Raw genomic sequence first — 42,484 nt, forward strand, 5'->3', positions numbered from 1 at the left:
GCGCCGCGAGGTGCTCGAGGTGCTGCACCCGGGCGAGCACGGCTCGACGTTCGGCGGCAACCCGCTGGCCGCCGCGGTCGGCTCGGCGGTGGTGGAGCTGCTGGAGACCGGCGAGTTCCAGCGCCGGGCCACGGAGCTGGGCGCGGTCCTGCGCGACGGGCTGGACGCCCTGGTGGGCAAGGGCGTGGTGGCCTTCAGGGCGCGCGGGCTGTGGGCGGGCGTCGACGTCGACCCGGCCATCGGCACGGGGCGCGAGATCGGCGAGCGCCTGCTGCGCGAGGGCGTCCTGGTCAAGGACACGCACGGCTCCACGATCCGGATCGCCCCGCCGCTGACGATCACGGCCGAGGAGCTGCAGGAGGCGCTGGGGGCGCTGGAGAAGGTCCTGGCGTCGGGGGCCTGACGGGTCCCGGGCGGGGAAGGGAGCGCTCCCGCACGTGGTGACTCCGGCGACGGCCGCCCCTACACTGATCGCCTTCAGGCGGTTGGAGGAGCGACCGGATGTTCTACTACGTGCTGAAGTACGTGCTTCTGGGACCGCTGCTGAGAGGGCTCTTCCGGCCCACGGTCCAGGGCCTGGACCACGTGCCGGCGACGGGCGCGGCCATCGTCGCCGGCAACCACCTGTCCTTCTCGGACCACTTCCTGATGCCCGCGATCCTCAAGCGGCGCATCACCTTCCTCGCCAAGGCCGAGTACTTCACGGGGCCGGGCGTGAAGGGCCGCCTGACCGCCTTCTTCTTCCGCAGCGCCGGGCAGATCCCGGTGGACCGCTCGGGCAAGGAGGCCGGGCAGGCGGCGATCCGCGAGGGGCTGCGCGTGCTGCGCGGGGGCGACCTGCTCGGCATCTACCCCGAGGGCACCCGCTCGCACGACGGCCGGCTCTACAAGGGCAAGGTCGGCGTCGCGGTCATGGCCCTGAAGGCCGGGGTGCCGGTGGTGCCCTGCGCGATGATCGGCACGTTCGAGGCGCAGCCGCCCGGCCGGAAGATCCCCCGCGTCCGCCCGGTGGCGATCCGCTTCGGCGAGCCGCTGGACTTCTCCCGCTACGCCGGGATGGAGGACGAGAAGGCGGTGCTGCGCGCCGTCACCGACGAGATCATGTACGCGATCCTGTCGCTGTCCGGGCAGGAGTACGTGGACCGCTACGCGGCGGACGTGAAGGCGGAGGCCGAGAAGAAGGACCGCAGGTTCCCCCGGATGCCGCTGAGCTGACCGCTCTGCCCTCGGCAGAGGCCCCTGGGCACGCCCCGGCGGGGCGCCTACGGTCGCCCCATGAGACGTGCGGTGGTGATCGGAGCGACAGGTCAGATCGGGCGCCCGGCGGTGCGCGCCCTGGCGCGGGACGGCTGGGAGGTGACGGCCGCCTCGCGCGGCGGCGGCCGGGACGGCACGTGGCCCGAGGGGGTGCGGGCGGTGCGCCTGGACCGCGAGGACGACGCGGCGCTGGCCGCGGTGGTCGGCGACGGCTGCGACCTGGTGGTCGACGTGGTCGCCTACGGGGAGCGGCACGCCCGCCGGCTGACCTCGCTGGCCGGACGGATCGGCTCGGCGGTGGTGGTCTCCAGCGTGTCGGTGTACGAGGACGGCGAGGGCCGCGGCTTCGACACCCAGGCCGAGCCGGACGGCTTCCCCGTGTACCCGGTGCCGATCCCGGAGACGCAGCGCACGGTGGCGCCCGGCGGGGCGACGTACAGCACGGGCAAGGCGGCGCTGGAACGCGAGCTCCTCGCCGCCGGGGACCGGCTGCCGGCCACGCTGCTGCGGGCCGGCGCGGTCCACGGACCGCACTGCCGTACGCCCCGCGAGCTGTACTTCGTCAAGCGGAACCTGGACGGCCGCCGCCGGAGGTTCCTCGCGTACGGCGGGGAGAGCCGCTTCCACCCGGTGAGCGTGCACACCCTCGCCGAACTGATCCGGCTGGCCGCGGCCCGGCCGGGCTCCCGGGTCCTCAACGCCTGCGACGACGAGGCGCCGACGGTCGCGGAGATCGGCGCCGCGATCGACGCGGTGATGGGGGTGGAGACGGAGACCGTCCTGCTCGACGGCGCGCCGGCGGGGCCGGTGGGCGACACCCCGTGGTCCGTGCCGGCGCCGGTGGTCTGCGACATGTCGGCGGCCCGGCGCGAGCTCGGGTACCGCCCGGTGGTCCGCTACGCCGAAACGCTCCCGGAGACGGTCGGGTGGATCGAGCGCCGCCTGGCGGGCCGGGACTGGCGCGAGGCGTACCCGAGGATGTGGGAGGTGTACGGCGACCTGTTCGACTACGCGGCGGAGGACGCCTGGGCGGACGGCCGGGCGTAGCCCCGGCCGCGGGCGCCCGCCGGGCCTGTCGCACGGTGAGGGGGCGGCCGTACGCTCCGGCCGCCCCCTCACCCACTCCTCGCGGTCGCCTACGGCTTGGGCGTGGCGTGCGGGGCGCACGTCACGTCGGACCGGTCGGTCCCGCCGCTGAGCAGGTAGGTGTCCACGCGCGTGTTGACGCACGGGTTGGTCAGGTTGGTGACGCCGTGCGAACCCGCGTCCTTCTCGGTGATCAGCCGCGAGCCCCTGAACCGCTTGTGCAGCTCGACGGCGCCCTCGTACGGGGTGGCGGCGTCGCGGGTGGACTGCACGATGAGCACGGCCGGCAGGCCCTTGCCGGTCCTGACCGTCACCGGCGTGCGCTGCGGCCCCGGCCAGGTGGCGCACGGCAGGTTCATCCAGGCGTTGGACCAGGTCAGGAAGGGGTAGTCCTTGTGCAGCCGGGTGTTGTCCCGGTCCCAGGTGCGCCAGTCGGTGGGCCACTTGGCGTCGGCGCACTCGACAGCCGTGTAGACGGCGTTGCCGTTCTCCGAGGAGGCGTTGCCCGCGGTGTCGGACAGGTCAGGGGCGGCCGCGTCGACGAGCGCCTGCGTGTCCCCGGCGACGTACGCGCTGAAGACCGTGGCGACCGGCACCCAGGAGGAGTCGTAGTACGGCGCGCTCTGGAAGAAGCCGATCAGCTCGGCGGGGCCGACGACGCCGCCGACGGGGTTCTTCTCGGCGGTGGCGCGCAGCTTCAGCCACTGGGCCTGGACCTCGGCCCGGGTGTCGCCGAGGTGGAAGGTCGCGTCGTTCTTCGCGACCCAGTCCTGCCAGTCCTTCCAGCGGCGCTCGAAGGCGACGTCCTGGTCCAGGTTGGCCTGGTACCAGATCTTCTCCTTCGAGGGGTTCACGACGCTGTCGAGGACCATGCGGCGCACGTGGCCCGGGAAGAGGGTGCCGTAGACGGCGCCCAGGTACGTGCCGTACGAGACGCCCACGTAGTTGAGCTTCCTGTCACCGAGGGCGGCCCGGATGACGTCCAGGTCGCGGGCGGTGTTGGGCGTCGTCATGTGCGGCAGCATCCAGCCGCTGCGCTCGGCGCAGCCGTCCGCGTACTCGGCGGCGAGCTTGCGCTGGGCGCGCTTGTCCGCCTCGGAGTCCGGCACCGGGTCCGCCTTGGGCGCCTTGACGAACTCCTGCGGGTCGACGCAGGAGATGGGCGCCGAGTGGCCGACGCCGCGCGGGTCGAAGCCGACGAAGTCGTACGCCTTGGCCGCGTTGGCCCAGATGGCGTTCTTACTGGTCACCCGGGCCGGGAAGCGCAGACCCGAGCCGCCGGGGCCGCCGGGGTTGTAGACGAGGGAGCCCTGGCGGGCGTCGGCGCCGCCGGTGTTGCCGATGCGGTCCACGGCCAGCCTGATCTTCTTGCCGTCGGGCCGGGCGTAGTCGAGCGGCACGGTCACCCAGCCGCACTGGATGGGCGCGGCGAGGCCCCAGTCCTCGGGGCAGTCCTTCCAGTCGACGCCCGCCTTCGCGGCCCGGGCGGCGGCGATCGCGGCACCGCGGGCCTCGCGGTCCTGGCCGTGACGCGTGCCGGCGCTGGCCGACGGTGCCACCACGGCCCCGGCTATCAGTGTCGCGGTGACGAGCGCCCCGGCCGAGGCCAGTGCGGCCGCTCGTCTCGTCGCTGTCATGCCTGTCAAGTGGAGATCCTCCCCCTGCGTGGATGCGTCCGGCAGAAGGATCCTTCCTGCTGTGCGCTTCCTGTGGACAGGGGGTGTGCGGCTTCTTTGCCAATCCGATAATCATGCGCACCGCTCCGTTGAACGGTGCACGACGCCTACCCGAACTCGCGCAGCGCCTCGTCGAGCACCCGGCGCACCCGCAGGGCGTCGGCGCCGAGCGCGGTCACCAGGACACCGGGACCGGGCAGCGGGGTGAGCGCGGCGGACTCCCCCAGCGGCCGGGCCGCGACGGGGCTCTCCCCGAACTCCGGCCGTACGACCACGAGCTGGCCCACCGCCCGGCATCCGGCGAGCACGGCGGGCCCGTCCCAGCCGCCCGGGGCGCCGGGCCCGCAGGACAGCTCCTGCTCCAGCAGCGCACGCCCGCCGGCGTACACGCTCAGCCGGCTGGTCAGCCGCCCCGGCCGCTCCCCGGCCCGGCCGAGCGCCTGCTCCTCGCGCAGCACGAGCCGTCCGCCCGCCGCGACGTCGGCCCGCGTGGTGACGGCCAGCTCGCTGCCCTGCGCGGAGATCAGCTGCTCGGGCAGCCAGCGCAGTTCCGCGTCCGCGCCGACCGTGAGCCGCACGTCGTACCGGGCGGCGTCCTTCGCCTGCCCCGGCAGCGCGATGGTGGCGGCCGCCGACCCGACGTGGAGCCGCGCCCCGGCCCCCGCCTCGGCCTCGACGGCGAGGCGGTCACCGCCGAGCGGTCCGCTCATCGCGCCGACCAGCATCACGCGCGCCTCGGCGCCGTGCGCCCGGACGCGGCGCAGCGCGAGCGGCCCCTCGCCCGCCAGCACGGGCAGCGCCGTGCCACCGCGCCCGTCGGCGCGGGCGCGCACGCGCGCGGTGGCACGGACCCCGGAGGTCACGCCGTCCACGCGGCGACCCGCCCCCGCACCCAGTCCGCGACCTCGCCGACCCCGCCCTCACCGCGCAGCGACTGGAGCACGACCGGCAGCTCCGCCCGCTGCGCCTTCGCGTCCGCCGCCATCCGTCCCAGGTCGGACCCCACGTACGGGGCGAGGTCGGTCTTGTTGATCACGAGCAGGTCGGCCGTGGTGACGCCCGGCCCGCCCTTGCGCGGGATGTCGTCGCCGCCGGCCACGTCGATGACGAAGACCTGCGCGTCGACGAGCCCCTTGGAGAAGGTGGCGGTGAGGTTGTCGCCGCCGGACTCGACGAGGATCAGGTCCAGCGGCCCGGCCTCGTCCTCCAGGTCCTCGACGGCCTCCAGGTTGGCGGAGATGTCGTCGCGGATCGCGGTGTGCGGGCAGGCCCCGGTCTCCACGGCGGTGATCCGCTCCGGCGGCAGCACGGCCTCCCGCAGCAGGAACTCGGCGTCCTCGCGCGTGTAGATGTCGTTGGTGACGACGGCGAGGGACAGCTCGTCGCGCAGGGCGCGGCAGAGCGCGGCGACGGTCGCGGTCTTCCCCGACCCGACGGGCCCGCCGAGTCCGATCCGCAGCGCCCGCCGGCTGCCGTCGGACCGGAACGCGTCGGCACCGAGGGCGGCGGGCCCGTCGTGGGAGTGGGCGGCCGGGGAGTGGTCGAGGTGCATGGAAGGCTCCATTCGTGTGTCGGTGTCGGGTACTGGAGGGACGGGCCCGGTGGGGAGGCCCCGACCGGGTCGGCGTCCACGGCAGGGCCGGCTGGTGACCCCCGGCCGGGGACCGCCAGCCCGTCCGGCGCTTGAGGACGAGCCCGTTCAGGGCGGCCGGGGGTCCGGGGGCGGAGTCCCCGAATCCGGAACCGGGGCCGGGGCGTCCCCGTATGGACGGGGTCCGGGGCGGGGCCCCGAGTCCGAGGGCCCCGGAACCGGCGGGCTCCGGGGCGGAGCCCCGAACCCTGCGGGGACCCAGGGGCGGAGGCCCGGAACCGCCGGGGCCCGGGGGCCGTGCCCCCGCGTCGGGGAGGGTGCGGCCCCCCGGGGCCGCACCCCTACGACGCGAACAGCCGCACGCCCCACGCGGCGTGCCCCTCCGCCCCGATCTCCAGCCAGGGCGCCGCCCCCGAGGGCAGCGCGCCCGCCCCCTCGTCGAGTGCCCGCCGCCCCGCCTCGGCCGCCGCCCCGGCCACCCGGTCCACCTCGGGCGCCAGCCGCGCCAGTACGGCCGTCGCCTCGAACGGGTCGAGGCTCAGCAGCCGCACCGTCGCGGTGGCGGGCCCGCTGACGCTCTCGTACGCGCAGCAGTACGCGGCGTCGTCCGCCCCGAGCCCCGCGGCCCGCGCGGCCACGCCCAGCACGACCGGCTGGTGCGCCCCCTTGGGGAACCGCCGCGCCAGGTCGTCCAGCTCGGCGGACGGCCAGGCGGCGCGGGCGGCCCGCGTCAGCTGCCGCCCGAGCCGCCGCCCCGCGACGCGCAGCGCCGCCGACGGCGTGCGCGCGTCCGCCGCGACGTCCAGCTCGCCCGGGTCGATCCCCAGCGCGGCGGCCGCGGCGAGCCCGGCCGACACCAGGCCCGACGTGTGCAGCCGCCCCCGGCAGAACTCCTCCAGGCTCGCGGCCCCGGTGACCCGCCCGGCCCTGACGGCCGCCTCGGCACCGCCGGAGTGGGCGTGCCCCCCGGCGGGGAACCGGCCGTCGGCCAGCACGAGCAGTGCGGCGCGTCCCATCAGGCTCCACCTCCCATCGGGTCCCGGCCTCCGTCAGAAGAGGAAGTAGCGCTGGGCCATCGGCAGTTCCGCGGCCGGCGTCGCCTCGACGAGTTCGCCGTCGATGTGCACGGCGAAGCTGTCGGGGTCCACCCGGACCTCGGGCCGCGCGTCGTTCTCGCGCAGGTCGGCCTTGGTCACCCCGCGCGTCGACTCGATCGCCACGAACCGCTTCCCGAGCCCCAGCCGCTCCGGCAGCCCGTCCTCGATCGCGAGCGGCGCGACGAAGTTGAAGGAGTTGGCCTCGGGTGCCCGCCCGGTCGCCCCGTACATGGGCCGGGGCAGGACGGGCTGCGGCGTCGGGATGGAGGCGTTGGCGTCGCCCATCTGCGCGTACGCGATCTGCCCGCCCTTGAGCACGAGCAGCGGCCTGACGCCGAAGAACGCGGGCTCCCACAGCACCAGGTCGGCGAGCTTGCCGGTCTCCACCGAGCCGATCTCGCGGGCGAGGCCCTGGGCGAGCGCCGGGTTGATCGTGTACTTGGCGACGTAGCGGCGTACGCGGTGGTTGTCGGCCCGCCCGTCGCCGGGCAGCGCGCCGCGCCGCCGCTTCATCACGTGCGCGGTCTGCCAGGTCCGCATGATCACCTCGCCCACCCGGCCCATGGCCTGGGAGTCGGAGGAGATGATCGAGATGGCGCCGAGGTCGTGCAGGATGTCCTCGGCGCCGATGGTCGAGGGCCGGATGCGCGACTCTGCGAAGGCCAGGTCCTCGGGGACGGCCGGGTTGAGGTGGTGGCAGACCATCAGCATGTCGAGGTGTTCCTCGGCGGTGTTGACGGTGAACGGCCGGGTCGGATTGGTGGAGCTGGGCAGCACGTGCGGCTCGGAGACGACGGTCATGATGTCGGGCGCGTGCCCGCCGCCGGCGCCCTCCGTGTGGTACGCGTGGATGCCGCGCCCGGCGATCGCGGCGAGCGTGTCGCCCACGAAACCGGCCTCGTTGAGGGTGTCCGTGTGGATGGCGACCTGGATGCCGGTCCGCTCGGCGACGGTCAGCGAGGCGTCGATCACGGCGGGCGTGGAGCCCCAGTCCTCGTGCAGTTTCAGGCCGAGGGCGCCGCCGCGGATCTGCGAGAGCATCGCCTCCTCGGAGACGGTGTTGCCCTTGCCGAGGAACCCGATGTTGAGCGGGTACCGCTCCATCGCCGCCAGCATCCGGGCCAGGTGCCAGGGGCCGGGCGTGACGGTGGTGGCCTTGGAGCCCTCGGCCGGTCCGGTGCCGCCGCCGACGAGCGTGGTGACGCCGGCCGCGAGGGCCTCGTCGGCGATCTGCGGGCAGATGAAGTGGACGTGGGCGTCGACGGCGCCCGCGGTGACGATCCGTCCGTTGCCCGCGATCACCTCGGTCTCGGGGCCGATGACGAGGTCGGGGTGGACGCCGTCCATGGTGTCCGGGTTGCCGGCCTTGCCGATGCCGGTGATCCGGCCGTCCCGGATGCCGATGTCGGCCTTGACCACGCCCCAGTGGTCGACGATCACCGCACCGGTGACGACGGTGTCGGGCGTGCCCTCGGCGCGGGTGGCGCGCGACTGGCCCATGGACTCGCGGATGACCTTGCCGCCGCCGAACACCGCCTCGTCCCCGGCGTGTCCGGGCCCGCCGGAGCGGTCCTCCTCGATCTCGATCAGCAGATCCGTGTCCGCGAGCCGGATGCGGTCCCCGGTGGTGGGTCCGAACAGGTCGGCGTACGCGGCGCGCGACAGTTCAGGCATCGAGGGCACCTCCGGTCTCCCCGCGCAGACCGGGCACCACGCGGGCGCCGGCGAGCGGGACGAGTTCGACGTCGACGGGGATGCCCGGCTCGAAGCGGACCGCGGTGCCGGCGGCGACGTTGAGCCGCTTGCCGCGCGCGGCGGCCCGGTCGAAGTCCAGACCGGGGTTGGCCTCGGCGAAGTGGTAGTGGGAGCCGACCTGGACGGGCCGGTCGGCGGCGTTGAGCACGGTGAGCCGGGTGACCTCGCGGCCCTCGTTGAAGGCGACGGGCTCCTCCGCGTACAGGATCTCTCCGGGGATCATGGCGGCCTCTCCCCCGTCAGACGATCGGGTCGTGGACGGTGACGAGCTTGGTGCCGTCCGGGAAGGTCGCCTCGACCTGGACGTCGTGGATCATCTCGGGAACGCCCTCCATGACGTCGTCGCGCGTGAGCAGTTCGCGCCCGGAGGCCATGAGCTCGGCGACGGTCCGGCCGTCCCGGGCGCCCTCCAGGACGTGCGAGGTGATCAGGGCGACGGCCTCGGGGTGATTGAGCCTCAGCCCGCGGGCGCGGCGCTTGTCGGCCACGTCGGCGGCCACGTGGATGAGCAGCCTCTCCTGCTCGTGCGGGGTCAGTTGCACGGCGTCCCACCTCACAGTCCTCGCTCCGGACCGTGCGGGGTCCGGTCGCCGGGCCACCGCGGCGGGGCGCGGCCGTCCGCACGGCGGCAGGACGGCGCGCCCCCGATGGCGCGCCCCTGCCGGGTGCGGGGACGAAACCCCTGGTGGCATGGATCGGCAGGCTAGTTGGAGGTCGTTTCCGGGACGTTAACCGCCACGCCGTCCGCGTCCGGGTGGCCGCCGGGCGTGCACGGGGCCGCCGCCGGCCCGGAAACCGCGGCGACCTGCCGCCCGGCACCCCGCGGTCCGTGCCGCGCACGGCGCCGCGGCCGCCTCCCCGCGGTGCGGACGGTCTACGACGTGCGGAGCCCCGCACCGCGGCGCACGGACGCCACGCATGCGGCATGCGGGTTCGGCGCCACCGGGTGCGGGGCCCGCGCTACGACGTCCGGGGCCCGCGGTGCTCCGCCGCGATGCCGAACCGCTGCTGTTCGCGGGGAGCGGACGCGACGTCGTGCACGTGCGAGACCGAGCTGACCATCCGCTCGTCCGCCGGCTTGTCGAGCTCTTCGAGTCGTCCCAGGTCGGCGGCGGAGACGAGGGCGACGAGGGGCTTGCCGTGCCGGGTGACGACGACGCGCTCGCCGCCGTACACCACGCGGTTGATCAGATCGGCGAGTTCAGCCCTGGCTTGCGTCACCGGAATCTCGTAGGCCATGCTCCCCATCATAACGTCATGTACGTCCTGTACATTTTTTACAGGACGCCATCGGAGGAGGCGTGTGCCATGACCCGACCGTCCGCCCGCTACGTGCTGCCCGAGTTCACCGAACGCACCAGCACGGGGGCCCGCACCATGGACCCGTACTCCAAGCTGCTGGCCGAGCGGATCGTCTTCCTCGGCACCCCGGTCGACGACACCGCGGCGAACGACGTCATGGCCCAGTTCATGCACCTCGAGCACCAGGCCCCCGACGAGGACATCTCCCTCTACATCAACTCCCCCGGCGGCTCGTTCAGCGCGATGACCGCGGTCTACGACACGATGCAGTTCGTCACCTGCGACGTGGAGACGGTCTGCCTGGGGCAGGCGGCGTCCGCCGCGGCGGTGCTGCTCGCGGGCGGCGCGCCGGGCAAGCGGCTGGCGCTGCCGGGCTCGCGCGTGCTGATCCACCAGCCCTCGCTCGCCGAGCCGGTGCGGGGACAGGCGTCGGACCTGGCCGTCCAGGCCGAGGAACTGCTGCGCACGCGCGGGAGGCTGGAGGAGATGCTGGCCCGGCACACGGGCCGCGACCGCGAGCGGATCGGCGCGGACATCGAGCGGGACCTGATCCTGGACGCGCCTGCGGCCGTCGAGTACGGGATCGTCGACCACGTCGTCACCGGCCGCAAGGCCTCCGCCCCCGGCGCGAGGTGAGGGGCCGATGCTGCCGCCCGAGCTGCCCCCGCTGCCCGCCCTGACCCGCGCCGAGGGCGAACTCGTCGACCGCTACCTGGAGGTGGCCGACCTCCTCGGCCGGATCAACCCCGCCCGCGCCGGCGACACCTACCGCGGACTCCGCGCCGCCCAGGCCCTGGTGGCCCGGGCGGCCCAGCTGCGCGACGCGCTGGCGCTCATGCACCGGCGGGGCGAGACCGAGCTGCACGCGACGACCCTGGCGCGGGCGCTGCGGGTGCTCGACGGCGAACGCAGGACGGCCCGCGTCCTGTTGCCCCCGGACGCCCCGGACTGACCGGCTGCGCACCGCCGGGACCCGCCGGACCCGCGTCCGCAGCATCCGCCCCACGTGCCGGCACCCCCGGGCGCGGTTTCAAACGGCCCGAACGGCTTACCCCCTCCCGGCGTAGCCGACCACCCTTTTTTCGGCGGAGAAAAGTTGCGCGAAGCGTCTGCGCACAGACCGGAATTGGGCGCTCCGACGCTGGTACGGCGGTCCACGACCCTTACGTCGGTGACGTGAGAACCGGGGTGTCCACCCGAACAGGCGAGTGGTGAGTAACAACACAAATCGCCGATTCCGTTCGTGGTTTCCGAGATCGGTGAGCCAAGATCCGTAGCGACGACAAGCCCCCGCCGAGGCGGCGGGGCGGTCCGGGCGGACGCCGAGTCCTGCCGCCGCCCGGACGACCGGTCGACAGAAGTGGATCGGCAGGAGTGGAGGACCCAAGCACGACGGGTCGCCGGAACGGTCACGCCATGACCGGGCCGAGCAGCCCTTGGGGTGAAGCCGCGTCAGCGGCCGGGCAACTTCGCCAGCCCGAATCCGACAGGTCATCCTTCACAGGCGGCTGACGAAGGGTTGCGCATGACTGCGCTCAATCGTGTCCCGTCGCTGATCACCCGGGCCGGCACCGCCTCGGCCCTCACCATCGCCGCCGTCGGCGGCTCCCTCGTGGTCCCCGGTCTCGCGTCCGACGCGCAGGCGGCCACCAGCGCGACGAAGGCACTGCAAGTGGCCGCCTCCAAGAAGGGTGCCCCCTACAAATACGGCGCCACGGGGCCGAGCCGCTTCGACTGCTCCGGCCTCACCCAGTACTCGTACAAGAAGGCGGGCAAGAAGCTGCCCCGCACGGCCGCGCAGCAGTACAACAAGACGCGCCACATCTCCGCTTCGAGCCGCAAGCAGGGGGACCTCGTCTTCTTCCACTCGGGCCGGAGCGTGTACCACGTCGGCATCTATGCCGGGAAGGGGCGGATCTGGCACTCTCCGAAGACGGGGGACGTGGTGAAGCTGCAGAAGATCTGGACGAAGAGCGTCTGGTACGGCCGCGTCAAGTGAGCCGGTGACCTGGGGGACGGCGCCGGTGAACACGTCGCCGTCCCCCTCCCGGGCTTGATTGCCCGCTCAACGGGTTACCAGTTCCACATGACCGACCACCGTCACCACTCGGAGCGCAACGAGACGCGCTTGGAGCGGGCCGACCGAAACTTCGTCGAGCTCCTCCAGGAACTGCGGGTCACGCAGACCGGCGTGCAGATCCTCTTCGCCTTCCTGCTCTCCCTCGCCTTCACTCCCCGCTTCCCGTCCCTGGACGACATGCAGCGGACGACGTACGTGGTGACGCTCCTGCTGTCGGTCCTGGCCGCGGCGTTGTTCACGGCGCCCGCCGCGGTGCACCGCATGCTCTTCCAGCAGGGCGCCAAGCCGCAGATCGTGCACGTGTCGTCGCATCTCGCGCGGATCGGCATGATGGTGCTCGCGCTCGCGCTCACCGGCTCGGTCCTGCTCGTGAGCGACGTGGCGCTCGGCCGGACGGGCGGCGTGATCGCCGGCGCGGGCACCCTGCTGGTCTGCGTCGGACTGTGGCTCATGGTGCCCCATCTGGTGGGCCGCGCGATCGACAGGGAGAAGAGCCGGGAGAGGAGCAGAGACGGGGGCGGCCCGGTCGACGCCCGGACCGGCACGGACGAGGACGGGAACGACCCCGACCAGGACGGGAACGACGCCGACGAGGACGAGAAGGGCGTCGGCGGGGGCGGGAAGCGCTCCGGCGGGGGCGGGAACGGCTCGGACCAGGGCTAGCCGGCGGTGCGGGACCTCCGCCGCCCTCGGGTACCGCTCGGGGAGCCGGACGCATCCGCCTCCTCAGGCGGCCGGCGAACCCCGGCGCCGCCTCACGACTTGTGCCGGTTCCCCGCCGCCAGGCTCTTTGCCGCGGTCGTCCACGGCAGTTCGATCGCCACCGTCTTGCCGCCCTCGCGGGTGGGGCGGACCGTCAGCCGGCCCCCGGCCTCCGCGGCCAGGCTGCGGATGATCACCATGCCCCGGCCGTTGTCCTGCTGGACGGCGGCCGGCAGCCGTTTCGGGAAACGGGGGTGACTGTCGGTGACGCCGACGCGCAGCCGCTCGTCGCGGTCGAGCGCGACGTCGACGGTGAAGGTGGGCGACTGCCCGAAGGTGTGCTGGACGGCGTTGGTGGCCAGTTCGGACACGATGAGGCGGACGGTGTCGGCGATCTCGGCGTCACCGGGCATGCCCCACTCGGCGAGCACGGTGATGACGTAGTTGCGGGCCACGGAGACCGAGGCAGGCTCGCTCGGCAGAGTGACGGATGCTTCCTGGTGGTCTGCCATGGCGACGTCGTCCCTTTCCCACGGGACCGGAGTGGCGACAGCGGAGCGGTTGACCCGAGTACGGTCCCGGACTCGGTGCTTCGCGCAAGACTGCCACTCCGCGACCCGTCACGGGCGGCGATCCGCCAAGATGTGCATATATCTGTCGCTCGAAGCGGTGAACTCTGCCGCGACCGACCGTATTTGGGCGAACGCCCTGCCCATCCTCTACCGTCGCCGTGGACAAGCGCGTGCCGGGCGGAGGGAGACGCCATGCAACACGGTCCCGCGGTGCGCCGCCGCAAGCTCGGTGCCGAGCTGCGCGCCCTGCGCACCCGTGCGGGTCTCACGAGCGACGAGGCCGCCCGGCGGGTCGGCTGGCACCAGTCGAAAGTCAGCCGGATCGAGACGGGGCGCAGCGGCGTCAAGCCGTCCGACGTGCGGCTGCTCCTGGACGCCTACGACGTACGCACGCCGGAGGTGCGGGAACTGCTGGTCGTGCTGGCCGGCTCCGACGAGGGCGGCCGGCACCACTGGTGGCACGCCTACAGGGGACTGCTGCCCCAGGCGTACCGGGACTTCATCAGCCTGGAGTCGCAGGCCTGCGCGATGCGCACCCTGGAGACCTCTGTGGTGCCCGGTCTGCTGCAGACACCGGAGTACGCCCGCGAGGTCACCCGGGCCACCGTGAAAGGGCTCCCCGACGGCAAGCTCGACGCGCTCGTGGAGGTCCGGCGGGCCCGCCAGGACGTGCTGCGCTCGCAGCGCCCGCTGCGGCTGAGCGCCGTGCTCGACGAGGCCGTACTGCGCCGTCCGGTCGGCGGCCCGGAGGTGATGGGCCGGCAGCTGGAGCGGCTCCGGGAGGCGGCTTCGCTCCCCCATGTGCGCCTGCAAGTGCTCCCGTACGGGGCGGGTGTCCACGTCGGTGTCACCGGCCCCTTTGTGATTCTTTCCTTCCCGAGCACATCTGACCTGGATGTAGTTGTTCTCGACCACTTGACGAGTAGCCTCTATCTCGAACGGAAAGAGGACCTCGACGCTTACAGCGAGGCCTTCAACTCCCTTCGGATCCAAGCCCTTTCGCCCGAGGACTCATTGGATTTCATCGCCGGGATCATCGACGGCGTGTGAGGAGGCATCATGTCCGTACTGCCTCGCAACGTCACCTCCAGCACCGCGATTCGCGGTGTGCGGTGGCAACGCAGCAGCCGCAGCACGGGAATGAACAACTGCGTCGAGACGGCCCGTCCCGACCACGGACCGGGGGCCGGACTGCTCGCGGTGCGCGACTCCAAGAACACCTGCGGCCCGGCCCTGCTCTTCCCCCCGGCGGCCTGGGAGGAGTTCATCGCCGCGCTGCACTGACCACCCGTACGGCCCGGTCGACCTGGGCGTCGGTGAGGTCCGCGCGGGCCGTCAGACGCAGCCGTGAGACGCCGTCCGGCACCGACGGGGGCCGGAAGCAGCCCACGGCGACGCCCGCCGCACGGCAGTCGGCCGCCCAGCGCACGGCCCGCTCCGGCGACGCGGCGCGCACGGAGACGACGGCGGCGTCCGGACGCACGGCCTCCAGGCCCTCGGCGGTGAGCCCGGCGTGCAGGGCCGCCGCCACCGCCCGCACACGGCCGGCGCGGCCGGGCTCGCGGCGCAGCAGACGCAGCGCCGCGAGCGCGGCGCCCGCCGCGGCCGGCGCGAGCCCGGTGTCGAAGATGAAGGTGCGCGCCGTGTTGACCAGGTGGTCGATCACCCGGGCGGGACCGAGGACGGCCCCGCCCTGGCTGCCGAGGGACTTCGACAGCGTGACGGTGGCGACGACGTCGGACGCGCCCGCGAGCCCCGCCGCGTGCGGGGCCCCGCGGCCGCCCGCGCCGAGGACGCCGAGCCCGTGCGCGTCGTCTAGGACGAGCCCGGCGCCGTACGCGCGGCAGGCCGCGGCGAGTCCGGCGAGCGGCGCGGCGTCGCCGTCCACCGAGAAGACGGTGTCGGAGACGGCGACGGCGGGCCCCGCACGGGTGCCGAGCGCCTTGCGCACGGCCTGCGGGTCGGCGTGCGGGACGACCTGCGTCGTGCCGCGCGCGAGCCGGCAGCCGTCGATCAGCGAGGCGTGGTTGCCCGCGTCCGACACGACGAGCGTGCCGTGCGGCGCGAGCGCGGTGACCGCGGCCAGGTTGGCGGCGTAGCCGGAGGACAGCACGAGGGCGGCCTCGAAGCCGCAGAACGCGGCCAGCTCGCCCTCCAGCTCGGCGTGCAGCCGCGTGCTGCCCGTGACCAGGCGGGAGCCGGTGGCGCCGCCGCCCCACTCCCGGGCCGCGGCGGCCGCCGCGGAGGTGACCTCCGGGTGGCGGGCCAGGCCCAGGTAGTCGTTGCCCGCCAGGTCGAGCAGGTCCGACGCGGCGGGGCGCGGGCGCAGGGTGCGCACGAGTCCGTCGCGGTGGCGCCGGCGCGCCTCCTCGTCGAGCCACGAGAACGGCGACGCGGGCATGCGGGCCTCCGGTGTGTTTGTAGGCAGTGGACAGACACTAGCCGGACGGTGCCCTACCCATGATGTGGCAATACCCACACGGCGACCCGCGGCCGTTGTGCACTTCCTCCTTGGCCGGGAACGCTCCCGTGCGCCAGGATCGTCCCTCATGGACCTGCTGAACACGCTGGTGGACAAGGGGCTTCGGCACGAGCCGCCGACCCGGAGCGAGGCGCTGGCCGTCCTGGCCACGTCCGACGACGAACTCCTCGATGTGGTGGCCGCGGCCGGCAGGGTGCGCCGGAAGTGGTTCGGCCGCCGCGTGAAGCTCAACTATCTGGTCAACCTCAAGTCGGGGCTGTGCCCCGAGGACTGCTCGTACTGCTCGCAGCGCCTCGGCTCGAAGGCGGAGATCCTGAAGTACACCTGGCTGAAGCCGGAGCAGGCGAGTGCGGCTGCCGCCGCCGGGCTGGCCGGCGGCGCGAAGCGGGTCTGCCTGGTCGCCAGCGGCCGCGGCCCGACGGACCGCGACGTGGACCGGGTCTCGGACACCATCAAGGCCATCAAGGAGGGCCACGAGGGCGTCGAGGTGTGCGCCTGCCTGGGCCTGCTCTCCGACGGGCAGGCCGAGCGGCTGCGCGCGGCCGGCGCGGACGCCTACAACCACAACCTCAACACGTCCGAGCGCACGTACGGCGACATCACCAGCACGCACACCTACGCCGACCGGGTGGACACGGTCCGCAGGGCGCACGCGGCCGGGCTGTCCGCCTGCTCCGGCCTGATCGCGGGCATGGGCGAGACGGACGAGGACCTGGTCGACGTGGTCTTCTCGCTGCGCGCCCTCGACCCCGACTCGGTGCCGGTGAACTTCCTGATCCCCTTCGAGGGCACGCCGCTGGCGAAGGAGTGGAACCTCACCCCGCAGCGCTGCCTGCGCATTCTGGCCATGGTCCGGTTCGTCTGCCCGGACGTGGAGGTGCGCATCGCGGGCGGCCGCGAGGTGCACCTGCGCACGATGCAGCCGCTGGCGCTGCACCTCGCCAACTCGGTCTTCCTCGGCGACTACCTCACCAGCGAGGGCCAGGCCGGCAGGGCGGACCTGGAGATGATCGCGGACGCCGGTTTCGAGGTGGAGGGCACGGACCGCACGACGCTGCCGGAGCACCGGGCCGCGGCGGGCGCCGGATGCGGCGGACACGGGTGCGGGGACGGGGACGGAGGGGACGGGGGCGTGTGCGCAGGTGCGGCGCCGGCCGCCGGACCCGCCGCGGCGGAGGCCGCCGACGAGGGGTCCGCGCCGGCGTTCGCCGACGAGGAATCCGCGCAGCCGGTCGCCGACGGGGGGTCCGCGCGGGGGGACGCCGCCGCTCCGGCCGCCGCCGCGCCGCGTACGGACCTCGTGGCGGTGCGCCGCCGGGGCGCCGGAACGGACCTCGCGCCCAATGCCTGAGCCCCGGGGAGGAGCCGGGTCCACCGGGCTGTCCGAACTGTCGCCGGCCGAACTGCTGGACCTCGACCGCCGGCACGTCTGGCACCCGTACGGGCCGATGCCGGGCCGCGGCGAACCGCTCGTCGTGGAGTCGGCGAGCGGGGTGCGGCTGCGCACGGCCGGCGCGGGCGAGCTGGTGGACGGCATGTCGTCCTGGTGGTCGGCCATCCACGGCTACCGCCACCCGGTGCTGGACGAGGCCGTGCGCGGGCAGCTGGAGCGGATGAGCCACGTGATGTTCGGCGGGCTCACGCACGAGCCCGCCGTCCGATTGGCGAAGCGCCTCGTCGACATCGCGCCCGACGGCCTGGAGCACGTCTTCCTCGCCGACTCCGGCTCGGTCTCGGTCGAGGTCGCGCTGAAGATGTGCCTGCAGTACTGGCGCTCGCTGGGCCGTCCCGCCAAGCGGCGCCTGCTGACCTGGCGCGGCGGCTACCATGGCGACACCTGGCACCCGATGTCCGTGTGCGACCCCGAGGGCGGGATGCACGAGCTGTGGCGGGGGGTCCTGCCCCGGCAGCTCTTCGCCGAGGCGCCCCCGGCGGAGTACGAGGAGGCGTACGCGGACCGTCTGCGGGAGCTGGTCGGGCGGCACGCGGACGAACTGGCCGCGGTGATCGTGGAACCGGTGGTGCAGGGCGCGGGCGGGATGCGGTTCCACTCCCCCGGCCTGCTGCGGGTGCTGCGCGAGGCGTGCGACGCCCACGACGTGCTGCTCGTGTTCGACGAGATCGCGACCGGGTTCGGCCGCACGGGCGAGCTGTTCGCGGCGGACCACGCGGGCGTCACACCCGACGTGATGTGCGTGGGCAAGGCGCTGACCGGCGGTTACCTGACGCTGGCGGCGACGCTGTGCACGCCCCGCGTGGCCGACGGCATCGCGCGCGGCGAGGTGCCGGTGCTGGCCCACGGGCCGACGTTCATGGGCAACCCGCTCGCCGCCGCCGTGGCCTGCGCCTCGATCGACCTGCTGCTCGGGCAGGACTGGCGCACGGAGGTCGAGCGCGTCGAGGCGGGGCTGCGGGAGGGGCTGGCGCCGGCCGCGGCGCTCCCCGGCGTGCGGGACGTACGGGTCCTCGGCGCCATCGGGGTGGTCCAGCTGGACCACGAGGTCGACATGGCGGCCGCCACGCGCGCGGCGGTGCGCGAGGGCGTGTGGCTGCGGCCCTTCCGCGACCTGGTGTACACGATGCCGCCGTACGTGACCGGGGACGCGGACGTGGCACGGATCGCCGCCGCGGTGTGCGCGGCGGCGGAGGAGGGGTGAGCGGATGCGGGGAGCGGGAGGGGTGACATGCCGGTACTGGTGATCACGGGGACGGGCACGGAGGTCGGCAAGACCGTCGTCACCGCCGCCGTCGCGGCGGCGGCCCTGGCCGCCGGGCGCTCGGTGGCGGTGCTGAAGCCCGCGCAGACCGGGGTGGCGCCGGGCGAGCGCGGGGACGCCGACGAGGTGGCCCGTCTTGCGGGCGGGGTGACGGCGCGTGAACTGGCCCGGTTCCCCGAGCCGCTGGCGCCCGCGACGGCCGCGCGCCGGGCGGGACTGGCCCCCGTCCGGCCCTTCGAGGTGGCGGAGGCCGCGGGCAAGCTCGCGGCCGAGCACGACCTCGTCCTCGTCGAGGGGGCGGGCGGACTGCTCGTCCGGCTCGACGACGAGGGCGGCACGCTGGCCGAGGCCGCGCGGCTGCTGGCGGCACCCGTCCTGGTGGTGGCCGCGCCGGGCCTCGGCACGCTGAACACGACCGAGCTGACGGCGCGTGAGCTGGCGCGCCGGGGCCTCGCCCCGGAGGGCGTGGTCCTGGGCAGCTGGCCGCGCCGCCCGGACCTCGCGTCCCGCTGCAACCTCCTCGACCTTCCCGTCGTGACCGGCGCCCCGCTGCTGGGGGCGGTGCCGGACGGGGCGGGGGCGCTGCCGCCCGCGGCGTTCCGGACCGGGGCGGCGGACTGGCTGGCTCCGCGCCTGGACGGACGGTGGGACGCGCAGACGTTCACGGCGCAGCAGACGCGCCCCGAGGAGTAGGCGACCACCGGGGCCGGGCACGGTCTGCGGAGCGGGCGGTCACCGGCGGCGGGCGCGGCCCGCGGAGCGGTCACCGGCCGCAGGCCCGGCCTGCGGAGCGGGCGGTCACCGGCGGCGGGCACAACCCGGGGGCGGGCGGCCGCTCCTCGGCGTCCGGTCCCCGGCCCTCGGTGCCCGGCCCTCGCTCGGTGCCCGCTCCTCGTCGCCCGTCCGGCGGACCCGTTCCGGAAGCCCGAGGTCCGAACGGGTGAGCCGGTCCCGGTGCGGGGACAATCGCCGTATCCGCAGCTCTACGGGGGAGGTCCCCATGCCCATGCGCGGCCTCAGAGCCACCAAGACAGGCAAGACCACCCGCACCGGCCCGACCGCGCGGCGCGCGAAGCCGCCCGCGTCCCCGGTGCACCACCCGCTGTTCGCCCGCTTCTACGCCAGAGCCAGCGCGGCCGCCGAGGGCACCGTCGGCGGGCTCAGGGACGAGTTGCTCGCGGGGCTCTCCGGCCGCGTCATCGAGATCGGCGCGGGCAACGGCCTGAACTTCGCGCACTACCCGCGCACCGTCTCCGAGGTCGTCGCCATCGAACCGGAGCGCAGTCTGCGGCAGCTCGCGGTGACCGCGGCCCTGCGCTCGGACGTGCCGGTCGACGTGGTGCCGGGCGTCGCGGAGGCGCTGCCGGTCAAGAGCGAGGCGTTCGACGCGGCGGTCGTCTCCCTGGTGCTGTGCAGCGTCCGGGACGTGCCGAGGGCGCTCGCCGAGGTCCGGCGCGTGCTGCGGCCCGGCGGTGAGATGCGCTTCCTGGAGCACGGCCGGGGCGGCGGCCCGGCGATGCTCTCCGTCCAGCGCGGCCTGGACCGCACGGTGTGGCCGCTGCTCTTCGGCGGCTGCCACGTGTCCCGGGACACCGTCGGGGCGCTCCGCGACGCGGGCTACGAGGTGGGCCCCCACCGCCGCCTGCTGCTCCCCGGCCACGGGGTGCGCACGCCGGGCTCGTACTTCGTGCTGGGCACCGCGCGCCGCCCCGACCTGGAAGGGGAACGCTAGCGGGAGGGGCTCACGGACTCCACTGGCGCAGCTCCCGCGCGATGTCGTGCACGGTCGCGTCACCGCTCTTGACCAGCCGGGCCAGGTCCCGGACCCGCTCGGGAGCGGTCTCGACCTTCAGGCCGCTGGCGACGAGGTAGGCGTACGCGACGGCCGAGGCGAACATCGCGTTGGAGCGCTCCAGCGCCGGTACGTGCATCAGGAGCTGGAGCAGCGCGGCGGCGCGGGCGTACGGGCCGTCGTAGACCGGGACGCCGAATATCTCCGCCTCGTGCCGGCTGACCGCGGCGACGAGCGCGCCCCAGTCGGTGACCTGGGGGTCCCCCGGTGTCCTCTGCTCGGCGACCATCAGGAGCCAGGCGAGGTCGATGTGCACGTCCAACGGTTCAGCGACGGCCTTCTCGCTCCGCGCCGAACTCCTCGGCGAAGACGTTCTCGTACTGCTCCATGAAGTCGGCGGCGGCCTCCACGAACGTGCGGCCCACTTCGCCGGCGTCCTGCCTGACCAGTTCCTCGATGTACCGGTTGACGCTCATGCCGCGGGCCAGGGCCCGTTCGCGGGCGGTCCGGGCGGTGCCCTCGTCCACGCGTACGTTCAGCTGAGTCTTCGCCACCCCTCCACGCTAGCGCCGGAACGCTAGCAGCGGCAAGGGGCCGCGGCCGGAGGCGGCGGCGTCCGCATGGTGGAAATCCCCTCGCGCCGCCGCGGTCCGGTGCTGGGATCGCGGCATGAGCGATCTCCGCATCCGGGCCGCGCTGCCCGGCGACCTCGACACCGTGCTGGCCTTCTGGAAGGACGCGGCCGAGGGCACGAGCATCAGCGACGACCGCGACGGCGTGGCACGCCTGGTGGCCCGCGACCCCGAAGCGCTGCTCCTCGCGGAGCTGGACGGGGAGCTGGTGGGCACGGTGATCGCGGGCTTCGACGGCTGGCGCTGCCACCTCTACCGGCTCGCGGTGCACCCCGGACGGCGGCGCCGGGGCGTCGGCTCGGCGCTCCTGGCCGCCGCGGAGGAGCGGTTCGTCCGGCTGGGCGGACGGCGCGGCGACGCGATGGTGCTGCGGCGGAACGAAACCGCGCACCATGCCTGGCGGGCGGCTGGGTACTCGCCCGAGGAAGAGTGGCGGCGATGGGTGAAGCCGCTCGGGAGCTGAGGCCGCGCACGCGGGTCCGTCCGGCGCACCCATGGCCGCTTTACCGACCCTTTACCATGGGAAAGATCGATCGATTCTTCCCCCGAAAGGTGCGTGAGCGTCCGCCCATGGGCGAGCCTCCCAGTTACCGGCGGCGCGGTGTGCCGCGTCTCCCCCGCCGTGCCGACGTCCCGTCCCCGACCGATCATGGGACGGAGGTGACCCGATGACCGAAGTGCTCCTGCTCGCGGTGGCGGTGCTGCTGTCGCTGGCGTGCGGTGCGTTCGTCGCCGCGGAGTTCTCGCTGACCACGGTCGAGCGCAGCGAGCTGGAACAGGCGGCCGAGCGTGGCGAACGCGGCGCGGCCGGCGCCCTGAAAGCCGTACGGAACCTGACCTTCCAGCTCTCCGGCGCCCAGCTCGGCATCACGGTCACCAACCTGGTGGTCGGCATGCTCTCCGAAGCGTCCATCGCGAAGCTGATCGCGGGCCCGCTGGAGGCGGTCGGCGTCCCGCGCTCGGCGTCCGGCTCCATCGCCCTGGTCATCGGCACCGCCCTGTCGACCGTCTTCCTGATGGTGGTCGGCGAGCTGGTGCCCAAGAACTGGGCGATCTCCTCGCCGCTGGCGGTGGCCAAGCGGGTGGCGACGCCGCAGCGCTGGTTCAGCGCCGCCTTCCGCCCCTTCATCACCCAGCTCAACAACACCGCGAACCGTGTCGTGCGCCTCTTCGGCCTCGAACCGGCCGAGGAGCTGGCGTCCGCGCGCGGCCCGCAGGAGCTGGTCGCCCTCGCCCGGCACTCCGCCAAGGAGGGCGCGCTGGAACCGGACACCGCCGAGCTCTTCGTGCGCACCCTCAACCTCGCGGACCTCACCGCGGAGAACGTGATGACCCCGCGCGTCCAGGTCATGGCCCTCGACGCGCAGGCGACCTGCGAGGACGTGGCGAACGCGACCCGGGCGACCGGGCTGTCCCGCTTCCCCGTCCACCGCGGCGGCCTCGACACGGTCGTCGGCGTCGCGCACATCAAGGACGTACTGGCCGTCCCTGCCGAGCAGCGGGCGCGCCAGAGCGTGGAGAAGGTGATGCGCGAGCCGCTCTTCGTGCCCGAGTCGCTGACCGTGGACCGGCTCCTGGACCGGCTGTCCGGCAAGAGCACGATGGCCGTCGTCATCGACGAGTACGGCGGCACCGCGGGCGTCGCCACCATCGAGGACATCGTCGAGGAGGTCGTCGGCGAGGTCCGCGACGAGCACGACCCGCACGAGACGTCCGACCTCGCGCCGGCCGGCACGGACGACGAGGGCCGGACCCTGTACTCGGCCGACGGCGCCGCCCGCATGGACCAGCTCGCCCGGGTGGGGCTGCGCGCCCCCGAGGGGCCGTACGAGACGCTGGCCGGACTGATCGCCACGGAGCTCGGCCGCATCCCCGCGGTCGGCGACACGGTCGAGGTCGCCGGGTGGCGGCTGGACGTCGTCGACGCCGCGGGGCGGCGGGCCGCGCGGGTCCTGATGCACGGTCCCGACGACACGGCCGCGTCCGCGGCCGCCGCGCAGCACACCGGGGAGGGCCGGTCATGACCGTCGTACAACTGCTGATCGGCCTGGCGACCCTGGTCGTCAACGCCTTCTTCGTGGGCGCCGAGTTCGCCCTCATCTCCGTGCGCCGCAGCCAGGTCGAGCAGTACGTCGAGGGCGACCCGGACAAGGCCCGGCGGGCGCGCAGCGTGCTGTGGGGCCTGGAGCACGTGTCGGCGCTGATGGCGGCCGCGCAGCTCGGCATCACCCTGTGCACGCTGGTGCTCGGCGTGGTCGCGGAGCCCGCGATCGCGCACCTGCTGGAGCCGCTCTTCCACGCCGTGGGCGTACCGGACGGCGCCGGTCACGCCGTCTCCTTCGTGATCGCGCTGACCCTGGCGACGTATCTGCACATGCTGCTCGGCGAGATGGTGCCGAAGAACATCGCGCTCGCCGAGCCGGTGCGCAGCGCGCTGCTGCTCGGACCGCCGCTGGTGGCGCTCTCCCGGGCGCTGCGGCCGGTGATCTTCACCGTCAACACCTTCGCCAACACCCTGCTCAAGCTGTTGCGGGTGGAGGCCAAGGACGAGGTGGCCGCGACCTTCTCGGACGCCGAGCTGGCCCGCCTCGTGCAGGACTCCGGCGAGGCGGGGCTCATCGACGACCGCGCCCAGGAGCGGCTGCACGACGCGCTGGAGCTGGGGCGCCGCCCGGTGCGCGACGTGGTGCTCCCGCTGGAGCGCGTCGTCTACGCGCACGTGGGCGTGACGCCCGAGCGGCTGGAGGCCCTGGCGGCGCAGTCCGGCTTCTCGCGGTTCCCCGTGGTGGACAGCGGGCGGCGCATCGTCGGCTACCTGCACGTCAAGGACGCCCTCGACGCGATGCCGCGGGACCTGCCCTTCCAGGTGCGGGACATGCGGTCCATCGCCCGGGTGCGGGAGAGCACGCCGCTGGACGACGTCCTGACCTCGATGCGCCGCAGCCGGACGCACCTGGCGGCGGTGATCGGCAAGGACGGGCGGCTCGCGGGCCTGGTGACCATGGAGGACGTGCTGCGGGAGCTGTTCGGGCAGCACGTGTGAGACCGGCCCGCCGGGCGGCCGTGCGCGCATGACCCACGGCCGCCCGGCACGGCGACGACCGACCGCCGGGGCGGCGGGCACGGTGGCGGCAGGACGGGGAGAGCCGGCAGCAGGCACGGTGACCACGACGGCTGCCGCCCGGCCGACGGGGACTACGGCTGGCGCACGGCACGACGGGGACGACGGCTGCCGCCCGGCGCGGCGGGTGCGACAGCTGCCGCGCGCGGCGCGGCCAGGGCGGCGGAGGGCTGCCGGGCGGGCGGGAGCGGTCCGACCGGCCGGCGGGTACGCCACCGGGATACCATCGCTGTCGCCATGCAGACGAATGCCACATACACCAGTCTTGTCGCGGTCGGCGACTCCTTCACCGAGGGCATGTCGGACCTGCAGCCCGACGGCTCGTACCGCGGCTGGGCCGATCTCCTCGCCGCCCGGATGGCGGCCCGCACGCCCGGATTCCGGTACGCCAACCTCGCGGTGCGCGGCAAGCTGATCGGGCAGATCGTCGCGGAGCAGGTCGACGTGGCGGCCGCGATGCGACCGGACGTGATCACGCTGGTCGGCGGCCTCAACGACACGCTGCGGCCCAAGTGCGACATGGGGCGCGTGCGCGGGCTGCTGGAGGAGGCCGTGGAGAAGCTGGCCCCCTCCTGCGAGCAGCTGGTGCTGATGCGCAGCCCGGGCCGCCGGGGTCCGGTGCTCGAACGCTTCCGGCCGCGCATGGAGGCGCTGTTCGCCTGCGTCGACGAGCTCGCGGCCCGGCACGGCGCGATCGTGGTCGACCTCTACGGTGCGCCCTCGCTCGCCGACCCCCGGCTGTGGGACGTGGACCGGCTGCACCTGACGGCCGAGGGGCACCGCCGGGTGGCGGAGGGGGTCTGGCAGGCCCTCGGGTACGAGCCGGAGGACGCCGACTGGCGCACGCCGATGCCGCCCGCGCCGCCGCTGCGCTGGCTCGCCCGCCGCACCGCCGACGTCCGCTTCGCCCGGCAGCACCTGCTGCCGTGGATCGGCCGCCGCCTCACCGGCCGCTCCTCCGGCGACGGCCGCCCGGCCAAGCGCCCGGAGCTGCTGCCGTACGAGGTGCCGGGGCTCGGCGAGGTGCGCGTGCCGACCCCGGAGAAGTAGCCGTCCCGGAGAAGCAGCCGTCCCGGAGAAGCAGCCGCCCGGAGAAGCGGAGGCCACGCGGCCGGCCGTCCGGGACCGCTGCCGCACGGAGCCGCGAAGGGACTGCACAGGAGCCGCGCAAGACGCCGCCGTACGGAGCGCGGAGGCGAGGAGCGGGCGGCTCCCGTACGGCCGCGTGCGGGGTGCGGAAGACCTCCCCGTACGGCCTCCCCGTACGGCCGTGCGGGGCTCGGGAGGGCACTCCCGAGGAACCGTGCCCGCCCCGCGACCTGCGGCGACGGCGCGGCACCCGGTGTCTCTCGTAGCTTCCCACGAACCACCCGGTGGCGCCGGCCTGCACGAACCGCCAGTAGACTCCGTCCACGTGACTGCGCCTGCCAAGCCCCGCATCCCGAACGTTCTCGCCGGACGCTACGCCTCCGCCGAGCTGGCCACCCTGTGGTCCCCCGAGCACAAGGTCGAGCTGGAGCGCCGGCTCTGGCTCGCCGTGCTGCGGGCCCAGAAGGACCTCGGGATCGAGGTGCCGGACACCGCGATCGCCGACTACGAGAACGTCCTGGACCGGGTCGACCTGGCCTCGATCGCGGAGCGCGAGAAGGTCACGCGGCACGACGTGAAGGCGCGCATCGAGGAGTTCAACGACCTCGCGGGCCACGAGCACGTGCACAAGGGCATGACCTCCCGCGACCTGACCGAGAACGTCGAGCAGCTGCAGATCCGGCTCTCGCTGGAGCTGGTGCGCGACCGCACGGTCGCCGTCCTGGCCCGGCTCGGCAGGCTCTCCGGCGAGTACGGCGAGCTGGTCATGGCGGGCCGCTCGCACAACGTCGCCGCGCAGGCCACCACGCTCGGCAAGCGGTTCGCGACCGCCGCCGACGAGCTGCTCGTCGCGTACCGGCGCGTCGAGGAGCTGCTCGGCCGCTACCCGCTGCGCGGCATCAAGGGCCCGGTGGGCACCGCGCAGGACATGCTCGACCTGCTCGGCGGCGACGCGGACAGGCTCGCGGAGCTGGAGGGCCGGATCGCCGAGCACCTCGGCTTCGGGCAGGCCTTCACCTCGGTCGGCCAGGTCTACCCGCGCTCGCTCGACTACGAGGTCGTCACCGCGCTGGTGCAGCTGGCCGCCGCGCCCTCGTCGCTGGCGAAGACGATCCGCCTGATGGCCGGGCACGAGCTGGTCACCGAGGGCTTCAAGCCGGGCCAGGTCGGCTCCTCGGCGATGCCGCACAAGATGAACACCCGCTCCTGCGAGCGCGTCAACGGCCTCATGGTGGTCCTGCGCGGCTACGCCTCGATGACCGGCGAGCTGGCGGGCGACCAGTGGAACGAGGGCGACGTCTCCTGCTCGGTGGTGCGCCGGGTCGCCCTGCCCGACGCGTTCTTCGCGCTCGACGGCCTGCTGGAGACGTTCCTGACGGTGCTCGACGAGTTCGGCGCCTTCCCGGCGGTCGTGGCCCGCGAGCTGGACCGCTATCTGCCGTTCCTCGCGACCACCAAGGTCCTCATGGCCTCCGTGCGCGCGGGCGTCGGCCGCGAGGTCGCCCACGAGGCCATCAAGGAGAACGCCGTGGCCGTCGCGCTCGGCATGCGCGAGCAGGGCGCCGAGCGCAACGATCTCCTCGACCGGCTCGCCGCCGACGAGCGCATCCCGCTGGACCGCGCGGCGCTGGACGGGCTGATGGCCGACAAGCTGTCCTTCACGGGCGCCGCGGCCGGCCAGGTCGCCTCCGTCGTCGCCCGGATCGAGGAGATCGTGAAGCAGCACCCGGAGGCCGCCGGGTACGCGCCGGGGGCGATCCTCTGAACCGGCTCACCCAGGCCGACCTGGAGGCCGCCCGCGACCGGCTGGTGCCGGACGTCGCCGCGGACGGCCTCCACGTGCTGTTCTGCGGCATCAACCCGGGACTGATGACGGCCGCGACGGGCCACCACTTCGCCCGGCCGGGCAACCGCTTCTGGCCCGCGCTGCACCGCTCCGGCTTCACGCCCCGGCTGCTGAAGCCGGCCGAGCAGGACGAGCTGCTCTCGTACGGCCTCGGCATCACGAACGTCGTGGACCGGGCGAGCGCGCGGGCCGACGAGCTGAGCGCGCAGGAGTACCAGGAGGGCGGCCGGCGGCTGAGCCTGAAGGTGGCGAAGCTGCGTCCGCGCTGGCTGGCGGTGCTGGGCGTGACGGCGTACCGCCAGGCCTTCGACGACCGCAGGGCCAAGGTGGGCCCGCAGGAGCGGACGATCGGCGAGACCCGGATCTGGGTGCTGCCCAATCCCAGCGGCCTGAACGCCCACTGGACGGCCGGGACGATGGCGGAGGAGTTCGCCCTCCTGCGCGAGGCCGCCGGCCTCCCCCGGCTCGGCTAGCCCGCACGCCCCCGGCTCGGACAGCCCCATCCGGCCCCTGACTCGGCCGGCCCCGCCCCGGCTCCGGCCCGTCGTTCCGCCCCGTCCCGGGTGCCGGGCGGACGGTTTCGGGGCTCAGGGCGGGTCGGTCTCCGTGACGAGCGCGACCAGCCGTGGGGCGCGCTCCTCGCCGGGCCGGGTGACGCCGAGGGCGAGCCGGCGGCCGGTGCCGCCGACCCGCCACAGCCGCGCGTTCCCGACGTACGCGCTGAAGGACGCCCACGGCTCCGGTATGTGCTCGCCGGGGTCGAAGGAGCGCAGGAGCACCCCGTCCAGGCCGATCCAGCGCGGCTCGCCCCACCGCGCCGTCAGCCGCTCGGACAGACCGTCCCGCCAGGCCTCGCACTGCTCGGCCGCGTCCTCGTCCGCGCACGCCCCGCACTCCCCGTACGCCGCGGGGGCGTCGTCGCACGCCAGCTCCACGAGGTGGAAGCCCGCTCCCCCGCCGCCCGCGCCCGGACCGCCGTACTCCCCGGGGAAGTCGCGGGAGCACAGCGACTCGATGACGGCGATGTGCTGCGCGATGGTCATACGTCCAGTAAAACGCCCGGCACTGACAGGCCGCCGTGCCCGGAGCCGACCCGGCCGGACCGGCACCGCCGGCAGGTGCGCGTCCAGCCGCCGCCGTGCTGATCTACGCTGGCCGCATGCCGGTCACCGTCCTCCTCGTCGACGACGAGCCCCTCGTCCGCGCCGGTCTGCGCGCCGTCCTCGAAGCGCAGGAGGACATCGCGGTCGTCGGGGAGGCGGCCGACGGCGCGTCGGTGATCCCGCTGGTGCGGCGGCTGCGCCCGGACGTCGTCGCCATGGACGTGCGCATGCCGCTGATGGACGGCATCGAGACCACGCGCGCGGTGCTGCGCACCGTCGACGACCCGCCGAGGATCCTGGTCGTGACGACCTTCGAGAACGACGAGTACGTGTACGAGGCGCTGCGCGCGGGCGCGAACGGCTTCCTGCTGAAGCGGGCCCGCCCGGAGGAGGTCGTGCACGCCGTGCGGCTGGTCGCCGAGGGCGAGTCGCTGCTGTTCCCCGCGTCGGTGCGGCAGTTGGCGGCCGCCTACGGGGACGGCGGCGGAGGAAGTCCCGCGGCCCGCGCGGCCCTGGAGCGGGCCGCGCTGACCGAGCGGGAGCGCGACGTGCTGCGGCTGATGACCCGGGGCCTGTCGAACGCGGAGATCGCCGCCCACCTCGTCGTCGGCACCGAGACGGTCAAGTCCCATGTCAGCTCGGTCCTGGCCAAGTTGGGGGCGCGCGACCGCACCCAGGCGGTGATCACCGCGTACGAGTCGGGTTTCGTCACTCCGGGCTGAGGCCGGGTCCACCCTTTCGGACACAGCCGGAGGGACCGGCTCCGGGCCGCGGCGGACGGCGCGGCCGCGGGCCGGAGCCGGGGCGTGCGGCGGGGAGCGGCGCGCACGGCGCGGGCGCCCGGCTCTCGCCGGTACCCGCCTGGTTGAGTACGATCCGGCCAACACGCGCGCGAGCTGGGAGGACGGACGTTGGGGCGGTTGACCGGTGGGGACCCCTCCCTGCTGCGGAGGATCAACTCCGCGGTGGTGCTGGACGCGCTGCGCACCGCGGAGTGCGCGACCCTCACCGAGATCACCCGGCTGACCGGGCTGTCCCGGCCGACCGTCGAGGGCGTCGTCGAGGGGCTCATCGAGGCCGGGCTCGTCGTGGAGACCGCGGCCGAGGAGGGCGCCGCCCGGCGGCAGGGGCGCCCGGCCCGCCGGTTCCGCTTCCGGGCGGAGGCCGGCCACCTGCTGGGGCTGGAGATCGGCCCGCACCGGGTGGCCGCGCTCCTCGCCGACCTGGACGGCCGCTACCTGGGCACGGCGGCCCGGGACGTGGCCGAGACCGCGCCCGCGGACGAGCGGCTGGAGCGGCTGCGCGCCACCGTCGCCGACCTGCTGCGCCGCGCGGGCGTGGCCCGCAGCTCCCTGCGCGCCGTCGGTGTGGGCACCCCGGGCATCGTCGAGGAGGACGGCACGGTCCGCCTGGGCACGGCGTTGCCCGGGTGGACCGGCCTGCAGCTCGGCGAGCGGCTGCGGCGCTCCTTCAAGTGCCCGGTGCTGGTGGAGAACGACGCCAACGCGGCGGCCGTGGCCGAGCACTGGAAGGGCGCGGCCACGGCGTCGGACGACATGGTGTTCGTGCTGGCCGGGCTGAGCCCCGGGGCGGGGTCGCTGATCGGCGGCCGGCTGCACCGCGGCTTCGGCGGCGCGGCCGGCGAGATCGGGGCGCTGCACCTGCTGGGCCGTGAGGCGACGCCGGAGGCGCTGCTGTCCACGACCGACGAGCCGCTGCACCCCCTGGACGAGCAGGCGGTCGCGGAGGTCTTCGCCCTCGCGCGCCGGGGCGACGAGCGGGCCCGTGCCGCGGTGGACCGTTTCATCAGGCGCCTGGTGCACGACGTGGCGGCGCTCGTGCTCGCGCTGGACCCCGAGCTCGTCGTCATCGGCGGCTGGGCCGCGGGCCTGGACGGGGTCCTGGAGCCCCTGCGCCGGGAGCTGGCGCGCTACTGCCTGCGCCCGCCCCGGGTCGCCCTCTCGCTCCTCGGGGAGGCCGTCGTGCCGACGGGCGCGCTGCGGCTGGCCCTGGACCACGTGGAGGAGCAGCTGTTCGCCGTCGAGGGCACGGTGACGGCACGGCGCTGAGGGTCCCCGGGGACCCCGGCCGGCACGGCGCCGCTCCCGGACGCGGCGGAGGGGCCGCACCGGAACGGAACGAGAACGGGCGGCGCGTCGCCGTCAGGAGGCGTCGTGGTGGATCTCCACGCCGCCGGAGTCGGCGAACGTCAGCCGGCAGGTGTCGGCCCGGTAGGTCGCCACGGACACCGCCGCGGTGCGCCCCCGCGCGAAGAAGCGCGTGGTGACGACGAGGACGGGGGCCCCGGGGAGCCGGTCGAGTTCCTTGGCGTCCTCCGCGCGGGCCGATCCCAGCTCCACGGCGCGGTCCTGGCCCTCCAGGTCCAGGTGCCGCAGCCCCTGCAGCACGGCATGTGCGCGGGCCGCCCCGGAGGCGGCGTCGGCGGCCGCCGACGCGGGGACGGACGACAGCGGGACGTAGAGCAGTTCGGCGGCGACCGGCTGGCCGTTCGTCACCAGCGACCGGCGCACCGTGTGCACCTGCTCGTCCTTGCGGGTCTCCAGCATCCCGGCCACCGCGGCGGGCGGTGCGGCCGTGGCGCAGTCCGCGGGCTCCCAGGCGTCGCCCTCGGCCCCGGGCCACGCGTGCTGCTCGGTGCCGACGGCGACGCCCACGCGCGGCGGCGCGACCGTCGTGCCGACCCCGCGCCTGCGCTGCAGCCGCCCTTCCAGTTCGAGCTGCTCCAGGGCCTGCCGGAGCGTGGCGCGGGCGACCCCGAAGCGGGCCGCGAGGTCACGCTCGTTCGGCAGGATCTCCCCCACGGAGAACTCGGAGTCCAGCGCCTCGCTGAGCACGGTCCTGAGGTGCCAGTACTTCGGCTCCGGCACTGTTTCCAGCTGCGTGGTCCCCACCCTGTCCTCCGCGACGGCCGTGACCCGGCGGCGTTTTTAACGCCCTTGTTTATTAAAGGTTCTTGCCTTATCCCCCTGCGACCATAGGGACCGCCCCCGCCCTTGGTCAAGACCAATCCTCGGTCTCACGGGAAGTACACAAGCAGGACACGGGGCGGCATTCACGAGAAGTTCGTACAACGCTCTCCCAGGGGCGCGATTTCAAGACACCCTCCCCAGGAGGGGCATTTCGGCGGTCGCATCCCTGGGGACACCGCCGGGCGACACGGACCGCATCGGGGGCTACCGACGAGTAGCCGTTGCTGACAAGCTGTCTACACAACATCCCGCCCCAGACGAGGAGCAGTTCCATGCCGTCCGAGGTCTCCTTCTCCGTCCCCTCTCCGCTCGGCCCGCGGACCGTGACCGTCGCGTACGAACGCACGGGCGCGGGCGAGCCGCTGCTCCTGCTGCACGGGATAGGCCACCACCGGCAGGCCTGGGACCCGGTGGTGCACATCCTGGCGGCCGAGCGCGAGGTGATCGCGGTGGACCTGCCCGGCTTCGGCGAGTCGCCCGCGCTGCCCGACGGCCTCACCCACGACCTGTCGACGATGAACGCCGCACTCGGCGGATTCTGCACGGCGCTGGGCCTGGAGCGCCCGCACGTGGCGGGCAACTCCCTGGGCGGCCTGCTGGCCCTGGAACTCGGCCGGGAGAAGCTCGTGCGGTCCGTCACGGCCCTGTCGCCGGCCGGCTTCTGGACGCAGCCGGAGCGGCGGTACGCGTTCGGCGTGCTGGCGGCGATGCGGCGCGCGGCCCGCGGCCTGCCGCTGCCGCTGGTACGGCGGCTGTCCCGCAGCGCGGCCGGCCGCACCCTGCTGACCAGCACCATCTACGCCCGTCCCGGCCGCAGGTCACCCGAGGCCGTGGTGGCGGAGACCCTCGCCCTGGCGCACGCGGCGGGCTTCGCCGAGACGCTGCGGGCCGGGGTGCGGGTCCGGTTCACCGACGACGTCCCCGGGGTCCCGGTCACCGTGGCCTGGGGCACGCGGGACCGGCTGCTGCCGCGCCGCCAGGGCGTCCGCGCCAAGCAGGTCGTCCCCCGCGCGCGTCTGGTGCGGCTGCCCGGCTGCGGGCACGTCCCCATGAACGACGACCCCGCCCTGGTCGCGCGGGTCCTGCTCGACGGCAGCCGCCCGCTCGTCGGCAGCGCCTGAGCGGAGTGCCCCGGCCGCCTGCCGCGGTTCCCCGGACCGGTGCGACGGCGCGCCCGGGCCGTGCCCGCCGCCGGCGGCCGGTGTCCCGCGGCGGCGCGCCCGGACGGCCGTCGGCGCGCCGGCCCCGAGGACCACTCCCGCTCCGACGAGCGCGCTGCCCAGGGCCTGCGCGCTCCCGTACGCACCCGTCCCCACGAGCGGCGCGGTGGCCGCCGCCGCGACGGGGATGAGGCCGGAGAAGAGCGTCGCGCGCTCGGTGCCGATGCGCTGCACCCCCATGTACCAGCAGACGAAGCCGACGACCGTGACGACCGCCGCCTGCCACAGCAGCGCGGCGGCCTCGGCGGCGTCCGGCGTGCGCAGCCAGGCCCCGCCGTCCACGAGCGGCCCGGCCACCGCCGACCCGGCCGTGGCCAGGCCGCACACAGTGGCCGACAGCAGACGCGGGCCCAGGGGCTCCACGAGCGGTACGGCGAGCATCGCGAAGCCGACCTCGCCGACGAGCGCGCACAGGGAGAAGGCGAGTCCCGCGCCGTCCGTGCGCCCCCACCCCTGGACGGTGAACGCGCCGCAGGCCACCAGCGACGCGCCGCACAGGACGGCGGGCCGCGGCCTGCGGCCGGCCAGGAACGGCGCCGCCACGGCCACGACGACGGGGGCACAGCCCACGAAGACGCCGGGCACGGCGGGTTCGGCGCTGCGTTCGGCGGCGATGACGGCGAGGTTGAAGCCGACCGTGCCGACGGCGGCGAGCAGCGCCAGGCGCGCCCAGGCACGCGGCCCCAGCCGGCGCAGCGCCGCGGCGCCGCCGCGTCCGGCGAGCGGCAGGAGCAGCAGGAAGGCGAGCCCGTAGCGAAGGAACTGCCCGCCCGCGTACGGATAGTGGCCCAGCAGGCTGTTGGCGGTGAAGGAGCCGCCGACGAGGACGGCGGCGAAGGCGGCGAGCAGGGCCCCGCGGGCGGTGGTGACATCCATGGGGCGACGCTAGGCACGCACCGGTCCCCGTTTAAGGTCCACTTCCATGTCGCCATCGGGGACCGATCCGGCCGCCGGCGGGCCGCACTGCGCCGCACCCTCCGGCCCTGCCGCGCCCCTGGCGCCCACGCGCGCGGGCGGGGCGCCGGCGCCCTGGACCGCCGCCTGGGAACTGCTCCTCCCGGCCGCCGCGGCGCCGGCCCGCGCGCGTGGGCGCTCGCTGCGGTCGGCGCTGCGCGAGGCCGTCCGCTCCGGGCGGCTCGCGCCGGGCACCCGGCTGCCGTCCAGCCGCGCGCTCTCCGCCGACCTCGGGGTGTCCCGGGGCCTGGTCACCGAGGCGTACGAGCAGCTGACCGCGGAGGGCTACCTGCGCAGCGGGCGGGGCGCCGGGACCTGGGTGAGCGACACGGTCCGGGCGGCCCGCCCACGCGCGCGGGACCTCGCTCCCCGCCCTCCCGGCGCCCGGGCCGACTTCCTGCCCGGCGCACCCGACCTGTCGCTGTTCCCGCGCGCGGCGTGGGCCGCCGCGCAGCGCGGCGTCCTCGCCGACCTGCCGCACCACGCCCTGGGCTACCCGGACCCGCGCGGGCTGCCCCGCCTGCGCACGGCCCTCGCGGACCTGCTCACCCGGCGCAGGGGCGTGGCCGCCGACCCCGAGCGGGTGGTGGTGGTCTCCGGCGTGGCCCAGGCCGTGACGCTGCTGGGGCACGTCCTCCACGCGCGCGGGGTGCGCTCCGTGGGCGTGGAGGACCCCGGGAGCCCCGAGCACGACGCCCTGTTCGCCTCCGCCGGCGTCGACGCCGTACCGCTGCCCCTGGACGACGAGGGACTGGCGCCCGGGCCGCTGCGCGCGTCGGGCGTGCGGGTGGCGGTGACCACGCCGGCCCACCAGTTCCCCACGGGCGTCGCGTACTCGGCGCGGCGGCGGGCCGCGCTCCTGCGGTGGGCGCGGTCCGTGGACGGCCTGGTGGTCGAGGACGACTACGACGGGGACTTCCGGTACGACCGCGCCCCCGTGGGCGCGCTGCAGGGACTCGATCCGGAACGGGTCGCCTACACCGGTTCCGTGAGCAAGTCGCTCGCCCCGGGGCTGCGGCTCGGCTGGCTGCTCGTCCCGGAGTCCCTGGCCGAGGAGGTCGTCGAGCGCAAGCGGACCATGGACCTGGGCCATCCGGTGCTCGACCAGGCGCTGTTCGCGCGGTTCGTGGAGCGCGGCGACCACGACCGGCACCTGCGCCGCTGCCGGCGCGCCTACCGGGAGCGGCGGGACGCCCTCGTGGCGGCCCTGGAGGAGCACTTCCCGGGGACGGAGGTGACCGGGGTCGCGGCCGGCCTGCACGTCGTCGCCGCCCTCCCGGAGCGGTGGGGTCCGTCGTCCCGCTTCCTGGACCGCGTGGGGGCGGCGGGCATCGCGGTGCGCCCGCTGGCGGACTGCGCCCGGACGCCCGCGCAGGACGACCGGGTGCGGCTGGTGCTCGGCTACGCGCACCTCCCGCCGGCGCGCATCCGGGAGGGGGTGCGGGCGATGGCGGAGGCCGGCACGTGACGGACGGGAGCAGGACGGCCGCCGAGGCTCCCCGGCCGGACCGGCGGGCCGTCGGGGCGGAGCGGCACGCCTTGTCGTCGTCGCACGGCTGTTCCCCGTCCTCGCGGCCGGTTGTTCACTTGGGGTTCGCGTACGCGCTGCGGCGCGCCAGTAGTTGTGGCACTGCATCACGGTCAGCCGTCCCAGGAGGCGTCTCATGTCACACCGTCCGCCGAGCCCGTTCCGTCCCGACCGCCGCGGTGTGCTGCGCGGCTCGCTCGCCGCGTCGGCGGCGCTCGCCCTGCCCGCGGCCCTCGGCCCGGCCCCGGCCCTCGCGCTGTCGGGACGGCCCCGGGCCGGCTGGGGCGTACAGGCCGGTGACGTGACCGCGCACTCCGGCCTGGTGTGGGTGCGCTCCGACCGGCCCGCCCGGATGGTCGTGGAGACGTCGGCGACCGAGTCGTTCCGCGATCCGCGCAGATGGCGGGGCCCGCTGCTCGGCCCGGGCACGGACTTCACGGGCACGACGCGGCTGCACGGACTGCCGGCGGGCGAGCAGATCCACTACCGCGTCCTGCTGGCCGACCCCGACGACCCGCGCCGCACCGGCGAACCGGTCACCGGTACGTTCCGCACGACGCCGGCCGGGCGGCGCGACGGGGTGCGCTTCGTGTGGTCGGGCGACCTGGCCGGCCAGGGCTGGGGCATCAACCCCGACCTCGGCGGCTACCGGATCTTCGACGCGATGGCCCGGCTGGACCCGGACTTCTTCCTGTGCAGCGGCGACAGCATCTACGCCGACGGCCCCATATCGGCGACCGCCGCCCTGCCCGGCGGCGGCACCTGGCGGAACGTCACCACCGAGGAGAAGGCGAAGGTCGCCGAGACCCTGGCCGAGTTCCGCGGGAACTTCCGCTACAACCTGCTCGACGAGAACCTCAGGCGGTTCAACGCCCAGGTGCCGTCCATTGTCCAGTGGGACGACCACGAGGTGCGCAACAACTGGTACCCGGGCCAGATGATCAGCGAGACCGACAGCCGCTACACCGAGAAGAGCGTGGACGCGCTGGCCGCCCGCGCGACCCGCGCGTTCAGCGAGTACTTCCCGATCTCCACCCTGCGCCCGGGCGCCCGGGAGGGCCGGGTGCACCGGGTGCTGCACCAGGGTCCGCTGCTCGACGTGTTCGTGCTGGACATGCGCACGTACCGCAACGCCAACTCCCCCGGTGCGCAGACCTCCGACCCGGTGGGCATCCTCGGCCGGGAGCAGCTGGAGTGGCTCAAGCGGGAGCTGTCCCGGTCCCGCGCGGTGTGGAAGGTGATCGCCTCGGACATGCCGATCGGCCTGGTCGTGCCGGACACCACGGAGGGACGGCCGAACTTCGAGGCGGTGGCCCAGGGCGACCCGGGCGCGCCGCTGGGCCGCGAACTGCAGATCGCCGAGCTGCTGCGGTACGTCAAGCACCGGCGGATCACCGGCACCGTGTGGCTGACCGCCGACGTGCACCACACCTCGGCGCAGCACTACCAGCCGTCGCGGGCGGCCTTCACCGACTTCGAGCCGTTCTGGGAGTTCGTGTCGGGCCCGCTGAACGCCGGGGCCTTCCCGGCCTCCGACCTCGACGCCACCTTCGGCCCCGAGCGGGTCTTCGTGAAGGCGCCGACCGCCTCGAACGTCTCGCCCGCCGGGGGCTACCAGTTCTTCGGCGAGGTCGACATCGACGGGCACAGCGGTGAGCTGACGGTGCGTCTGCGCGAGCAGGACGGCAGCGTGCTGTTCACGAAGGTGCTCCAGCCCGGACGCGTGGGGCAGTAGCGGCGGTACGCGCTAGGCTCGCCCTCCGTGCCGCGTACCGGAGTCATCCCCCGGCGCGCGGCACGGTCGCACGCGCCCCAACTGCCCGGCCGGGACGGTGTCTTCGCAGGCCGGGGCGATTGTCAGTGGTCGCCCCTACGGTCCTTCCCATGACGCGATCCATGCAGGCCGTGGCCTATTCCCGACCCTCCGCGCTGGAGTCCTCAGCCGGCGGGCCCCGCCTGGGACTCGAGACCTCGCGGGGTGCGACCCCCCGCGGGATCGAGGACCATCCCCGCTTCTTCGCGGGGTTCCTGACACATCCTCAGGTGGCGTCCGCGGGGCTGCTGGCCGTGGCCGACGTGGCGGCGGCCCGGTACCACCAGCGGCAGTCGCCCGCCTCGCTGGACCCGGTGGTGACGGGCAACGGCGACCGGCTGCGCTTCGAGTCCTTCTCCGGCTGCTGCGGGGTGTACGCGCGCCTGGACGTCCTGGGCGAGGGCCTGGACGGCGGCGACATCGGGCACGGTACGACGAACGTCGACGTCAACAACCCGCTGCGGGAAGCCCTGTCGCGGATCGGCGCGGACGACCCGCTGCATCTGCGCGTCGGCCCCGACGAATTGGCGGTGACCACGCTGGACGGGCCCGTGGTCGAGAAGAAGGTGCCGCTGCCGGACCGCTGGCTGCGCGGTTTCGCGGAGGCCCAGGTGCTGGCCTCCTCCTTCGAGCTGCGGGCGGAGCTGCCCGCCGCGGAGGCCGTCCGCTTCCTGCGGTCGCTGCCCCGGGGCACGGCGCGCGGCGCCTCGCGCGGCGTCCAGTGGGTGGTGCCCGCGGGCCGTGCGCTCAGGCCGACGACCCGCCCGGTGCCGGGCGCCGTGTGCCTGCCGGGCCCCGAGCGGCTCGCGGCGCTCCAGCGGGTGCTGCGGCACGCGACGGCCCTGCGCGTGTACGGACCGGCGGTGACCGGCGGCGCCGCGGCCGCGAGCGCCTGGGAGGTCGTCCTGCCGGGCATGCGTCTGACGCTGACGCTGTCGCCCGAGACCTCCCGCGGCTTCTCCGGCGAGGGCGGCGTCCTGGACGCGCTCGCCACCGACGAGGCGGCGCAGGACGCGGAGCTGATCGCGGTGCTGCTGGCCTGGGAGCCGCGCATCGACGTCACGGACCTGGCCGCCGCCTCCGGACTGCCGGCCGGGCGGGTGCGGGCGGCCCTGGTGCGGCTGGGCACGTCGGGCCGCGTGGGGTACGACGCGGCGGAGGCGGCCTACTTCCATCGCGAGCTGCCGTACGACGCGCAGCGCGCGGAGCGCCACAACCCCAGACTGCGGGCGGCCCGCGACCTCGTGGCGGCGGGCGCGGTGGCGCTGGACGGGGACGTGGGCACGGTCACCGCGGAGGACGGCCACGTCCACCGGGTGCGGGACGACGCGGGCACGCTGAGCTGCAGCTGCCTGTGGTGGGCGAAGTACCGCGGCGGGCGCGGCCCGTGCAAGCACGCGCTGGCGGTGCGCATGGTGCGCAGGGAAGCGGCGGCGGGCCGGCAGGGCGTGCCGGTCGGCGGAGGTGCGCGATGAGCGCCGAGTCCCTGGTGGAGGCCGTGCGGGCCGGGCGGACCGGCGAGGCGGTGCGCCTGCTGGCGGACGTGCCCGACGCCGGGCGGCGGGCCTGCCTGCCCGCCCTGAAGGAGCTGCGCAAGGAGGTGCGGGCCGATCCGTGGGGGGCCAGGGCGCGCAAGGTGTGCCCGGCCCTGCACGCGGTGGGGGCGGCGTGCCACACCGGGGCCGCCGCCGCGGCCACCTGGATCGCCGCCTCGGACATGCGCTGGAACCAGGCGGGTCCGGGCACCCTGCTGCACGTCCTGGGCGGCCGGGACCCGCGGTGGCTCGGCGACCTCGTGCACCGGCTGGCCGCGCGCCCGGCCTCCGCCGCGGTGCCGTACGAGCTGATGGCGGGGCTGGTGCGGCTCGCGGGCTGCCCGGTGCCGACGACGGACGCCTACGTCCAGGGGTGGGTCGAGCACGTCTCCGGCGTGTGGCAGACCGGGGGCACGGTCGCGGACCGGCTGCGCCGGGACCCGCACGTGGCCGAGCTGGTCGCCGCCCTCTGCGCCTCCACGGAGGCGCTCGGGCAGGTGGTCTGGATGTTCGGCGACGGCCCGGACCCCTGGCCGCCCGCCCTGGCGCGGCTGACGCGCGAGGGCGTGCTCGACCGCAAGGTGATGGTCGACGCCTGCGTGGCCCGGCTGCTGCGCGGCGGCGCCCCGTCCGAGCAGCGCGCCTTCCTGCGGCTTCTCGAGTGCCTCGACCTGACGCCCGAGGAGCGGCGCGAGCGTTGCGCCGACTGGACGGCGCTGGCCGCCGACGCCCTGTCGACCGTGGCGGCGCACGCGCAGTCGGTGCTCGGCGCGCTGGCGCTCGACGGCGAGCTGACGCCGCGTCAGCTCGCGGAGACGAGCACGGCCGTCCTCTTCCGCAGCGAGAAGAAGCTCGTCCGGGCGCAGCTCGTCCTGCTGGGCAAGGTGCTGCGGCGCGACGCCTCGGCCGCGGCCGAGCTGCTGCCCGCGGCGGCCGAGGCGTTCGGGCACGAGGACACCGAGGTGCAGGAGCGCGCCCTGAAGCTCGTGGGCAGGCACCTCGACGCGCTGCCCGCGCGGGCGCGGGAGGAGGTGACGGCCCTGACGGACCGGCTGAGCCCCGGGCTGCGCGCCGGCGCGGCGGAGCTGCTCGGCACGGAGGTGCCCGCCGCCGGTCAGGACGCGTACGAGGAGATCCTGCCGCCGGCCCCGGAGCCGGTCCGGCTGGCTCCGCCCCCGAGGACGGCGGCCGAGGTGGCCGAGGAGGTCTCGGCCCTGCTGGCGTCCGGTGGCGACGTGGCCACGTTCGAGCGCGCGCTGGACGGGCTCGCCCGCCACGCCCACCGGGACCGGGAGGCGCTGGCCGAGGCCCTGGAGCCGGTCGTCGCCCGGCGCTGGTGGGCCCACGACGACATGCCGCGCGAGAACGTCGAGCAGTACTTCCGCGACCGGTCGAACGGCGTGGAGGTGGTCGTCGCGAGCCTCCTCGGCTCGGTGCGCACCGGCGCGCTCATCGCCGCGACGCATCGCGGGCACTCCGGCGACCGGTGCGTACACTCCGCGCTGACCAGGCCCTACGACGCCCGGATGCGGGAGCTGGCGTACCGGGTGCGCACGGACCCGCCGCCGTTCCTGCTGGCCACACCGACCTGGGGCTCGGGTCTGCTGGAGCCGGAGGAACTGGCGGGACGGCTGGAGGAGTACCGCGCGCTCGGGGCCCGCGCCGGGGAGGCCGACTTCGCGCAGGCGCTGCTGCGGGTGCGCCGGGACGACCCCGGCGCGGCCGCCCGCGCGGCGGAGCGGGCGGCCGCGCTCGGCACACCGGAGGGCGAGCGGCTGGCGCGCTGGCTGACGGCCACGGCCCCGCTGCTCCCCACCAGCGGACGGCGGACCCTGGGCAACCGGATATCCGTCGAGTTCGGCGAGCTGCTCGACCTCCAGCAGGAGCTGCCGGAGGAGTTCCGTCAGCTGGGGCGTCCGCTGTACCCCTTCAGCGGCAGCACGTACTGCTGGCACTGGGACCAGGACGAGCAGCGGCACTGGGCCGCCGTCCTGCCCGGCCACCGGGAGCTGCTGGCCGGCCGGGTCCTGCGCGACGTGTCCGGGGCGGTGGTGGACGCGTCGGCCGGAGCCGCGTCGATCCTGCCCCTCCTGGCCGAGGCCGAGGGGCCCGCGGGCGAGGCGACGCACCTGTGCCTGGCGTACGGGCTCGGCTCCCGTCACTCCGGGAACCGCCTCAGCGCGGTGGACGCCCTGCTGGTGCTGGCGGCACGCGGCCAGCTGGACGCGGAGCGGCTGGGCACGGACCTCGGCGAGCTGATGGACCTGGACACGGTGAAGCCGTCACGGCTCGCGGACGCGCTGCGCACGGCCGCCTCGACGGGGGCCTGCGCCACGGTCTGGGCGATACTCCGGGCCGCGCTGCCGGCACCACTCGCCGGCCTCGCGGCCCCGGCGGACGCGGCGGTCCCGGCGAGTACGGCGGCCTCGGCGGACACGGCGACCTCGGCGGACGCAGTGGACACGGCGGAGGCCGCGACGCCGGCGGCGGGGACGACCGCCGCGCGGTCGGCGGCCGCCGCAGGGTCCGCGACCGCCGCCGTGTCCACTGCGTCCGCCGCGCCACCGCGAGGGCTCGGCGACCTGCTGGCCGTGGCGGCCGAGTGCGCCGAACGGACCGGTGCGCGCGGGCACCTGCCGCACCTGGACCGGGCTGCGGACCGCCGCGGCTCCTCGCGCCTGGTCGCCCAGGCCCGCCGGCTGCGCACGGCGTTGACGCTGCCGCCGGCGGCCTGACGCCCGGGCCGGACCGCGAAGGGGGCGCGGTCCGGCCACCGTGCGTGACCGGATCCCGCCGCCGGGCCTCCGACCGCCCTCCTCACCAGCAGAAACGGCTCAAATGGCCAGGATTCCGATTAACCCATCGGTCACAAAGCGTTCGTGATCACGCAACACCGTTCCTTCACAGTGGAACCATGAGAAAGGACATGTCTGATGTGACGCGTGCGAAGCACGGCCGTCCCGTCCGCCACTGGCGCCGGAACCTGCTGGAGCTGGCGGCCCTGCTGACGGCGGTCGCCGCCGTCGACGCCGTGACGGACCTGGCCGGGTACGGCCCCGACGGCCCGGCCCTCCTCCTGGGCGCGGCGGTCGTCCTGGCCGCCTCGGCGGCCTTCCACACATGGTGGTCACGCCGCCACGGTCACGCACCGCCCGCGGACGATACCGGTGCCCGGCCGTCCGCCGCCGCGCGGGAGGCCGGGCGGGCGGCGGCGCCGGACGCCGGCGGCTCCGTCCCGCGGTCCGTCGCCGGGGAGTCGTCCCTGTGGCGGATGCGGACGACGGTGCGCGACGAGCCGGGTTCGCTGGCCGCGCTGTGCACGGCGCTGGCGGAGCATCGGGTGGACATCCTCAGCCTCCAGACGCACCCGCTGGCCGAGGGCACGGTGGACGAGTTCCTGCTGCGGGCGCCCACCGCGCTCGAGGCCTCCGGGATCACGGGGGCGGTCGCCGCGGCCGGCGGCAGCGGCACCTGGATCGAGCGGGCCGACGCCCACGACCTGGTGGACGCCCCCACCCGCATCCTGGGCCTGGCCTCCCGCACCGCGCTGGACGCGGCGGAACTGCCGCTCGCTCTGCGCCAGTTGCTGGGCCGGTGCACCATCCGCTCCCTGCCCGCCACGTCGGTGACCGGCAGCCGGCTCCAGGACGGCACGCCGGCCGAGGGGACCCTCGACGACACCGTGATGCGGCTGCGCGCACCCGAAGGCGGAGTGATCACCGTGGAGCGGCCGTACCTGCCGTTCACGCCCACCGAGTTCGCCCGGGCCCGGGCCCTGGTCGAGCTGGACGCCCGGCTCGGTCCGCGCGTCCCGCTCGGCCAGGACGTGCTGACCCTGCCGCGGGGCGGCGCCATCACCGTGCGCCGGGCCGGCACCGAGGACGTCGGGGCCGCCAAGGCGATGCACGAGCGGTGCTCCCCGCGGACGCTGAGCATGCGCTACCACGGTCCCGTCGGCGACGCCGACCGCTACCTCGACCACCTGCTCAGCCCGCGTTTCGGCCGCACGCTCGCCGCGCAGACCCCCTCGGGGCGCGTCGTGGGCCTCGGCCACCTGCTCTGGGACGGCGACGAGACGGAGGTCGCGCTGCTCGTCGAGGACGAGTGGCAGCGGCGCGGCATCGGCGCCGAACTGCTCGGTCGGCTGGTCGCGATGGCCGCCGAGGCGGGCTGCGAGAACGTGTACGCGGTCACGCAGGCGTCCAACACCGGCATGGTCGCCGCGATGCGCGGACTCGGCCTGCCCCTCGACTACCAGATCGAGGAGGGCACGCTGGTGATCACCGCCCGTCTGGAGACGGCCCCGGCCGCCCCGCAGCCGCCGCACCACCGCTTCGAGGAGCACGAGCACTCCGTACGGGACTGAACCGGGCGACGCGGGACCGGCGGCCCCGCGCAGGACCGGCCCGGAGCCTCCGCACCCGTGCGGAGGCACGGAGCCGGTCCGGAGCCTCGTACGGGAAGACCTGCGAAGACCCGGCGAGAGCCTGCGGAGATCTGTGACGTGGGGGAGCGGCGGGGTGCCGCCCGGTCCGGGCGGCACC

Annotated in this window: 41 protein-coding genes, 1 pseudogene and 1 riboswitch (1 of these 43 running past the window's edge); of the genes and pseudogenes, 27 read left to right on the forward strand and 15 right to left on the reverse strand. The window is 75.1% G+C overall.

Going from position 1 to position 42,484, the window contains the following annotated elements:
• From rocD to IE271_RS17360, 3 genes are all read left to right on the forward strand, one after another.
• On the forward strand, positions 1 to 403 hold the 3' portion of the coding sequence (gene rocD / locus IE271_RS17350) for an ornithine--oxo-acid transaminase (RefSeq protein WP_190191231.1). It extends 833 nt beyond the left edge of the window; the window shows 403 of its 1,236 coding nt (coding positions 834–1,236); its start codon lies beyond the left edge, outside the window; the stop codon is at positions 401 to 403.
• Positions 404 to 501: 98 nt separating this feature from the next.
• Positions 502 to 1,215 (forward strand): lysophospholipid acyltransferase family protein, encoded by a 714-nt coding sequence (locus IE271_RS17355; protein WP_190191232.1) that lies wholly within the window; start codon positions 502 to 504, stop codon positions 1,213 to 1,215.
• A gap of 60 nt (positions 1,216 to 1,275) precedes the next feature.
• Entirely contained in the window at positions 1,276 to 2,304 is a 1,029-nt protein-coding gene (locus tag IE271_RS17360) for an NAD-dependent epimerase/dehydratase family protein (RefSeq protein WP_190191233.1), read from the forward strand.
• 89 nt (positions 2,305 to 2,393) lie between these two features.
• Here the strand turns inward: IE271_RS17360 and IE271_RS17365 are convergent, their stop codons facing one another.
• The 8 genes from IE271_RS17365 to IE271_RS17400 all read right to left on the reverse strand — a co-directional run bounded on the left by IE271_RS17365 (position 2,394) and on the right by IE271_RS17400 (position 9,701).
• Entirely contained in the window at positions 2,394 to 3,980 is a 1,587-nt protein-coding gene (locus IE271_RS17365) for an alpha/beta hydrolase (protein ID WP_190191234.1), read from the reverse strand.
• A 146-nt stretch (positions 3,981 to 4,126) separates the two neighbouring features.
• Positions 4,127 to 4,891 (reverse strand): urease accessory protein UreD, encoded by a 765-nt coding sequence (locus IE271_RS17370; protein WP_190191235.1) that lies wholly within the window; start codon positions 4,889 to 4,891, stop codon positions 4,127 to 4,129.
• Positions 4,879 to 5,571 (reverse strand): urease accessory protein UreG, encoded by a 693-nt coding sequence (gene ureG, locus IE271_RS17375; protein ID WP_190191236.1) that lies wholly within the window; start codon positions 5,569 to 5,571, stop codon positions 4,879 to 4,881. The genes IE271_RS17370 and ureG overlap by 13 nt, the downstream gene beginning before the upstream one ends.
• A gap of 380 nt (positions 5,572 to 5,951) precedes the next feature.
• Positions 5,952 to 6,626, reverse strand: a complete 675-nt coding sequence (locus IE271_RS17380; RefSeq protein ID WP_190191237.1) for an urease accessory protein UreF — start codon at positions 6,624 to 6,626, stop codon at positions 5,952 to 5,954.
• A gap of 33 nt (positions 6,627 to 6,659) precedes the next feature.
• A complete protein-coding gene (locus IE271_RS17385; RefSeq protein ID WP_190191238.1) occupies positions 6,660 to 8,381 on the reverse strand; it encodes an urease subunit alpha in 1,722 nt (573 codons plus the stop codon).
• Positions 8,374 to 8,685 carry an urease subunit beta gene (locus IE271_RS17390; protein WP_190191239.1) on the reverse strand — a complete coding sequence of 104 codons (312 nt, stop codon included), beginning with the start codon at positions 8,683 to 8,685 and terminating at the stop codon, positions 8,374 to 8,376. The genes IE271_RS17385 and IE271_RS17390 overlap by 8 nt, the downstream gene beginning before the upstream one ends.
• A gap of 16 nt (positions 8,686 to 8,701) precedes the next feature.
• Entirely contained in the window at positions 8,702 to 9,004 is a 303-nt protein-coding gene (locus tag IE271_RS17395) for an urease subunit gamma (protein WP_190191240.1), read from the reverse strand.
• Between the two features lie 418 nt (positions 9,005 to 9,422).
• Entirely contained in the window at positions 9,423 to 9,701 is a 279-nt protein-coding gene (locus tag IE271_RS17400; RefSeq protein ID WP_190191241.1) for a type II toxin-antitoxin system Phd/YefM family antitoxin, read from the reverse strand.
• Between the two features lie 69 nt (positions 9,702 to 9,770).
• Between IE271_RS17400 and IE271_RS17405 the strand changes: the two genes are divergently transcribed.
• The 4 genes from IE271_RS17405 to IE271_RS17420 all read left to right on the forward strand — a co-directional run bounded on the left by IE271_RS17405 (position 9,771) and on the right by IE271_RS17420 (position 12,507).
• Positions 9,771 to 10,400 carry an ATP-dependent Clp protease proteolytic subunit gene (locus IE271_RS17405; protein ID WP_190191242.1) on the forward strand — a complete coding sequence of 210 codons (630 nt, stop codon included), beginning with the start codon at positions 9,771 to 9,773 and terminating at the stop codon, positions 10,398 to 10,400.
• Between the two features lie 7 nt (positions 10,401 to 10,407).
• Entirely contained in the window at positions 10,408 to 10,716 is a 309-nt protein-coding gene (locus IE271_RS17410) for a hypothetical protein (protein WP_190191243.1), read from the forward strand.
• Positions 10,717 to 11,152: 436 nt separating this feature from the next.
• Positions 11,153 to 11,286, forward strand: a riboswitch (cyclic di-AMP (ydaO/yuaA leader).
• A 3-nt stretch (positions 11,287 to 11,289) separates the two neighbouring features.
• Complete coding sequence (locus tag IE271_RS17415; RefSeq protein WP_190191244.1) at positions 11,290 to 11,763, forward strand: C40 family peptidase; 474 nt, start codon at positions 11,290 to 11,292, stop codon at positions 11,761 to 11,763.
• 87 nt (positions 11,764 to 11,850) lie between these two features.
• A complete protein-coding gene (locus tag IE271_RS17420) occupies positions 11,851 to 12,507 on the forward strand; it encodes a DUF6328 family protein (RefSeq protein ID WP_229919385.1) in 657 nt (218 codons plus the stop codon).
• 92 nt (positions 12,508 to 12,599) lie between these two features.
• Here the strand turns inward: IE271_RS17420 and IE271_RS17425 are convergent, their stop codons facing one another.
• Positions 12,600 to 13,058: an ATP-binding protein gene (locus IE271_RS17425; protein WP_190191245.1), complete on the reverse strand. Its 459-nt coding sequence runs from the start codon at positions 13,056 to 13,058 to the stop codon at positions 12,600 to 12,602.
• Between the two features lie 252 nt (positions 13,059 to 13,310).
• On the opposite strand from IE271_RS17425, the gene IE271_RS17430 reads away from it, so the two are divergent.
• Together IE271_RS17430 and IE271_RS17435 are read left to right on the forward strand one after the other, a co-directional pair.
• A complete protein-coding gene (locus tag IE271_RS17430; protein ID WP_190191246.1) occupies positions 13,311 to 14,168 on the forward strand; it encodes a helix-turn-helix domain-containing protein in 858 nt (285 codons plus the stop codon).
• Between the two features lie 9 nt (positions 14,169 to 14,177).
• Positions 14,178 to 14,402 (forward strand): DUF397 domain-containing protein, encoded by a 225-nt coding sequence (locus tag IE271_RS17435; protein ID WP_190191247.1) that lies wholly within the window; start codon positions 14,178 to 14,180, stop codon positions 14,400 to 14,402.
• On the opposite strand, the gene IE271_RS17440 is transcribed toward IE271_RS17435, so the two are convergent.
• Positions 14,383 to 15,519, reverse strand: a complete 1,137-nt coding sequence (locus IE271_RS17440; protein WP_190191248.1) for an 8-amino-7-oxononanoate synthase — start codon at positions 15,517 to 15,519, stop codon at positions 14,383 to 14,385. The two genes, IE271_RS17435 and IE271_RS17440, sit on opposite strands and share 20 nt — an antisense overlap.
• Before the next feature lie 148 nt (positions 15,520 to 15,667).
• Between IE271_RS17440 and bioB the strand changes: the two genes are divergently transcribed.
• From bioB to IE271_RS17460, 4 genes are all read left to right on the forward strand, one after another.
• Positions 15,668 to 16,951, forward strand: a complete 1,284-nt coding sequence (gene bioB, locus IE271_RS17445) for a biotin synthase BioB (protein ID WP_190191249.1) — start codon at positions 15,668 to 15,670, stop codon at positions 16,949 to 16,951.
• Positions 16,944 to 18,257 (forward strand): adenosylmethionine--8-amino-7-oxononanoate transaminase, encoded by a 1,314-nt coding sequence (locus IE271_RS17450; protein ID WP_190191250.1) that lies wholly within the window; start codon positions 16,944 to 16,946, stop codon positions 18,255 to 18,257. Before bioB ends, IE271_RS17450 begins: the two co-directional genes overlap by 8 nt.
• Positions 18,258 to 18,284: 27 nt before the next feature.
• Entirely contained in the window at positions 18,285 to 19,010 is a 726-nt protein-coding gene (gene bioD / locus IE271_RS17455; RefSeq protein ID WP_190191251.1) for a dethiobiotin synthase, read from the forward strand.
• Between the two features lie 307 nt (positions 19,011 to 19,317).
• Entirely contained in the window at positions 19,318 to 20,049 is a 732-nt protein-coding gene (locus tag IE271_RS17460) for a class I SAM-dependent methyltransferase (protein WP_190191252.1), read from the forward strand.
• A 10-nt stretch (positions 20,050 to 20,059) separates the two neighbouring features.
• On the opposite strand, the gene IE271_RS17465 is transcribed toward IE271_RS17460, so the two are convergent.
• Positions 20,060 to 20,398 carry a fic family toxin-antitoxin system, toxin component gene (locus tag IE271_RS17465; protein ID WP_190191277.1) on the reverse strand — a complete coding sequence of 113 codons (339 nt, stop codon included), beginning with the start codon at positions 20,396 to 20,398 and terminating at the stop codon, positions 20,060 to 20,062.
• 37 nt (positions 20,399 to 20,435) lie between these two features.
• Complete coding sequence (locus IE271_RS17470; protein WP_190191253.1) at positions 20,436 to 20,663, reverse strand: antitoxin; 228 nt, start codon at positions 20,661 to 20,663, stop codon at positions 20,436 to 20,438.
• Positions 20,664 to 20,778: 115 nt separating this feature from the next.
• On the opposite strand from IE271_RS17470, the gene IE271_RS17475 reads away from it, so the two are divergent.
• The 6 genes from IE271_RS17475 (at position 20,779) to mug (ending at position 27,270) form a co-directional block, all read left to right on the forward strand.
• On the forward strand, positions 20,779 to 21,204 hold the full coding sequence (locus IE271_RS17475; RefSeq protein WP_190191254.1) for a GNAT family N-acetyltransferase: 426 nt from the start codon (positions 20,779 to 20,781) through the stop codon (positions 21,202 to 21,204).
• A gap of 205 nt (positions 21,205 to 21,409) precedes the next feature.
• A complete protein-coding gene (locus tag IE271_RS17480; RefSeq protein ID WP_190191255.1) occupies positions 21,410 to 22,765 on the forward strand; it encodes a hemolysin family protein in 1,356 nt (451 codons plus the stop codon).
• On the forward strand, positions 22,762 to 23,784 hold the full coding sequence (locus IE271_RS17485; RefSeq protein WP_190191256.1) for a hemolysin family protein: 1,023 nt from the start codon (positions 22,762 to 22,764) through the stop codon (positions 23,782 to 23,784). The genes IE271_RS17480 and IE271_RS17485 overlap by 4 nt, the downstream gene beginning before the upstream one ends.
• A 315-nt stretch (positions 23,785 to 24,099) precedes the next feature.
• Entirely contained in the window at positions 24,100 to 24,912 is an 813-nt protein-coding gene (locus IE271_RS17490; protein WP_190191257.1) for an SGNH/GDSL hydrolase family protein, read from the forward strand.
• A 364-nt stretch (positions 24,913 to 25,276) separates the two neighbouring features.
• Complete coding sequence (gene purB / locus IE271_RS17495; protein ID WP_190191258.1) at positions 25,277 to 26,716, forward strand: adenylosuccinate lyase; 1,440 nt, start codon at positions 25,277 to 25,279, stop codon at positions 26,714 to 26,716.
• A gap of 44 nt (positions 26,717 to 26,760) precedes the next feature.
• Entirely contained in the window at positions 26,761 to 27,270 is a 510-nt protein-coding gene (gene mug, locus IE271_RS17500) for a G/U mismatch-specific DNA glycosylase (protein WP_190191259.1), read from the forward strand.
• A gap of 114 nt (positions 27,271 to 27,384) precedes the next feature.
• Here mug and IE271_RS17505 read toward each other — a convergent pair whose 3' ends face one another.
• Complete coding sequence (locus IE271_RS17505) at positions 27,385 to 27,840, reverse strand: hypothetical protein (RefSeq protein ID WP_190191260.1); 456 nt, start codon at positions 27,838 to 27,840, stop codon at positions 27,385 to 27,387.
• Between the two features lie 116 nt (positions 27,841 to 27,956).
• On the opposite strand from IE271_RS17505, the gene IE271_RS17510 reads away from it, so the two are divergent.
• Positions 27,957 to 28,622 carry a response regulator transcription factor gene (locus IE271_RS17510; RefSeq protein ID WP_190191261.1) on the forward strand — a complete coding sequence of 222 codons (666 nt, stop codon included), beginning with the start codon at positions 27,957 to 27,959 and terminating at the stop codon, positions 28,620 to 28,622.
• Between the two features lie 189 nt (positions 28,623 to 28,811).
• Positions 28,812 to 29,969 carry an ROK family transcriptional regulator gene (locus IE271_RS17515; protein ID WP_190191262.1) on the forward strand — a complete coding sequence of 386 codons (1,158 nt, stop codon included), beginning with the start codon at positions 28,812 to 28,814 and terminating at the stop codon, positions 29,967 to 29,969.
• Positions 29,970 to 30,062: 93 nt separating this feature from the next.
• Here IE271_RS17515 and IE271_RS17520 read toward each other — a convergent pair whose 3' ends face one another.
• Positions 30,063 to 30,812 carry a GntR family transcriptional regulator gene (locus IE271_RS17520; protein ID WP_190191263.1) on the reverse strand — a complete coding sequence of 250 codons (750 nt, stop codon included), beginning with the start codon at positions 30,810 to 30,812 and terminating at the stop codon, positions 30,063 to 30,065.
• Between the two features lie 350 nt (positions 30,813 to 31,162).
• Between IE271_RS17520 and IE271_RS17525 the strand changes: the two genes are divergently transcribed.
• Complete coding sequence (locus IE271_RS17525; RefSeq protein WP_190191264.1) at positions 31,163 to 32,011, forward strand: alpha/beta fold hydrolase; 849 nt, start codon at positions 31,163 to 31,165, stop codon at positions 32,009 to 32,011.
• On the opposite strand, the pseudogene IE271_RS44345 reads toward IE271_RS17525, so the two are convergent.
• Positions 31,895 to 32,986, reverse strand: a pseudogene (locus tag IE271_RS44345) (DMT family transporter); the annotation flags it as partial. The gene IE271_RS17525 and the pseudogene IE271_RS44345 overlap by 117 nt on opposite strands.
• A 46-nt stretch (positions 32,987 to 33,032) precedes the next feature.
• Between IE271_RS44345 and pdxR the strand changes: the two are divergent.
• The 5 genes from pdxR to IE271_RS17555 all read left to right on the forward strand — a co-directional run bounded on the left by pdxR (position 33,033) and on the right by IE271_RS17555 (position 42,306).
• Complete coding sequence (gene pdxR / locus IE271_RS17535; protein WP_190191265.1) at positions 33,033 to 34,532, forward strand: MocR-like pyridoxine biosynthesis transcription factor PdxR; 1,500 nt, start codon at positions 33,033 to 33,035, stop codon at positions 34,530 to 34,532.
• 196 nt (positions 34,533 to 34,728) lie between these two features.
• Positions 34,729 to 36,327, forward strand: a complete 1,599-nt coding sequence (locus IE271_RS17540) for an alkaline phosphatase D family protein (RefSeq protein ID WP_190191266.1) — start codon at positions 34,729 to 34,731, stop codon at positions 36,325 to 36,327.
• 149 nt (positions 36,328 to 36,476) lie between these two features.
• Positions 36,477 to 37,880, forward strand: coding sequence for an SWIM zinc finger family protein (locus IE271_RS17545; RefSeq protein ID WP_190191267.1), 1,404 nt, complete (start codon positions 36,477 to 36,479; stop codon positions 37,878 to 37,880).
• Positions 37,877 to 40,675, forward strand: a complete 2,799-nt coding sequence (locus IE271_RS42060; RefSeq protein WP_229919386.1) for a DUF6493 family protein — start codon at positions 37,877 to 37,879, stop codon at positions 40,673 to 40,675. The genes IE271_RS17545 and IE271_RS42060 overlap by 4 nt, the downstream gene beginning before the upstream one ends.
• A 191-nt stretch (positions 40,676 to 40,866) precedes the next feature.
• On the forward strand, positions 40,867 to 42,306 hold the full coding sequence (locus tag IE271_RS17555; protein WP_190191268.1) for a GNAT family N-acetyltransferase: 1,440 nt from the start codon (positions 40,867 to 40,869) through the stop codon (positions 42,304 to 42,306).
• Positions 42,307 to 42,484: the final 178 nt, after the last annotated feature.

Source organism: Streptomyces minutiscleroticus, assembly GCF_014650875.1.
Classification (GTDB): Bacteria; Actinomycetota; Actinomycetes; order Streptomycetales; family Streptomycetaceae; genus Streptomyces; species Streptomyces minutiscleroticus.

Excerpts from the sequence above, each read along its gene's own strand:
- IE271_RS17355 (WP_190191232.1), top strand. The coding sequence starts at position 502 with ATGTTCTACTACGTGCTGAAGTACGTGCTTCTGGGACCGCTGCTGAGA.
- IE271_RS17360 (WP_190191233.1), top strand. The coding sequence starts at position 1,276 with ATGAGACGTGCGGTGGTGATCGGAGCGACAGGTCAGATCGGGCGCCCG.
- IE271_RS17365 (WP_190191234.1), bottom strand. The coding sequence starts at position 3,980 with ATGACAGCGACGAGACGAGCGGCCGCACTGGCCTCGGCCGGGGCGCTC.
- ureG (WP_190191236.1), bottom strand. The coding sequence starts at position 5,571 with ATGCACCTCGACCACTCCCCGGCCGCCCACTCCCACGACGGGCCCGCC.
- IE271_RS17380 (WP_190191237.1), bottom strand. The coding sequence starts at position 6,626 with ATGGGACGCGCCGCACTGCTCGTGCTGGCCGACGGCCGGTTCCCCGCC.
- IE271_RS17385 (WP_190191238.1), bottom strand. The coding sequence starts at position 8,381 with ATGCCTGAACTGTCGCGCGCCGCGTACGCCGACCTGTTCGGACCCACC.
- IE271_RS17390 (WP_190191239.1), bottom strand. The coding sequence starts at position 8,685 with ATGATCCCCGGAGAGATCCTGTACGCGGAGGAGCCCGTCGCCTTCAAC.
- IE271_RS17400 (WP_190191241.1), bottom strand. The coding sequence starts at position 9,701 with ATGGCCTACGAGATTCCGGTGACGCAAGCCAGGGCTGAACTCGCCGAT.
- IE271_RS17405 (WP_190191242.1), top strand. The coding sequence starts at position 9,771 with ATGACCCGACCGTCCGCCCGCTACGTGCTGCCCGAGTTCACCGAACGC.
- IE271_RS17410 (WP_190191243.1), top strand. The coding sequence starts at position 10,408 with ATGCTGCCGCCCGAGCTGCCCCCGCTGCCCGCCCTGACCCGCGCCGAG.
- IE271_RS17415 (WP_190191244.1), top strand. The coding sequence starts at position 11,290 with ATGACTGCGCTCAATCGTGTCCCGTCGCTGATCACCCGGGCCGGCACC.
- IE271_RS17420 (WP_229919385.1), top strand. The coding sequence starts at position 11,851 with ATGACCGACCACCGTCACCACTCGGAGCGCAACGAGACGCGCTTGGAG.
- IE271_RS17425 (WP_190191245.1), bottom strand. The coding sequence starts at position 13,058 with ATGGCAGACCACCAGGAAGCATCCGTCACTCTGCCGAGCGAGCCTGCC.
- IE271_RS17430 (WP_190191246.1), top strand. The coding sequence starts at position 13,311 with ATGCAACACGGTCCCGCGGTGCGCCGCCGCAAGCTCGGTGCCGAGCTG.
- IE271_RS17435 (WP_190191247.1), top strand. The coding sequence starts at position 14,178 with ATGTCCGTACTGCCTCGCAACGTCACCTCCAGCACCGCGATTCGCGGT.
- IE271_RS17440 (WP_190191248.1), bottom strand. The coding sequence starts at position 15,519 with ATGCCCGCGTCGCCGTTCTCGTGGCTCGACGAGGAGGCGCGCCGGCGC.
- bioB (WP_190191249.1), top strand. The coding sequence starts at position 15,668 with ATGGACCTGCTGAACACGCTGGTGGACAAGGGGCTTCGGCACGAGCCG.
- IE271_RS17450 (WP_190191250.1), top strand. The coding sequence starts at position 16,944 with ATGCCTGAGCCCCGGGGAGGAGCCGGGTCCACCGGGCTGTCCGAACTG.
- bioD (WP_190191251.1), top strand. The coding sequence starts at position 18,285 with ATGCCGGTACTGGTGATCACGGGGACGGGCACGGAGGTCGGCAAGACC.
- IE271_RS17460 (WP_190191252.1), top strand. The coding sequence starts at position 19,318 with ATGCCCATGCGCGGCCTCAGAGCCACCAAGACAGGCAAGACCACCCGC.
- IE271_RS17465 (WP_190191277.1), bottom strand. The coding sequence starts at position 20,398 with ATGGTCGCCGAGCAGAGGACACCGGGGGACCCCCAGGTCACCGACTGG.
- IE271_RS17475 (WP_190191254.1), top strand. The coding sequence starts at position 20,779 with ATGAGCGATCTCCGCATCCGGGCCGCGCTGCCCGGCGACCTCGACACC.
- IE271_RS17480 (WP_190191255.1), top strand. The coding sequence starts at position 21,410 with ATGACCGAAGTGCTCCTGCTCGCGGTGGCGGTGCTGCTGTCGCTGGCG.
- IE271_RS17485 (WP_190191256.1), top strand. The coding sequence starts at position 22,762 with ATGACCGTCGTACAACTGCTGATCGGCCTGGCGACCCTGGTCGTCAAC.
- IE271_RS17490 (WP_190191257.1), top strand. The coding sequence starts at position 24,100 with ATGCAGACGAATGCCACATACACCAGTCTTGTCGCGGTCGGCGACTCC.
- IE271_RS17505 (WP_190191260.1), bottom strand. The coding sequence starts at position 27,840 with ATGACCATCGCGCAGCACATCGCCGTCATCGAGTCGCTGTGCTCCCGC.
- IE271_RS17510 (WP_190191261.1), top strand. The coding sequence starts at position 27,957 with ATGCCGGTCACCGTCCTCCTCGTCGACGACGAGCCCCTCGTCCGCGCC.
- IE271_RS17525 (WP_190191264.1), top strand. The coding sequence starts at position 31,163 with ATGCCGTCCGAGGTCTCCTTCTCCGTCCCCTCTCCGCTCGGCCCGCGG.
- pdxR (WP_190191265.1), top strand. The coding sequence starts at position 33,033 with ATGTCGCCATCGGGGACCGATCCGGCCGCCGGCGGGCCGCACTGCGCC.
- IE271_RS17540 (WP_190191266.1), top strand. The coding sequence starts at position 34,729 with ATGTCACACCGTCCGCCGAGCCCGTTCCGTCCCGACCGCCGCGGTGTG.
- IE271_RS17545 (WP_190191267.1), top strand. The coding sequence starts at position 36,477 with ATGACGCGATCCATGCAGGCCGTGGCCTATTCCCGACCCTCCGCGCTG.
- IE271_RS42060 (WP_229919386.1), top strand. The coding sequence starts at position 37,877 with ATGAGCGCCGAGTCCCTGGTGGAGGCCGTGCGGGCCGGGCGGACCGGC.
- IE271_RS17555 (WP_190191268.1), top strand. The coding sequence starts at position 40,867 with ATGTCTGATGTGACGCGTGCGAAGCACGGCCGTCCCGTCCGCCACTGG.